The following is a 55,279-nucleotide window of genomic DNA, read 5'->3' as shown; positions in this document are numbered from 1 at the left end:
CGGGCCGGCACCGCGTGCGGCGTGAAGCCGGCCGCGAGCCGGTCGCGCAGCCGCCGGGCGACCTCCGGCTCGACCTTGTTCTGCACGGTCACGTGGGCCGACAGGCGCTGGCGGTCCTGCCGGGTCAGCCAGGGGTCGAACTCCGCGGCCAGGCCGGCGTGCAGCGCCGAGAGCTCGTCGGACCGCAGCCGGTAGGCCACGCCGCGCCCGAGCAGCTGCAGGCCGGTCACCTCGACGTCGAACGGCGGCCGGTCGGCGGCCCGGGCCAGCGCCGCGTCGACGGCGGGCCGCTGCTCCCCGGGCAGGGCGTGGAACAGGGTCACGTGCGCGGCCAGGTGGTTGCGGTCGGCCGGGAAGTGCTCGGCGCGCAGCCGGTCGAAGCGCGCCTGCGCCTCCGATCCGAGCAGCAGCGTGACGACCAGGGGCCGGGGGTCGGTCACCTGCTAGACGACGGCGCGGGCGCCCTTGCCCAGGACCGCCACACCTCCGGCGCTGACGTGGTAGTGCTCCCGGTCGGCGTCGGTGTCGACGCCGATGCGGGCCCACGGCGGCACGACGACGTTCTTGTCGAGGATCGCCCGGCGGACGTACGCGCCCTCGCCGACGTGCACGCCGTTCATCAGCACGCTGTCCTCGACCCTGGCGCCGCGGTCGACGTGCACCCCGGGCGAGATGACGCTGTTGTGCACCGACCCGCCGCCGATGATCGCCCCGGCGCTGACCATCGACTCCTCGGCCCGGCCGCCGAGCACGAACTTCGCCGGCGGCAGCTGCGGCGGCAGCGTGTAGATCGGCCAGCGGTCGTTGTAGAGGTTGAACACCGGCGTCACCGACACCAGGTCCAGGTGCGCGTCGTAGTAGGAGTCGATCGTCCCGACGTCGCGCCAGTAGCCGTGGTCGCGCTCGGTGGTCCCCGGGACGACGTTGGTGGAGAAGTCGTAGACGTACGCCCGCCCGGCGTCGGCGAGCATCGGCATGATCGAGCCGCCCATGTCGTGCACCGAGTCGGGGTCCTCGGCGTCGGCGCGCAGGGCCTCGAGCAGGGCCTCGGTGGTGAACACGTAGTTGCCCATGGAGGCGAAGGACTCCTCCGGGCTGTCGGGCAGGCCCGGCGGGTCGGCCGGCTTCTCCAGGAAGCCGCGCACCTTGCCGTCGGCGCCGGCGTCGATGACGCCGAAGCCGGTGGCGTCGCGCCGGGGCACCCGCAGCCCGGCGATGGTCACGCCGGCGCCGGTCTGCAGGTGCTGGTCGACCATCTGTCCCGGGTCCATCCGGTAGACGTGGTCGGCGCCGAAGACGACGACGATGTCGGGCCGCTCGTCGTAGATGAGGTTGAGGCTCTGGAAGATCGCGTCGGCGCTGCCGGTGTACCAGCGCGGGCCGAGCCGCTGCTGGGCCGGCACCGGGGTGATGTAGTTGCCGAGCAGCTGCGACATCCGCCAGGTGGTGGTGATGTGCCGGTCGAGGCTGTGGCTCTTGTACTGCGTGAGCACCGCGATCTGCCGGATCTCGGCGTTCACCAGGTTGGACAGCACGAAGTCGACCAGCCGGTAGTTGCCGCCGAAGGGGACGGCCGGTTTGGCCCGGTCAGCGGTCAGCGGTGCCAGCCGCTTGCCCTCACCACCGGCCAGGACGATGCCGAGCACCCGGGGACCCCCACGCATGGGGGAAACCTAGCCGCTTCCGCGTCCGGCGGCCCCTCACCGTCCCCCCTAGGGTGACGGCCGTGCGCATCGGCATCGTCACGCGCGAGTGGCCCCCCGACGTCTACGGCGGCGCCGGGGTGCACGTGGAGCACCTGGTCGCGGCGCTGCGCTCGCTGCCCGCGGGGCCCGACCTGGAGGTGCACGCCTTCGGCAGCCCGCGCGCCGACGCCGTCGGCTGGCCGGTGCCGCCGGGGCTGGCCGGCGCCAACGGCGCGCTGCAGGCGCTGGGCACCGACGTCGAGATCGCCGCCGCGCTCGGCGGCGTGGACCTGGTGCACAGCCACACCTGGTACGCCAACGGCGCGGGGCTGCTGGCCGGGCTGGTGCACGGCGTCCCGCACGTGGTCACCGCGCACTCGCTCGAGCCGCGCCGGCCGTGGAAGGCCGACCAGCTCGGCGGCGGGTACCGGCTGTCGTCCTGGGTGGAGCGCACCGCCTACCTCGCCGCCGACGCCGTGATCGCGGTCAGCCACGGGATGCGCGCCGACGTCCTCGACGCCTACCCCGACCTCGACCCGGCGCGGGTGCACGTCGTCGGCAACGGGGTGGACGCCGAGGCCTACCGGCCGGTGCGCGACCCCGACGTCGTCCGCTCGCTCGGGGTGGACCCCGACCGGCCCTACGCGCTGTTCGTCGGGCGGATCACCCGGCAGAAGGGCGTCGTCCACCTGCTGCGGGCTGCCGAGCAGCTGCCGGCCGACGCGGGCCTGGTGCTGTGCGCCGGTGCCGCCGACACCCCGGCCGAGCGGCAGCAGGTCGCCGACGCGGTGGCCGCGCTGCAGGCCCGCCGGCCGGGTGTGGTGTGGATCGAGGCGATGCTGCCGCGCGAGCAGCTCGTGCCGCTGATCACCGGCGCCACGGTGTTCGTCGTCCCGTCGGTGTACGAGCCGCTCGGCATCGTCAACCTCGAGGCCGCCGCGTGCGGGACCGCCGTGGTCGCCAGCGCCGTCGGCGGCATCCCCGAGGTCGTCGCCGACGGGCGCACCGGGCTGCTGGTGCCCTACGACCCCGACGACGTCGCCGCGTTCGAGGCGGGCCTGGCCGCGCGGATCGCCGAGCTGCTCGCCGACCCGGCGCGTGCTGCGGCGATGGGCGCCGCGGGCCGCGAGCGGGTGCTGTCGGAGTTCGGCTGGCCCGCGATCGCCCAGCAGACCGTGCAGGTCTACTCCGCGGTGCTCGACGCCCGCGGCTGATCCCCGGCGGCGGGGCCGGGCGCCGGATGGGAGGCTGTCCCGACGTGACCCCCCCGACGCCGTCCGACGAGGACCCCATCCGGGCCCTGGTGCGGGCGTCGCACCGGCTGTCCGCCGACCGGGTGGGCACCGTGGTCGCCGAGCAGGCCCGGGGGCTGGGCGCGCAGGACGCGGTGGTCTACCTGGCCGACTACGCGCAGCACGAGCTCGTGCCGGTCCCCGGCGAGGGCGTCCCCGCGCGCCTCCCCCTGACCATCGACGGGTCGCTGGGCGGTCGCGCCTTCCGCCGGGTCGACCCGCTGCGGTCGGCACCGCACGACGGGCCGGGGAGCCTCTGGATGCCCCTGCTCGACGGCGCCGAGCGGCTCGGCGTCCTGGAGCTGGTCGTGCCGGCCGAGATGCCGCCGGCCTTCGAGGACGACGCGCGGTCCTTCGCCTCCCTGGTCGCCGAGCTCCTGGTCACCCGCGACGCCTACAGCGACGTCTTCGCCCGGCTGCGCCGGCGCCGGCACCTGTCGCTGGCCGCGGAGATCCAGTGGGAGCTGCTGCCGCCGCTGACCTACGCGAACGACCGCGTCGTCATCACCGGTGCCCTCGAGCCGTCCTACGAGATCGGCGGCGACACCTTCGACTACGCGGTCAACGGCCCGCTGGCCGACCTGCTCGTGCTCGACGCCGTCGGTCACGGCCTGCCGGCCGCGCTGCTGGCCACCGCGGCCGTCGGCGCCTACCGGCACGCCCGGCGCGTCGACCTGGACCTGCCCGGGGTCGCCGCCGCCGTGGACGCCGTCCTGGCCGGGCAGTTCTCCGGCAGCCGGTTCGCCACCGCCGTCCTCGCCCGTCTCGACCTGGACACCGGCGTGCTGCGCTGGGTCAACTGCGGGCACCCCGCCCCGCTGCTCGTCCGCGACGGCGTCCCGCTGCGGCCCCCGCCGTGCCCGCCGGCCCGCCCGCTGGGACTGCTCGCGGCCGACCCCGTGGTCTGCCAGGTGCAGCTGCGGCCCGGGGACCGGCTGCTGCTGCACACCGACGGCGTCGTGGAGGCGCGCTCCCCCGACGGCGAGTTCTTCGGCGAGGAGCGGCTGGCCGACCTCGTCGTCCGCGCCGAGCTCGCCGGCGACCCGCCGCCGGAGACGATGCGCCGGCTGATGGGCAGCGTGATGGAGCACCAGGCCGGACAGCTGCAGGACGACGCCAGCATCGTCATGGTCGAGTGGCGCACCGGCCGCGAGACCACGCTCGAGCCGTGAGCGCCGCCCCGGCCGGGGACGGGCCGGGCCCGGGGGTCCGCCCCCGCCCCGACGTCGTCGTCGGCCTGGTGGCCGCTCCCGGTGCGCCCGCCGAGGTGGCCGACGAGCTGGCCGCCGACCTCGCCGGCGCGCTGCACGCCGAGCACACCGAGGTGGCCTGGGACGTGCGCGTCGTCGTCGACGGCCTGGTGCAGCCGCCGGCCGACGACGCCGAGATCGTCGCCGCGGCCCGCGAACGCCTGCTGGCCGAGGAGTGGGACCTCGCCGTCTGCGTGACCGACCTGCCGATCACCGTCGACCGCCGCACCGTGGTGGCGCACGCCAGCCCGGTGCACGGCGTCGCGGTGCTGTCGCTGCCGGCGCTGGGGGCGGTCGGCCGGCGCCGACGGGCGCTGCAGACGGCGGTCGGGCTGGTGCGCGCGCTGCTCGGTGACGACGGCGAGGGCGGGGACGACGCCGAGCGGCTGCGACGGCGGCTGCACGAGCTGGCCGCCGACCAGTCCGACGCGGGGATCGGGTTCACCGCGCGGGTGCTCACCGGGAACCTGCGGCTGCTGGTCGGCATGGTGCGGGCCAACCGCCCGTGGCGGCTGACCGCGTCGCTGTCGCGGGCGCTGACCGCCGCGGTCGCCGCGGGGGTGTTCGCCCTGGTCACCTCCGACATCTGGCGGCTGGCCGACCGCTTCGGACCGGTCCGGCTGGCGGCGGTGGGACTCGGCTCGGTGCTGGCCATCTGCGCGACGCTGGTCGTCGGCGCGCGGCTGTGGGAGCGGGCCCGCTCGCCGCGGGTGCGCAAGCAGGTGGCGCTGTTCAACCTGGCCACGGTCGCCACCGTGGTGATCGGCGTGCTCACCCTCTACGCCACGCTGTTCGTCCTCGCCCTCACCGGCTCCCTGCTGCTGGTGCCGTCGGGGCTGTTCGGCGAGGGGCTCGGGCACCGCGCCGCACTCGGCGACTACCTGGAGCTGGCCTGGCTGACCAGCTCGCTGGCCACCGTCGGCGGCGCGCTGGGCGCCGGGCTGGAGGAGGACGACGCCGTCCGCGAGGCCGCCTACACCCACCGGCCGGGTGCCCCTGGCTGAGCGCTGGCCCTCGCCGCCGCGCGGAGGGAGGATGACGTGTGACCATCGCCACGCGGTTCGCCGCGGCGCTCGAGCACCAGAGCGCCGGCGGACCCCCGGGTGCCGAGCTGCTGCCGACCCGGCTGGCCCGGGCCGGTGCCGTGACGCTCGGCGTCGACGCGGCCGGGCTGTCCGTGGTCGACGCCGCGGGGCGGCGGATCCCCCTCGGGTCGAGCTCGGTCGAGGCCGCCTGCGCCGAGCGGCTGCAGTTCACCGTCGGCTCGGGCCCGTGCTGGGAGGCGCAGACGACCCGGCTGCCGGTGTTCGCCGTCCTGGCCGACCTGCACCGCCGCTGGCCGGCCTTCACCGACCTGCTCACCGAGCAGACCCCGTTCCGGGCCGTCGTCGCGTTCCCGCTGCGCGAGGACCTCGCCGGCGCCGGTGCGCTCGACCTCTACTTCACCGACGAGACCGCGGTGCCGACCCTCGACGTGTTCGCCGCCGTCGCCGTGGGCGAGCTGGTGACCGCGCAGCTGACCGAGGCGGCCGTGTGGTCGGACTGGCCGGCCGAGCGCGGACCGGCCTGGCTGCACGGCCCGGAGGCCCGCCGCAGGGCCGCGGTGCTGCGGGCCGCGGGCCGCACGGCGATGGTGCTGGAGACCGACCCGGCGAGCGCACTGGCGCTGCTGCGGGGCGCCGCCTACGTCGGCGGGCGGACCGTCGAGGACGTCGCCGAGGACCTCGAGGAAGGCCGCCTGCGGGTCGAGGACCTCGGCACCGGCCCCGCCGCCTGAGCCGTCGCGTGTGACCGTTCCCGCAGGTCAGGGCGGGAATCGGCGGTCCACGCGGGTCGCTGCACCTCCCGTGACCGCCGCGCCCTCGCCGTCCGCCGTCCCCGCTGCGGCGCCGTCCCCCGTGCCCTCCCCCACCGGCCTGCTCGACGTGCGCACCGTCTACGCCGAGCCCGCCGCGCTCGACTCCGCCCGCGGCCGCGAGGTGCTGGCCCGCTTTCCCGGCGCCGAGGTGGTCGAGGTGCCCTCGCACTGGCAGATCCCCGAGCTCCACGGCAACGCGGGCAACGTCGAGCGCTGGGTGCGGGTCAAGACCGAGACGCTGGTGCTCGGGGTCAAGAAGTCCCTGTCGGCCCGGCCCAACAGCCGCTCGTCGCACTGGATCGCGCCCTCGACCGCGAACGGCTGCGCCATGGCGTGTGCCTACTGCTACGTCCCCCGGCGCAAGGGCTACGCCAACCCGATCACCGTCTTCACCAACATCGAGCAGATCACGGGCTACCTGCGCCGGCACGTCGCCCGGCAGGGCGTCAAGACCGAGCCCGACCAGTGCGACCCGGTGAGCTGGGTCTACGACATCGGGGAGAACAGCGACTGCTCGGTGGACGCGCTGGTCAGCGACAACGTGGCCGACCTGGTGGCCACCTTCCGTGGGCTGCCGACCGCCAAGGCGTCGTTCGCCACCAAGTACGTCAACCGGCAGCTGCTCGACCTCGACCCGCGGGGCCGCACCCGCGTGCGGTTCTCGCTGATGCCCGACGCCGACGCGAAGGTGGTCGACGTCCGCACCAGCCGCGTCCCCGACCGCATCGCCGCCGTCGACGACTTCGTCGAGGCCGGCTACGAGGTCCACCTCAACCTCTCGCCGGTCGTCCTGCGCGACGGCTGGGAGGCCGACTGGGCCGAGCTGCTGCGCCGCCTGGACGACACCCTGTCCCCCGCCGCCAAGGCGCAGGCCGCGGCCGAGGTGATCATGCTGACCCACAACCGGGAGCTGCACGAGGTCAACCTCGGCTGGCACCCGAAGGCCGAGGACCTGCTGTGGCGGCCCGATCTCCAGCAGCCCAAGCGCAGCCAGAACGGCCAGTGGAACGTCCGCTACCGGAACGACGTGAAGCGGGCCGGCGTCGAGCGGTTGCAGGAGCTCATCGCCCACCACGCGCCGTGGCTGCAGGTGCGGTACGCCTTCTAGCCCGTCTCGCCGGTGTCCCCGTGGGCGGCGCCCACCGGCTTGGACTCCGGTGAGCCGCGCTGGCGCAGGTAGACGGCGAACACCGCCATCGAGCCCACGGCGAGCATCTCCGACTGCCAGTTCTGGAAGGTGCGGCTCCAGAAGTCGGCCCGGCCCAGGTAGCCGACCCAGCTGACCGGGTCGGCGTGCGACTGCAACTGCTCGGTGTTGTACGCCGTCCACCCGGCGATCGACGACGCCGCCCAGGTGAGCAGGAACAGCGCGCCCATCAGCAGGCCCAGCGAGCGGGAGAACAGGCCGGCCCGCCAGCCGCCGGCACGCACCCACGGCGGCGAGTCGGCGCGGGCGTGCTCGCCCATCCGCTGCTCCTCGTCGCTCTCGGTGCCGACCTCGTGCAGCTCCTTGGACTCCGCCGAGCCGCGCTGGACCAGCCACACGGTCGCGAACACGTAGAGGAAGAACTGCAGGTACTCCGACTGCCAGTTCTCCATGACGTCGACGGCGAACGACGACGAGGTCACGTAGTCGGCCAGCGGCAGCGGGTCGAGGCCCTGGTCGAGGCGCTGCTCGTTCTCCTCCGCGGCGCCGGCGACCGCCTGGCCGACGAGGGTGGCGAGGAACAGCGCACCGAACGCCAGGCTGAGCCCGTTGTCGCGCAGCACCCGTCGCACGTCGCTCACCGCCCGAGCAGGGCCAGCACGACGCAGTAGGCGACGCCGCCGAGGACGGTCAGCAGGTAGGCCAGGAACACGGCACGGACGGCGTTCACGAGCCCTCCACCAGGCAGTCGTAGCGGTCCTCGTCCGAGGGCGCGCACCCGGCCGCGGCGACCCGCCAGCCGTCGGCGGTCTCGGTGAGGAACAGCGTGTCGTCGTCCAGGCGCACCTGCGCCTCCGAGCCCCAGACCTCGGCCGACACCACGTCGCCGCTGCCGAGCCCCAGGTCCTCGAGCGCCGTGGCGCAGCCGGTCGGCTCCTCGTGCTCGAGGCTGGAGACCGCGGCCTGGGTCAGCAGCTCGCAGCGGACGACGGAGTCGCCGGCGGCGAAGTCCCCGGCCACCTGCTCCACGGCGGGCAGGTGCACGTCGGAGCACCCGCTCAGCAGCAGGACGCCGACGGCCGGCCACAGCGCTGTCGCACGCACGGATCGCCGCCTCCTCCCGTCCCCGGGGGCCGCGTCTGCTCCGCGTCCGGGTCCGATCCTGTTCCCCTACCGACGGTGCCGCCACTCCTGGTGATCACCCGATCGGGTCGCGGGGTCGAGCACTACGGTGACGGCGTGGCGCGGGTGGTGGTCGTCGGTGCCGGGCTCGGCGGCCTGGCCGCGGCGGCCCGGCTGGCCGCGCTGGGCCACGGGGTCACGGTGCTGGAGCAGGCCGACAGCGTGGGCGGCAAGCTCGGCTGGTACGAGCGCGACGGGCACGCCTTCGACACCGGCCCCAGCCTGGTCACGCTGCCGCAGGTGCTGCAGGACCTGTTCGACGCCACCGGCGGCCCGCTGGAGGACGCCGTCGACCTGGTCCGGCTCGACCCCGCCGTCGCCTACCGGTTCGCCGACGGCACCCGGCTGGCCGTGCCCGGTTCCCTCGAGGCGGTGCCGGCCGCGCTCGAGTCGGCGCTGGGCGACGGCGCGGGCGCGCAGTGGCGGGCCCTGCTCGACCGCGCCGAGGCGATGTGGGCGATCACCGAGCAGCCGTTCCTGCGCTCGCCGCTGCGCGGGGCCGCGACCCTCGCCCGGCTGGCCCGCGACCCCGCCGACGTCGGCACCGTGGCCCCCTGGCAGACGCTGCGCGGCCTGGGCGCCCGGCACCTGCGTGACCCGCGGCTGCGGGTGCTGCTCGACCGCTACGCCACCTACTCCGGCTCCGACCCCCGGCGCGCCCCGGCGGTGCTGGCCACCGTGCCGTGGGTGGAGCAGGCCTTCGGTTCCTGGTACGTCCGCGGCGGGCTGCACCGGCTGGCCACCGCGGTGGCCGAGCGGGCGCGCGAGTGCGGGGCCGAGGTGCGCACCGGCACCCCCGTGCGGCGGGTGCTCAGCGACGGCGGCCGGGTGTCGGGCGTGGAGCTCGCCGACGGTGCGGAGGTGACCGCCGACGTCGTGGTGTCCGGCGCCGACGCCACCGCCCTCTACGCCGGGCTGCTGCCGCCCTCCCGGCGCACCCGCGCGGTGCGGCGCGGCCTGACCCGGGCCACGCCGTCGCTGTCGGGGTTCGTGCTGCTGCTGGCGCTGCGCGGCCGCACGCCCGGCCTGGCGCACCACACCGTCGCCTTCCCGGCCGACTACGACGCGGAGTTCGACGCCGTCTTCGGCACCGGCCGGCACCGCGGCGTCCCCTGCCCGGTGCCCGACCCGACCATCTACGTCAGCGCGCCCGACGACCCCGACACCCGGCCCGACGACGACAGCGAGTCCTGGTTCGTCCTGGTCAACGCGCCGCGCCACGACCCCGACGCCGGCGTCGACTGGGACGCCCCCGGACTGTCCGACCGCTACGCCACTCGGGTGCTGGAGGTCATGGCCGCGCGCGGGCTCGACGTGCGCGACCGGGTGCGCTGGTGCGTGGCCCGCACGCCGGCCGACCTGGCCCGGGAGACCGGCAGCGTCGGTGGCTCGATCTACGGCACGTCGAGCAACGGCACCCGCGCGGCGTTCCTGCGGCCGGGCAACGCCGCGCCGGTGCGGGGGCTCTACCTGGTCGGCGGCTCCTCCCACCCCGGGGGCGGGCTGCCGCTGGTCACCCTGTCCGCCGAGATCGTCGCGGGGCTGGTCGGGCCCGCCTGACCGCGCGTGCGAGGGTTCCCCGGTGCGCACCGACCCGCCCGAGAACGCGTCCGAGACCGTGCAGCTGACCGGCTTCCTCGCCTACCAGCGGGAGACGCTCCTGCACAAGACCGAGGGTCTGACCCGCGAGCAGCTGGGCCGGACGCACCCGCCGTCCTCGCTGACCCTGGCCGGCCTGCTCTACCACCTGGCGCTCGTGGAGGAGAGCTGGGCCGTGGAGCGCTTCTCCGGCGAGCGCATCCCCGAGCCGTGGGCCGACGTCGACTGGGACGCGACGCCGGACTGGGAGTTCGACGAGGCCCTGGGCCTGGAGCCCGAGGCGCTGCGCGAGCGCTACCGGGAGGCCGGCCGGCGCACCGACGCCGTGGTCGCCGCCACCGGGGACCTCGACGCGCTGTCGGCGGTCCCGTTGCGCAACGGCGGTGCGTTCAGCCTGCGCTGGATGCTGCTGCACCTGGTCGAGGAGACCGCCCGGCACAACGGGCACGCCGACCTGCTGCGGGAGGCGGTCGACGGCGCGGTCGGCGAGTGAGCCGCCCGGGTCAGCCGCGGGCGGCGCCGACGCCGAGCACCGCGGCCAGCCCCAGCGCGCTGCGCGGCGCGTAGGCCGCCCGCCACAGCCCGCCGTGGACGGCGGCGTGCGCCTCGTCCTGCCACGGGTGGTCGTGCCGTGGCCCGCCGCCGGTGTGCAGGTCGTGCACCAGCAGCGCGGCCATGAGCACGTTGGACGTCGCCGGCTCGAACACCTCGACGCCGAACCGGTGCGCCCCGGCGTAGGCGGCGGCCAGCGCCCGGTTCTTCACCACCGAGCGGGTGCGGGTGGGCGGGGCGACGTTCAGCGACACCGTCGTCCCGGCCGCCCGCGCGACCGTGGCCCGCCAGCGCTGCAGCCGCTTGGCCAGCGCGTAGTTCGGGCCCTGCTGCGGGACCAGCGCGTCGTGCAGGCCGGGGTCGACGCCGGGCACGTACCCGCGCTGCAGCAGCCGGCCGGCCGAGAGGGTCCGCAGCGGCCGGCCGAGCAGCTTGCCCACCCGCGAGCGCCCCTCGTAGGCGCGCACCGACTGCGCCACGGCCTCGCCCGGGACGACGAAGACGTCGGTGGGGGTGGCGAGGAAGGCCAGCGCGGCCTCGGGCCGGGCGGCCTGCACCCGCAGGGTGAGCGCGTCGACGGCGGCCGAGACGCGGACGTTCGTGGCGCCGTCGGCGTAGACGTAGTTGCCGAGCACCGGCTCGCCGGGCAGGTCGGCGAGCCAGTCGGCGACGGCCGGCACCTCGCGCACCAGGTCGGCGCCGGCGCCCTCGGGCAGCCCGCCGCCCGCGGTGGGCACCAACAGCCGGCCGGCCCCGCGGCGCGCGGTGTCGAGGACCCGCCGCCACAGGTCGGGCCGGGGCAGGTCGACGGCGGCCACGGTCGCACCCCAGCGCAGCAGCGCGGTGAGCGGGCCCATCTCCGCGCCGGCGCCGAGGACGGCGACCGTGCGGCCGGGCAGCGCCAGCCACTCGGGGTGGGCGGCGACCTCGCGGACCGCCGCGGCCGCCGTGGGCTCCAGGACCCCGCCCTCCACCCAGGTGTCGAGTCGCCGGGCCAGCTCGTCGCCGGCCAGCCGCCGGCCGTGGAAGGGCAGTGTGAAGGCGCGCTCGGGCTCGCCGCGGCCGGTGACCTCGCCGGTGGTCAGGGCCCGGCCGGCCGGTGCGGTGAGCAGCGTCCCCAGCGGCTGCTCGGTGCCACCTCCGGCGACCCGCAGCCGGCCGTGGACGGCGTCGAGCCCGGCGCCGGCGATGGTGCGGGCCGCCTCGGCGGAGGCGAGCCCGGCCTCGACCAGCCGGCGGAAGTGGGTGAGGTACCCGGTCCGCCAGTTGGTCTCCTGCTCGGCCGCGCGGGCCCCGACCGGGTCGACCGGGCGCAGCGCGTCGGCCACCACCGCCCGGCCGACCGCGGCGGTGCTGCGCCGCCCGTCGGGGCCGGCCGGGAAGACGACGCCGGTGTCGTCGGTGCTCATCGGGCTCCTCGGTCGGCGGTGGGCGGGAGCGGGTCGAGAGGCGCCCCGGCCTCCAGCCAGCGCAGCAGCGTGCGGGCGCCGAACCCGGTGCCGCCCTTGACCACCTCGGCGTCGTCGGCGGCGGCCCGGGCGGGACCGGCGACGTCGAGGTGGGCCCACGGCAGGTCGCCGGCGAAGGGCCGCAGGAACAGCGCGGCGGTGGTGCCACCGGGGTTGCCGGGGGCGTTGTTGGCGTCGGCGACGTCGCTGTCGAGCAGGTCGGCGTAGTCCTCGGCCAGGGGCATCCGCCACACCCGCTCGCCGGCGTGCAGGGCGGCGGTGCCCAGTGCGTCGGCCAGCCCGTCGGTGGTGGCGTAGAGGCCGGCCGTGCGGGTGCCGAGCGCGACCTTCATCGCGCCGGTCAGGGTGGCGACGTCGACCAGCACGGTGGCGCCCAGCGACAGCCGCGCGTGGGCCAGGCCGTCGGCGAGCACCATGCGACCCTCGGCGTCGGTGTTCTGCACCTCGGTGGTGCGCCCGCCGACGTGCCGGACGACGTCGCCGGGGCGGTAGGACGACCCCGAGACGGCGTTCTCCGCGGCCGGGACGACGACGGTCACCGCGACCGGGAGCTCCAGGCGTGCGGCGGCCTCGAGCGCGGCCAGCACCGCCGCTCCCCCGGCCATGTCGGTCTTCATCTCGCGCATGCCGGCGTTGGGCTTGATCGAGATGCCGCCGGTGTCGAAGGTGATGCCCTTGCCCACCAGCACCGGGTGGGCCGGACCGGCGCCGGGCGGCGCGTAGGCGGCGACGACGACGCGCGGCGGGGACGCCGAGCCACCGCCCACGGCCAGCACGCCGCCGAAGCCGCCCGCGGCGAGCTCCTCGGGGCCCAGCACGGTGACGGTGACGTGCGGCAGGCCCGCCAGCCGCTCGACGGCCTGCCCGGCCAGCCAGGCGGGGTCCTTGGTGTTGCTGGGCGTGTTGACCAGGTCGCGGGCCCAGGCGACGGCGCGGCCGGTGACCTCGCCCGCGCGGGCGGCGGCGCTGACCACGGGGGCGGCGGCGTCGGCGGCGACCACGGCGACGGTGTCCAGCCGCGGTGGGTGCGGCTTCGACGTCTCGCGGAACCGGTAGCCGCCGAGCAGGGCGGCCTCGACGGCGGCGCGCACCTCGTCGGCGCCGGCCGGGGCGAGGGCGGCGTCGAGGGGCAGCACCAGGCGCGTGGCGCCGTGCTCGGCGAGGGTCTGCGCGCGGCGGACGGCGGCGGCGACGTAGGTGCGCAGGTGCGGCAGCGTCCCGTCGCCGAGCCCGACGGCGACGACGCTGCGCGGGCGGCGGCCGGGGACCGGCAGGTCGGTGACCGTGCCGGGCTTGCCGGTGTTGCCGGTGTCGGCCAGCGCGGCGGTGAGCAACCGGGCCGGGACCGGCGGGAGGGTGCCGAACGCCGGTGCGGTCAGCCAGGGCGGCAGTGCCGCGCCGGAGCCGACGGGGACGGCCAGGACGTCGTCCTCGCCGAGCCGGGGCAGGGAGGTCAGCAGTTCGACCCGCGGCAAGGGTGCGGCCCCGGTCGCCGGCGTGCTGCCGGCGGCCGGGGCCGCGTCGTCCTGCGCGGGGCTGCCCGAGGGCAGGCTCGCGGGGGCGTTCAGCTGGTCGCGCCCTTCAGGGCCTCGGAGAGCGCCGCGGCCTCGTCCGGGGACAGCTCGACGACGAGCCGGCCACCGCCCTCGAGCGGCACCCGCATGACCAGGCCGCGCCCCTCCTTGGTGACCTCCAGGGGACCTTCACCCGTGCGCGGCTTCATGGCCGCCATGCGTGCCTCCTTCGCCGGCCACCCGCCGCCCCCTTCGGCTGCGGTGTGGCTGTTCATCGGTGCTGAGCTCTCGGCACATGATCCCGTATCCCCGCCGCGGAACCAACACGAGCCCCTTCAGGGGGTCGCCCGGAAGCAGGTCACGACGTGGTCGTCCACCATGCCGGTGGCCTGCATGAGCGCGTAGGCGGTGGTCGGCCCGACGAAGACGAAGCCCCGCCGCTTGAGCTCCTTCGCCATCGCCGTGGACTCCGGGGTGGTGGCCGGGACGTCGGCCAGCGTGGCCGGGCGGGGGCGCGGCCCGGCGGGTGCGAAGGACCACAGCAGGTCGGACAGCCCCCCGGGGACCTGCTGGGCGGCGCGGGCGTTGCGGACCGCGGCGGCGATCTTGGCGCGGTTTCGGACGATCCCGCTGTCGGCCATCAGGCGCGCCTCGTCGTCGGGGGTGAACTCCGCGACCGCATCGATGGAGAAACCGGCGAACGCGGCCCGGAACGCGGGTCGCTTGCGCAGGATGGTGATCCAGGACAGGCCGGACTGGAACGCCTCGAGGCAGAGCCGCTCGAACAGCGCGTCGTTGCCGCGCAGCGGGGTGCCCCACTCCTCGTCGTGGTAGCGCTGGTACTCCGGCGTGCTGTCCCCCCACGCACAGCGCACCAGGTCAGCGGTCGGTGCGGGTTCCACGCCGTGGACGCTAGCGCCGTCCGACGACGTCATGCCGCGGGAGCCAGCGGTGCGGGGACGGTGATCTCGGTGCCGTCGGGGCGCCAGGTGCGCCATTGCCCGTCGCGTTGTCGCTCGACGCGGAAGCCGTGGTGGACCTTGGTGTGGTGCCGCTCGCACAGCAGCGCGCTGTTGGCGAGGCTGGTCTCGCCGCCGTCGATCCAGTGCACCAGGTGGTGCACATCGGCCCAGTGAGTCGGCGCGTCACAGCCGGCGAACACACAACCCCCGTCGCGTGCCTCCACCGCCCGCCGGATCGCCGGGGTCACCACCCGCTTGGTCCGGCCCACGTCCAGCGGCTGTCCCTCCGGGCCGATGACGATCCGGGTGACCTGCCCGTCGCAGGCCAGCCAGCGTGCCCTCGCGGCGGAGATCGTCGCGCCGAACCCCATGGTGGCGGCGCCGGGGCCGGTGGCCGGGTCGGCCAGGTCGTCGAGGTCCACCCGCACCGCCACGTGCGGCTTGACGGTGCGCAGCACCGGGAGGTCGCCCGCCGCGAGGGCGTTGTCGGCGAGCTGGACCCAGGCGTCCCCCAGCCGCTGCGCTCTGGTGCGCTGGTCGCCGGCGGGCCGGTCGGCCTGCACGTGCGCCTCGAGGGCGGCCTCCACCTTCTCCCCACCCACCGCGTCCAGGTGGCCGCGGAAGCTCAGCGATCCGTCGGTGTGCTTGACCACCGTCAGCGACCGGCCCTCGGTCGGATCGGGCTCGGGCCCGTCGGGGTCGCACGCGTGCTCATGGCTCTTGACCACCGTCACCAGCGCGGCGTGGTCCTGCTCGACCGCCACCCCGGTGAGCACCCCGTCGACCTCACCGAGGTCGATCCCGGCGGCGGCGAACGCCGCCCGCCGCTTCGGGGTGAGCAGTCCGGCGGCCTCGGCCACCTGCGCCGCGGTCACCCAGCCGGCGTCGTGGGCCTCGGCGAGGGCCGGCAGGTGCTCCAGGGCCCGGCCGTTGCCGACCAGCCGGGCGGCGTCCGACCCGGACAGGCGGCAGTGCCCGCGCAGCCACGACGCCATTCTCTTCTGCCCGTCGCGCTCCGGGGCCTGGGCGAGTTCGGCGGCACGGACCCGGCGGGCCAGGGCGGCGTCGATCCGGTTGCGCTCGGCGACCAGCGCGGCGACGTCGTCGAGGACGTCACCGGCCTCCCACCCGCTCGAACACATGATCGAAGAATACTGGACCAAGAGTCACGGCGCGACCCGAATCCCCAGGTCAGGAACCTGTCCACAAATCCGCAGACCACCTTGACGAGGCCGTCGAGGCGGCGCGATCGGCGTACACGGTGGGATCGAGTAACGACCGCCCGCGCCGACCCGCGCCGAGAGGTCTTCCATCCGCGCTACAGAGGCCCCTCACGGCACCGGCGACTCCACCGGAGCCGGCGCCGGGGCGTTGCGGCGGGTGGCGAGAACGCAGCCGACCAGCACCAGCGGCAGCCCCACCGCCAGGCCGAGGGTGAAGGGCTCGTCGAGCAGCAGGACCCCGGCGACCACGGCGACCGCCGGGTTGACGAAGGTGATCACCAGCGCCCGCTGCGGACCGGCCTCGCGGATCAGCGCGAAGAACAGCACCAGCGCCAGCGCGGTGCACACCACGCCGAGGGCCACCAGCGACCCGAGCGCCTGTGGCGACGCCGCCGTCACCTCGTCCAGGCGGGGCAGCGCGAACGGCGCGTAGACCACCGCCGTGACCACCAGCGCCACCGCGCTGACCGCCACCCCCGGGACGTCGCCGAGCGCGCGGCTGGCCACCAGCGGCGCCGTCCCGTAGCCGATGACGACCAACACGACGGCCAGCACCGGCAGCAGCGCGATGCCCTCGACGTCGAACCCGAGCAGCGCCACGATGCCCAGGACGCCGAGCCCCATGCCCGCCAGCCGCACCGGTGTCAGCCGCTCCTCCTCGCCGAGCAGCCGCGCGGCCAGCGCCGCCACGAACGGCACCGAGGCCACCAGCAGCCCGGTCAGCGAGCTCGACAGCGACACCTCGGCGTAGGACAGCAGCAGCCAGGGCGCGGTCATCTCCAGCACCGTGAACAGCAACAGCGCGCGCCAGTGCCGCAGCGCCGGGCGGACCTGGCCGCGGGCGAGCACCCACGGCAGCAGCAGCGCCGCCCCGACGACGCACCGCACGAAGACCAGGACGACCGGCGACACCTCGTCGACCGCGACCTTGATCAGCAGGTAGGGCACGCCCCAGATGACCGACATCGCCAGGAACAGGGCCCACCCGCGACGACTCACCGCGACATCCTCACCGATGCGGCGGACGTTCCCGTTGCCATCCCCGCCGCCCGGCGCTGGACTCGGTGCCGTGGACCCGGGCCAGCGCTTCGACCTCCTCGTGGAGGCCCTCGCCACACGGCCGGGGGTCGGTCCGCCCGGCGCGGGCGGGCGGCGGGGCTTCGGCTCGGCCGCGCTCACCGTCGACGGGTCGATCTTCGCGATGGTCGTCGGCGGGGCGCTGGTGTTCAAGCTGCCGCGGCACCGGGTGGAGGGCCTGGTCGCCGCCGGCACCGGGCTGCCCTTCGCGGCGGCCAACGGCACCCCGATGCGGGAGTGGGTCGCGCTCGACCACGGCACGCCGGAGTCCGACCTCGCGCTCGCCGAGGAGGCCATGGCGTTCGTGGCCTCCCGCCGGCGGGCCTGAGAGGCTCCGGGTGTGGACCGGTCGGGCTACGGCACCTTCGTCGTCTTCGCCGCGCTCCTGACGCTCGCACCGGGGCCCGACTTCGCCGTCGTCGTCCGGAACACCCTGGCGGGCGGACGACGGCGCGGCGGCTGGTGCGCCGTCGGCGTCACGGCCTCCAACGCCGTGCAGGGCGCCGCGGCCGCGGCCGGGCTGGCCGCGGTGGTCGTCCGGGTCGAGCCGCTGTTCCAGGCGATCCGCTGGGTGGGCATCGCCTACCTGGTGTTACTCGCGGTGCAGGCGTTCGCCTCCGCCGTGCGCGGGCGCTACCCCGACCTCGACGACGGCAGCCCGGAGGCCCCGCGCGCGGCGTGGGCCGGCCTCCGGCAGGGGTTCCTCACCAACGTGACCAACCCGAAGGTGCTGGCGTTCTACCTGGCCGTGCTGCCGCAGTTCCTGTCGCCGGACACCGGCGCGCCGGTGCTGCTGGCGTACGCCCTCACCCACGCGGTCCTGGGGCTGGCGTGGCTGGGTGCGCTGGTCGCCGGGCTGCACCTCGCGCGGCGGGTGCTCACCCGGCGACCGGTCCGGCGGGCCCTCGACGCGGTCACCGGGTGCGCCCTCCTCGCGTTCGGCGCCCGGCTGGCGACCTCCCGGGCGTGAGTCAGGCGACCGGCCAGGCCACCTCGACGTGCGGCTCGTCGGGGGCCACGTCGCGGTCGCTCAGGTAGACCTCGGCAGGGCTGCCCGCCCGCTCCAGGCCGCGGGCGTCCACCCAGGCGCCGACGGCGTCGTAGGCCCGCAGGATGCCGGGGAACTCCGCCTGCCGCCGTGACAGGCAGGTGACCGCCTCCCGGCCGGCCCGCTGCAGCCGGATCCGCAGCTCCCCGGCCGGCTCCACCCGGCCGGTGAAGGGCCGCACCACCTCCACCGGGCCGTCGCCGTCCTCGGTGACCATGCCGTGGTAGACGACGCGCAGGGGGCCGGCCGGGACGGCGCCCGACCGCGCCAGGTGCGCGTCGATCTCCTCCGACGCCCCGGTGATGAAGTCCTCGAGCTCGTCGACGGTCAGCCGCTGCTCGGCGGTCAGCACCGTCTGCTCGGCCACCTCGCGCAGGGACACCTCGGTCACGTCGTCCTCCTCCTCGTCCGGTTCCACGGTCAGCGCGCCCACCCACGTCCGGCGTCGCCGCAGGTCCTCCTCGACGCCGTCCCACCACCGCGCGACGGCCGCCCGCCGGGCCGCCGGGTCCAGGTCGACGACCTCGCGCACCCGGGCGAGCGGCATGCCGGCGCGGCGCAGCGCGGCGATGAGGCGGGCGCGGTCCACCTGCGCGGCCGCGTAGCCGCGGTAGCCGGTCCAGGGGTCGACCGCGTCGGGCACCAGCAGCCCCTGCTCGGCGTAGAGCCGCAGCGCCTTCGCCGACAGCCGGGTGCGGCGCAGGAACTCCCCCGACCGCAGCAGGTCTCCGCTCATGTCCCGAGCGTGCGGCACGCCCCTGGGGCCGGGTCCAGCCGGAGCCCGTTTCCCGCCGGTGCGGCGCGGGCAGCGCCCGGGGACGCCAGACGACGGGAGGCCCCGTGGCCGACGCACTCCCCCGCCCTCCGGCCCGGCGACGGCTGCTGGTCTCCGGCCTGCTGCTCGGGCTGGGCACCGCCGGTGCGGTCGACGAGATCGTGTTCCACCAGCTGCTGCACTGGCACCACTTCTACGACCGGGCGAGCGGGGCGGCCGGCCTGGTCTCCGACGGCGTGCTGCACGCGGCCACGTTCTCGGCCGCCGTCGCCGGCATGGCGCTGCTGGCCGACGCGCGCCGCCGCGGGCCGTTCGTGCCCGCGCTGTGGTGGGGTGCGGTGCTCACCGCCGCCGGCGCGTTCCAGGTCTGGGACGGGCTGGTGCACCACAAGCTGCTGCGGCTGCACCAGGTCCGCTACGGCGTCGACCCGACCGGCTACGACGTCGGCTGGATCGTCCCCGGGCTGGTCCTGCTGGCCGCCGGGGTCGGGCTGCTGCTGCGCTCCCGCGCCCGGCCGGCCCGCGTCCGGTGACCGCCGCCGCCGTCGCCGTCCTGCTCGGCGCCGGGGCGGTCTACGTCGCGGCCACCTGGCGCTGCCGCGCCCCGTGGCCGCTGCCCCGGACGGCGGCCTGGCTGGCCGGCGTGGCCACCGCCGCAGCTGCCGTCGCCGGGCCGCTGGACGCGCACGGCGACCTGCGCGCGCACATGGCCGGCCACCTCCTGCTGGGGATGGCCGCCCCGCTGCTGCTGGTCCTCGGCGCCCCGGTGACCCTGGCGCTGCGGGCCCTGCCGCGGGACGGCGCCCGGCGGCTGGCGCGGCTGCTGCGCGCCGCCCCGCTGCGGTGGCTCGCCGACCCGCTCGTCGCCGTCCCGGTCAACGCGGCGGGGCTGTGGCTGCTCTACGGGACCGGCCTGCACGCCGCGGCCGCGCACTCCCCCGGCCTGGCGGCCTTCCTCGCGCTGCACGTGCTGGTCAGCGGCTACCTCGCCACGGCCGCGGTGCTCGCCGTCGACCCCGCGCCGCACCGCCGCGGCGTGGGCGTGCGGGCCGCGGCGCTGGCCGCGGGTACCGCCGGGCACGACGTGCTGGCCAAGGTGCTCTACGCGCACCCGCCGGCCGGTGTGGTCGGCGCCGAGGCGGGCGCCCGGCTGATGTACGACGGCGGCACGGTGCTCACGCTGGTCACCGCCGCGCTGCTGTGGCAGCGCTGGTACGTCAGCCGCGGTGCGGTCCGGGCGGCCGTTCAGCCGGGGTAGGCGCGGGCGTAGCGGGCGAACCGGCGCAGCGCGATCCGGAAGCCGAGGACGACGAACGGGCGCGCCAGCGGCCAGCCGAGCCGGCCGAGCAGACCGAAGGGCGGGTACCACCGTTCGGTCAGGACCAGGTCGGTGCCGCCCCCGGCGGGTGTGAGCTCGAAGATGCCCGGCCCGCGCACGATCCGGCCGGTGTGCTGGACGACCACGCGGCGCGGCGGGTCCCACTCGGTGACCACCATCGTGTCGAGCACGCCGAGGTGCCGGCCGCGCCGCCACGGCAGCGGGACGCCGGTGCGCGCGGCCAGCCGCACGCCGACGCCCTCCTCCGCGGCGGTGACCACCTCGACGTCGGTGGCCGGCATCCACCGCCCCTGCGCGCGCCAGTCGGTGAGCGCCGCCCACACCTGCTCGGGCGGCGCCGCCACGCGGACCGGCAGGACCAGCTCAGGCACCGTCGCGCGCTCCCTCGTCCACGGCCGGTCCTTCGCGGCCGGGCCCGCTCCCGGATGCGCCGTCGGCCGGGAGCGGGAGGCCGGGGTCGGCGTCGGCGTCGGCCGCCCCGGCGGGCCGCCGGTCGCGCAGCGCGGCGATCACCTCGTCGCGCTCCTCCAGCGCCTGGGCCAGCTGCTCGAGCAGCCAGTCCACCTCGGTCATGCGGTAGCCGCGCACGGCCACCGAGACCTGCAGCGCGCGGACGTCCTCCCCGGTCACCGGCCGGTCGTCGGGCAGCTCGACCGGCGAGCGGTCCAGCTCGGCCGGTGGCTGGGTCTCGCCGCGGCCGAGCAGCAGCGACCCGCCCAGGAACAGCAGCGCGCCGACGACGGCGACCGCGGCGATCCCGACCAGGAAGGACAGCACCGGCGTCCTCAGCCCTCGACGGGTTCGACCGGCGGGCTCAGCGGCGCCCGCATCCCGCCGCCGCCGTCGCCTGCGGCGCGGGCGGTCTCGGCCTCGCGGATCCGGGCGAGCACCTCGTCGACGTCGTCGGTGACGGTGAACAGGTCGAGGTCACCGGCGCTGATGGTGCCCGACTCGAGCAGGCTGCCGCGGATCCAGTCGACCAGCCCGCTCCAGTACTCGGTGCCGAAGAGGACCACCGGGAAGCGGGTCACCTTGCGGGTCTGCACCAGGGTCAGCGCCTCGAACAGCTCGTCGAGGGTGCCGAAGCCGCCGGGCAGGATCACGAAGGCCTGCGCGTACTTCACGAACATCGTCTTGCGGACGAAGAAGTAGCGGAAGCTGATGCCGAGGTCGACCCACTCGTTGAGCTCCTGCTCGAACGGCAGCTCGATGCCCAGGCCGACCGACAGCCCGCCGGCCTCCGACGCGCCGCGGTTGGCCGCCTCCATGGCGCCGGGCCCGCCGCCGGTGACGACGGCGTAGCCGGCCTCGGCCAGCGCCGCGCCGATCCGCACCCCGGCCGCGTAGTGCGGGTGGTCGGGCTTGGTGCGGGCGCTGCCGAAGACGCTCACCGCGCGGGGCAGCTCGGCGAGCAGGCCGAAGCCCTCGACGAACTCCGACTGGATGCGCAGCACCCGCCACGGGTCGGTGTGCACCCAGTCGGTGGGCCCGCGCCGGTCGAGCAGGCGCTGGTCGGTCGTCGTCCCGACCGTCTGGGGGTCCGGCTCGCCGCCGCGCAGCATCACCGGGCCGCGGTGGCGCGTCGGGCGCGGCTTCCGGGCGCCGTCGGGCGGGGGGATGGTGGTCATGCGGTCGCTCCTCGGGCGGTCGGCGCCGACAGGTAGGCGGTCAGGGCGTCCTCGGCCGGCTGCAGCCGCTCGACCAGGACCGACTCCTCGCGGGTGTGCGCGAGCTGCGGGTCGCCCGGGCCGTAGTTCACCGCCGGGATGCCCAGGGCTGCGAAGCGGGCGACGTCGGTCCAGCCGAGCTTGGCCCGGGCCGGGCGGCCGACGGCGGCGACGAAGGCCGCGGCGGCCGGCTCGGTCAGCCCGGGCAGGGCGCCGCCGGCGTTGTCGGTGACGGTCAGCGTGGCGCCGGCGGCGATCGCGTCGGCGAACACCTCGCGCACGTGCGCCTCGGCGGCGTCCTCGTCCCGGTCGGGCGCGTAGCGGAAGTTCACCGTCACCCGGCACTCGTCGGGGACCACGTTGCCCGCGACGCCGCCCTCGATCCCCACCGCGTTGAGGCCCTCGCGGTAGGTGCAGCCGTCGATCTCGACCTGCCGCGCCTCGTAGGCGGCGAGCGTCGCGAGGATGCCGGCGGCGCCGTGGACCGCGTTCACCCCGAGCCAGCCGCGCGCGCTGTGCGCCCGGCGGCCGGTCACCTCCAGCACCGCCCGCAGCGTGCCCTGACAGCCGGCCTCGATCTCGCCGTCGGTGGGCTCGAGCAGGACGGCGAGGTCGCCGTAGACCCAGCCGCGGCGCTCGCGGACGACCCGGCCGAGGCCGCTCTTGACCGACTCGACCTCCTCGTTGTCGTAGAAGACGAACGTCAGGTCGTGCGCGGGCTCGGCGCCGGGGACACCGAAGCGGCCGGCCAGCCGCAGCATCACCGCGTCGCCGGACTTCATGTCGCTGGTGCCGCAGCCGAACAGCCGCCCGTCCTCGAGCCGGCTGGGCACGTTGCCGGCGATCGGCACGGTGTCCAGGTGCCCGGCGAGCACGATCCGGGTGTCGCGGCCCAGCGAGGTGCGGGCGAGCACCGTGTCGCCGACCCGTTCGACCTCCAGCCCGCCCAGGGCCCGCAGCGCGGCCTCGACGGCGTCGGCCAGCGCGCGCTCGTCGCCGGACACCGACGGGGTGTCGACCAGCGCGCGGGTGACGGTCAGGACGTCGACGGTCAGGTCCAGGTCGGGCGCGCCGGTCACGGTGCCCGAGCCTACGGGCGGTCCCGGGCGTCCCGCTGGACCACGCCGGGTGCCGGGGGCGGCGCGCTGGAGGACCGCACGACCAGCTCGGTCGACAGGGTCTCGGAGGCCGTGTCCTCGCCGGCGAGCAGGGCCAGCAGCTGCTCGCCGACCCGCACGCCCTTGTCCCGCAGCGGCTGGCGCACCGTCGTCAGCCCGGCCCGGGCGGCGGCGCCGGTGTCGTCGAAGCCGGTCACCGTGAGGTCGCCCGGCACGTCCAGGCCCGCCTCGGTGGCACCCTGGACCACCCCGAGCGCGAGCTCGTCGCTCATGGCCAGCACCGCCGTCGGCCCCGCCGGCAGGAGCTCGCCGAGGGCCCGCACCCCCTCGGCGGAGGCGTTGTGCGGGCACTCGTGCACGGGTACGTCGGCCCAGTCGAGCCCGGCCGCCTCCACCGCGGCGCGGTACCCGGCCAGCCGGTCACGGGTGACGCTGAACGTCGCCCGCTCCTGCCGCCCGGCGTCGGCTGGTCCCTGCGCGCCGTCCGCCGCCAGCTCGAAGGCGACCACGGCCAGCCGGCGGTGGCCCAGGCCCAGCACGTGCCCGGCGACGGCGCGGGCGCCGGCCGCGTCGTCGACCCGCACCCCGGGGACACCGGCCAGGGCGGGCTGGTCCACGGTGACCAGCGGCAGGCCCCGCTCCCGGACCGCCGCGAGCGCCGGGTCGTCGTCGGGCAGGGAGTAGGCGACGACGGCGTCGACGACGGCCGCCCGCACCGCGTCGGGAGGAGGCCCACCGCCGGTCCGGGCGCCGGGGAGCACGAGCAGCGCGTAGCCCTCGTCCTCGACCGCCTCGGCCAGCCCGTCGAGGAAGACCGCGGCGGCGGGGTCGCTGAAGGCGTAGCCGAGCCGGTCGCCGAGCATCACGCCCAGCGAGCCCGACCGGCCGCGGCGCAGCGCACTGCCCGCCGGGCTCGGTCCCGGGTAGCCGATCGCGCCCGCGGTGGCGAGGACCCGCTCCCGCAGCTCGGCGCTCAGCTGGTCGGGCCGGTTGTAGGCGTTGGACGCCGTCGAGCGGCTGACCCCGGCGGCGGCCGCGAGGTCGCGCAGGGTCGGTCGTCGTGGCACGGCGGCAGGCTACGGCCTACGCTGGCGACATGGTTCTGGATCGATCCAGAAGTGCGGTCGCCGACGCGCGTCTCGCCGTCTCCGCGGTCTTCTTCGTCAACGGCGCGGTGTTCGCCAACTGGGTGACCCGCATCCCCGCCGTGAGCGACCGCACCGGCGCCGGCCCGGGCGCGCTCGGCCTGGCCCTGCTCTGCATCGCGGTCGGCTCGATCGCCGCCATGTCGCTGGCCGGCCGGGTCATCGACCGGTACGGATCGGCCCGGGTCACCGTGCTCACCGGCCTGGGGACGGCGGCCGCGGTCACGCTGCCCGGGCAGGTCACCGGTGTGGTCCCGCTCGGGGCCGTGCTGTTCGTCTACGGCGCCGTCTTCGGCGTGCTCGATGTCGCGATGAACGTCGGCGCGGTGCAGGTGGTCCGGCAGGCGGGGCGGCCGCTCATGCCCTCCTTCCACGCGGCCTTCAGCCTGGGCGGGTTGGCCGGGGCCGGCACCGGCGCACTCGCCGCCGGGGCCGGGATGCCGCCGTCCTGGCACCTGGGCCTGGTCGGCGTGGCGGCCGCCGCCGGCGTCCTGGCCGTCGCGTCCCGGCTGCCGGCCGACGTCCCGGAGGACCGCCCCGAGGGGTCGGGCGACCGCAGCGCCTGGCGGTCCCGCGCGGTGTGGGTGTTCGGCCTGATCGCCCTGTTCGCGGCCTTCAGCGAGGGGGCCATGGCCGACTGGACCGCGCTGTTCCTCCGTGACGTGGCCGGTGCCGGCGACGGCGTCGCGGCGCTGGGCTACGCGGCCTTCGCGCTGAGCATGACCGTCGCCCGGTTGGCCGGGGAACTGCTGCTCGCCCGGCTCGGGCGGGCCCGCGCCCTGGCCGCCTCCGGGGTCGTCGCCACCGCCGGGGTGCTGCTCGCGGTCACGGTGGCCACCCCGGCCGCGGCCCTCGTCGGCTTCGGCCTGGCCGGGCTGGGCCTGGCCACCGCCTTCCCCGTCGCCATGCAGGGCGGCGCCGAGGCGGTGCCCGGCGGCCGCGGGGTGTCGGCGGTGTCGGTGATCGGCTACGCGGGGTTCCTCGCCGGGCCGCCGCTGATCGGGCTGCTCGCCGAGGCGGTCGGCCTGCGCTGGGCACTGTCGAGCGTCGCGGTGCTGAGCCTGCTCGGCGCCGTCGTCGGTGCCCGCGCCCCGCGCTCCCCCGCCGCCGTGGGCGCGGTGCCCCGGGAGCGCGCGGAGTGTGCTCGGTAGCGTCGGCGGCGTGACCGCTCCCGCCGCCCGCTCCGCCGTCGCCGCCGGTCTCGCGACCGTGACCACCTCCGGCACCGTCCTCGACACGTGGTACCCCGCGCCCGCGCTGGGCGGCGAGGGGCCGTCGGGGACGCAGCAGCTGGGCACCCTGGAGCTGGAGGGCGAGCTGGGCCCGGAGTTCTCCGGCCTGGTGCGCACCGACGACGCCCGCGGCGTGCAGGTGGTCGGTGTCCGCACCACGATCGCCGACCTCGCCGCCCCGCCGGCCGACACCCACGACGTCTACCTGCGGCTGCACCTGCTCTCGCACCGGCTCGTGCGGCCGCACGAGGTCAACACCGACGGCGTGTTCGGCCTGCTGGCCAACGTGGCCTGGACCAGCGCCGGCCCGGTGCTGGCCACCGAGCTGACCCCGGCCCGCCGGGCGGTGCTGCGCGCCGCCCACGGCAGCCTGACCGTGCTGTCGGTGGACAAGTTCCCGCGGATGGTCGACTACGTCGTCCCCGCGGGCGTGCGGGTCGCCGACGCCGACCGGGTCCGGCTGGGCGCGCACCTGGCCGAGGGCACGACGGTCATGCACGAGGGCTTCGTCAACTACAACGCCGGCACGCTGGGCCCCTCGATGGTCGAGGGCCGGATCAGCGCGGGAGTCGTCGTCGGCGCCGACAGCGACGTCGGCGGAGGCGCCTCGATCATGGGCACGCTGTCGGGGGGCGGCAAGGAGGTCGTCTCGATCGGCCGCGGCTGCCTGCTCGGCGCCAACGCCGGCATCGGCATCTCGCTGGGCGACGACTGCGTCGTCGAGGCCGGCTGCTACGTCACCGCCGGCTCGCGGGTGACCCTGCCCGACGGCTCGGTGGTCAAGGCCCGCGAGCTCTCCGGCCGCGACGGGTTGCTGTTCCGCCGCAACAGCGTCTCCGGCGCGCTGGAGGCCCTGCCGCGCACCGGCACCTGGGGCGAGCTCAACGCCGCCCTGCACGCGAACGACTAGCCCGGAGCCCGTCAGGTGAGGTCGGCGGGCGCCTGAGCGGAGACGTCGAGGTGCTCGAGCAGCGCGACGGCGAATTCCTGCGGCCGCTCGACGTGCGGTGAGTGGCCGACCCCGGGCAGCACGACCTCGCGGTAGGAGCCGCCGGAGGCCGCGTACCGGTCGAGCACCGCGCGGGTCTGGGCGACCATCGGCTGCGGCGGGCACAGCTCTGCGCCGGGCCAGCCGGGCACCGCGCCCAGCTGTCCCAGGAAGGCCAGGTCGAAGGCCGAGGTGTCGGAGACGATCGCGTCGGCGTCGCCCCGGATCCACAGCACCGGCGGTCGCACCGGCAGGTCCACGACGCCCGAGACGTCGAACACCGTCGGCGCCATCGTGTTGAGCACCCCGCGCGTGCCCGGCGCCGTCCCCGGCCACGAGTCGCTCGGGACCGCGTCACCCGGGTAGTGGTCCGCACCGGTGCGGGTCGACAGCATCGCGGCGACGAACACGTCCTCGAGCGCCGGGTCCAGCGGCAGCGACCCGGGCGCCACGTAGAACGCCCGCAGGATCGACCGGGGACCGGTCGGGGCGGCGTCGGAGGTGTCCCCGGCGGCCAGCGCCGCCACGAACTCCGGGTTGGCCGCTCCCCCGCCCGAGCCCGCACCGTCCTCGGACAGCCGTCGCCCCTCCGGGCCGGCGGTGCCACCGAACCCGTACGGCGAGACGGGCGCGACCAGGGTGACCGAGGCCACCCGCGACGGCGCGTCGAGCAGGTACTGCAGGACGACGCCGGCGCCCATGCTCCAGCCGACCAGGTGCACCCGGTCCAGGCCTAGCGCGTCGACCAGCGCGGCGAGGTCGTCGGCCCAGTCCCGCACGCCGCGGCGCGCGTCGACCGGCAGCGGGTCGGTGTCGCCGTACCCGCGCAGGTCGACGGCGAGCACGCGGTGCCGGCCGGCGTCGTGCAGCGTCCGCAGCGTGGGCTGCCAGAACAGCGCCGAGCTCACGTTGCCGTGCACGAGCAGCACCGCCTCGCCCGGCCCGGCCGGGTCCGTCCCCTCGGCGTGCAGCACGTTCTGCACCAGCCGGGCGGTGGGGACCCGGGTGGCGGTCACCCCGGGGAGCAGGAGGTCGGGCACGGCGGTACTCCTCGAGTCGGGGGGCGGCGGCGGGCACACGCTAGCGGGGACGGCGCCCGCGCGGAGGCGCCTCGCCGGACCGCCTCGCCGGACCGCCGACGTCCAGGGACCTGCCAGGCGGCCGACCTACAGTCGAGGGCGATGACCAGCGCACGGACCGGCTCGCGCCCCGCGGCCAGGCGGCCCGCGGCGAAGCGGCCCCCGGCCCGGCGGCCCGCGGCGAAGCGCCCGCAGGCCGCGCGCCGGCGCGGCTCGTCGAGCCCCTGGGCGCTGCGCTACTGGTGGCCGGCGATGGTCCTGGGCGTCGCGATGGTCCTCGCCCTGGCCTGGCGGGCCGAGCGCTCCGCCCCCGCCCCGACGACGGCGCTCTGCACGGTGCCGTCCACGTCGGTCACCCTGGGCGCCGAGCAGTGGGCCAACGCGCAGGTCATCGCCGACGTCGGCCGGCAGCGCGGGCTGCCCGAGCGGGCGGTGGTCATCGCGCTGGCGACGGCGATGCAGGAGTCGACGCTGCGCAACCTCGACCACGGCGACCGCGACTCGCTGGGCCTGTTCCAGCAGCGGCCCTCGCAGGGGTGGGGCACACCCGCGCAGGTGCAGGACCCGGTCTACGCCGCCGGGAGGTTCTACGACCACCTCGTCGAGGTCCCCGGCTGGGAGACCCGCCGGCTCACCGACGCCGCCGACACCGTCCAGCGCTCGGCGTTCCCGGAGGCCTACCAGCGCTGGGAGGCCTTCGCCCAGTCGCTGACGGCGGCACTGCGCTCCGACGACCGGGAGCGCAACTGCGGCTGACCCGGTCAGTACACCCGGTTGCGCCCCCTGCCGTACAGCTCGGGCCGGTCGAAGGTCGCCGGCATCGCGGCGGAGCCCGGGAGGCTGCGGCCGCGGTGCAGGCGGGCCTCGAGGGCGACCAGCGCGGCGAGTGCGGCGACGGGGACGAGCAGGAACAGGACGAGCAGCACGGCGGGCCTCCGCGGTGGGGCCGGGCGGGCTGCCCGGCGGCTGGCACCACCGTCGCGCCCGGCCCTTGCGACCCTCTGGCGGCCGACCGACGCCGACTTGCGGGCCACTGGTGGGCCGGTGCGCGGTACCGCGCGCTCAGGCGGTCAGGCGCTGCACCGCGGCGTCGACGCGCTCGTCGGTGGCGGTCAGCGCCATCCGCACGTGCCGGGCACCGGCCGGGCCGTAGAAGGAGCCGGGCGCCGGGACGATGCCCAGGCCGGCCAGCCAGTCGACGGTGGCCCAGCAGTCCTCGTCGCGGGTGACCCACAGGTACAGGCCCGCCTCGGAGTGGTCGATGCGCGCGCCGGTGGCCCGGACCGCCGCGGCCAGCCGCTCCCGGCGCCGGCCGTACCGCTCGCGCTGGGCGTCGACGTGGGCGTCGTCGGCCAGCGCCGCGGTCATGGCCGCCTGCACCGGGCCGGGGACCAGCAGGCCCAGGTGCCGGCGCACCTCCCACACGCGCCGGACGAGCACGGGGTCGCCCGAGAGCAGACCGGCGCGGTAGCCGGCCGCCGTCGACTGCTTGGACAGCGAGTGGACGGCCAGCAGTCCGGTGTGGTCGGCGCCGGCGACGGCGGGGTGCAGCAGCGAGCGCGGCTGCACGTCCCAGCCGAGGGTGGCGTAGCACTCGTCGGCGACCACCGGCACGCCGTGCGCCCGCCCCCAGGCCACCCAGCCGCGCAGCTGCTCGTCGGAGAGCACGCGGCCGTGCGGGTTGCCCGGGGAGTTGAGCCAGACCAGGACGATCCCGGCGGCGTCGTCGGGCGGGGTGTCGGTGCGGCGCACGGCCAGCCCGGCGAGGACCGCGCCCACCTCGTAGGTCGGGTAGGCGACCTCGGGGATGACGACGGTGCCCTCGCGCAGGCCGAGCAGCGTGGGCATGAGCGCCACGAGCTCCTTGGAGCCGATCGTCGGGACGACCGACGGGTCGGCACCCAGCGGGTCGGCGAGGGTCACGCCGAGGCGGCGCTGCAGCCACCCGGCCGCGGCCTGGCGCAGCTCACGGGTGCCCAGGGCCATCGGGTAGCCCGGGGCGTCGCCGGCCGCCGCCAGCGCGGTGCGCAGGACGTCGGGGGTGGGGTCGACCGGCGTCCCGATGGACAGGTCGACGAGGCCGCCCGGGTGCCGCGCCGCGCGGGCCCGGGCGGCCTCGAGGCTGTCCCAGGGGAAGTCGGGCAGGCGGCCGGCCGCCAGCCCCGCCGCGGTGGTGCTCAGTGTCCCACGCCCTGGGGCGGGAGGGCGGGCACCAGCGGGTGGTCGGTGGCGATACGGCCGGTCTTCGCCGCCCCGCCCGGGCTGCCCAGGTCGGTGAAGAACTCCACGTTGGCGTTGTAGAAGTCCTTCCACTTGTCCGGGACGTCGTCCTCGTAGTAGATGGCCTCCACGGGACAGACCGGCTCGCAGGCACCGCAGTCGACGCACTCGTCGGGGTGGATGTAGAGCATCCGGTCGCCCTCGTAGATGCAGTCCACCGGACACTCGTCGATGCACGCCTTGTCGAGGACGTCGACGCAGGCCTGGGTGATCACGTAGGTCACGGTGGGTCCTCCCGGGGGACGTGCGGGCAGCGCCCCGGCTCGCGGCCGGGCTCGCGCGTGTCGCCCGTCAGTATGGCCCCGTACCGCGGCCCCGGGCTCGACGGGTGGGGCGCCCGACCCGGTCGGGGGAGCCCGGCCGCGTGCGCGCAGGATCGCCGCATGGGACAGAGCCGCTCGCCGCTGGGGGTCGCCGACCTGGAGCGGGTCGCCGCCCGCGGCTGGCGCGCCCCGGAGGAGGCGGACCTGGGCGGCTGGCTGCTGCGCGCCGGCGGCGGTTTCACCGGCCGGGCCAACACCGCGCTGGTCGCCGGGGACCCCGGCGTGCCCCTCCGCGAGGCGACGGCGGCGGTCAGCGGCTGGTACCGCGCCCGCGGGCTGCGGCCGGGCGCCCAGCTGCCGGGCGTGCGGTCACGTCCCGTCGACGCCGTCCTGGCCGCGGCCGGGTGGGAGCGCGGGGAGGACGTCCTGGTGCTCACCGCGCCGCTGGTCCCCGGCCCCGCGGACGGCGTGCCGGTCGAGCTGGCGCCGGCGCCGGACGACGCCTGGCTGGCGGCCTACCGCGGGCCGGCCCCCACCGCCGCGGCCCGCGCGGTGCTCACCAACGCCGAGGAGGTGGTGTTCGCGGCGGTGCGTCCCGATCCCGCCGCCGCGCCGGCCGCCGTCGCCAGGGGTGTGGTGACCGGCGAGTGGCTGGGCGTCGGCGCGCTCACGGTGGCCGAGGACGCCCGCCGCCGCGGCCTGGCGACGGCGGTCATGGGCACGCTCACGCGCTGGGGCGCCGGCCGGGGGGCGCGGTGGGTGTACCTGCAGGTGGCGGCGTCGAACGCCCCGGCGCGGGCGCTCTACCGCCGCACCGGCTACGTCGAGCACCACCGCTACCACTACCGCTGGGCGCCCGACGGCGCCTGAGGACGCGGTGCGGCCACCACCCGGCCGACGGCGAGCGCGGCCCCGACCACGCCCAGGCCGAGGAAGGCGAGGGTCACCCCGCCCAGCGCACCGGTGCCCACGGCGACGAGGTCGCCCTCGGGACGGCGCACGGTGGCGGCCAGGGCGACCGACAGCCAGGTCACCGCCGGGAGGACGGCCACCACCCGAGAGCCGGTGAGCCGGAACGCGAGCGTCACCAGCAGGGGGTTGCCCACCAGGGCGGCGAGCACCGACAGCGGCACCAGGACGCCGGCCACGCGCAGCGGCAGCCAGAACACCTGGACCAGCGCCAGCCAGCCGGCGAGGGCGACCGCCACGACCGCGGCGGCGGCCAGCGCGGTGGCCCGGGTCATCCGGTCACGCCGGCGAACAGGTCGTCCTCCCAGCCGTTGGGCGCCTCCCCCGACGCGCCGCGCTCCCCGCGGACCAGCCGGTAGTACTCCACGCCGAGCACCTCCTGGCCGAGGTTGTTCGACAGGGCGAAGAACGGCCCGTCCACGGTGATCTGGGTGGCGTGCGCGCGCATGGCCGCCTCCTTCGCGCCGGCATGGGCGCGGCCGTCGACCGCGGCGGTGACCAGCTCGTCGGGGACGGCGAAGGGGATGTCGTCGACCTCCCCGAGCTGGTCGAAGGGCGAGGCCTCCCCCAGCGCAGCCATCGCCTCGGCGCCCTCGCGCAGCACCGAGCGCGGCACGCAGCACCAGTAGACCTTGGCGACGTCCCACGCCGCGCCCAGCTCGGGGCGGTAGCCGGGGTCCGCGGCGGACTCGACGGCGGCCATCGCGACCCGGTGGGCCTGGATGTGGTCGGGGTGGCCGTACCCACCCCGCTCGTCGTAGGTGACGACGACCTGCGGCCGGACCTCCCGGACCACGGCCACCGCGTGCGCCACGGCCTCGTCGAGGTCGGCGTTCCAGAAGGCGTGGGGCTTCGTGTTCGCCGGGGTCCCCATCATCCCGGAGTCCCGGTAGCGCCCGGGCCCGCCGAGGAAGCGCCAGTCGGTGACGCCGAGCGCGTCCATGGCCGCCCGCAGCTCCGCGATCCGGTACCCGCCGAGCTGGTCGGCGTGCTCGGGCCCGAGCAGCTCGAGCTCCGGGACGAGGACCTCGCCCTCCTCGCCCAGCGTGCAGGTCAGCAGGGTGACCTGTGCGCCCTCGGCGACGTACCGGGCCATCGTGGCGCCGTTGTTGATCGTCTCGTCGTCGGGGTGGGCGTGCACGAGCAGCAGGCGTCGGTCGGCGGTCACGAGGGGACATTCTCCCCCGGCCGCCGGGACGGCCGGTGGGACGGGCCGGACGGTGGGACGGGCCGGGCGGTGGGACGGGCCGGGCGGTGGGACGGGCCGGGCGGTGAGACGGGCCGGACGGCGAGACGGGCCGGGCGGCGTCCTCCCTCACCGCCGGGCGTCCTCCCGCACGGTGGGACGTGAGGGAGGACGCCCGACGATCAGGTCACCTGATCGTGGCGCCGCCTACTCCGCGTCGACGGGGACGACCGTCCGCGCCTCGGCGAAGTGGCAGGCGCTCGGGTGGCCCTGGCCGCGGTCGACCAGCGCCGGCGCCTCGGTGGCGCAGACGTCCTGGGCCTTCCAGCAGCGGGTGCGGAAGCGGCAGCCCGAGGGCGGGTCCGCGGGGCTCGGGACGTCGCCCTGAAGCAGGATCCGGTCCTTCTGCCCGCGCAGCGCCGGCTCGTGCAGCGGGACCGACGACAGCAGCGCCTGGGTGTAGGGGTGCGACGGCGAGGCGTACACCTGCTCGTCGGTGCCCTCCTCGACGATGCTGCCGAGGTACATGACCGCGACGCGGTCGGAGATGTGCCGCACCACCGACAGGTCGTGGGCGATGAACAGGTAGGACAGGCCGAACTCGTCCTGCAGGTCCTCGAGCAGGTTGACCACCTGCGCCTGCACCGAGACGTCGAGCGCCGACACCGGCTCGTCGCAGACGATGATCTCCGGCTGGAGCGCCAGCGCGCGGGCGATGCCGATGCGCTGCCGCTGGCCGCCGGAGAACTGGTGCGGGTAGCGGTTGACGTAATCGGGGTTGAGCCCGACGCGGTCGAGCAGCTCCTGCGTGCGCTTGAGCCGGCCCTTCTTCGGGGCGACGTCGTCGTGCACGGCCCAGCCCTCGGCGACGATGTCGCCGACGGTCATCCGCGGGTTGAGCGAGGCGTAGGGGTCCTGGAAGATGATCTGGACCTCGCGCCGGTAGTCCTTGAGCGCGCGGCCACCCATGCGGGCGACGTCCTTGCCCTTGTAGAGGATCGACCCGGCGGTCGGCTTCTCCAGCGCGACGATCAGCTTCGACACCGTCGACTTGCCGCAGCCGGACTCGCCGACCAGGCCCACGGTCTCGCCGCGGCGCAACTGCAGGTTCACGCCGTCGACGGCGCGGACGTGGCCGATCGTGCGCTTGAAGACGATGCCCTGGGTCAGCGGGAAGTGCTTCTGCAGCCCCTTGACCTCGAGCAGCGTCTCGCCCATCGCGCCGCGGGCCCCGGCCGGGGCCGGCTTCTCCAGCGTCGGGGCGGCCGGCGCAGGAGCCGGCTTCGACAGGGACGACGCCGCGGTGGCGCCGTGCTCACGGGGCTCGGACACCGAGAACCTCCTCGCTGTAGTGGCAGGCCGCCTCGCGCCCCGGGACGACCAGCCGCAGCGGTGGGACGTCGGTCGAGCACTCACGGCCCGGTGCGGCCTCGGCGCCCAGCCGCCGGTGGGCGCAGCGCGGGTGGAACGGGCAGCCGCTCGGGATGCGCGCCAGGTTCGGCGGCTGCCCGGCGATCGGCTGCAGGCGTCCGCCCTTGTGCTCGACCTGGGGCACCGACCCCATGAGCCCCTCGGTGTAGGGGTGGGCGGGGTGGGTGAAGACGTCGTCGACGGTACCGCGCTCGACGATCTCGCCGGCGTACATGACGGCGACGTTGTCGGCCACCTCGTTGACCACGCCGAGGTCGTGGGTGATGAGGATCAGCCCCATGCCCGTCTCCTGCTGCAGGTCCTTGAGCAGGTCCATGACCTGCGCCTGCACGGTGACGTCGAGGGCGGTGGTCGGCTCGTCGGCGATGAGGATCCGCGGGTCCAGCGCGATGGCCATGGCGATCATCACGCGCTGGCGCATGCCGCCGGAGAACTGGTGCGGGTAGTCGTCGACGCGGCGGGCCGCGGCGGGGATCCGCACGCGGTCCATCAGCTCGACGGCGCGCTTGCGGGCGTCCTTCTTCGACATCCCCCGGTGCGCCCGGAACATCTCGCCGATCTGGAACCCGACGCTGTAGACCGGGTTCAGCGACGACAGCGCGTCCTGGAAGATCATCGAGATGCCGGGGCCGCGGACCTTCCGCTGGTCCTCGGCCGACATCCCCAGCATGTTCTTGCCCTCGAACCAGATGCCGCCGCCGGAGATGACCGCCGGCGGCGTCTCGAGGATCCCCATGATCGCCTGGGCCGAGACCGACTTGCCGGAGCCGGACTCACCGAGGATGGCCAGGGTCTCCCCCGCCGCCAGGCTGTAGCTCACGCCGTTGACGGCGTGCACCGTGCCGGAGCGGGTGCGGAACTCCACGTGGAGGTCGTCCACGTCCAGCAGCGGGGTACCGGCCGGGGCGGCCTCGGACGTGGGCTTGGACAGGTCGAGGTTGGTCATGCGCGCTGCCTCGGGTCGAGGGCGTCGCGCAGGGCGTCGCCCATCAGGATGAACGCCATCACGGTCAGCGTCAGGGCGATGCTGGGGAAGAGCACGAGGTGCGGCGCCGTCCTCAGCAGCTCCTGGCCGGTGTCGATCTGCAGCCCCCAGGAGATCGCCGGCGGCTGGAGGCCGACCCCCAGGAAGGTCAGCGTCGCCTCGGCCGCGATCAGCACACCGATGGTGATCGTGGCGTAGACCAGCACCGGCGCCACCGCGTTGGGCATGATGTGCCGCACCAGGATACGGAGGTCCGAGGCGCCCATGGCACGCGCGGCAGCCACGTAGTCCGAGCTCTTGACCGCGATGACCTGAGACCGGACCAGCCGCATCGCCGTCATCCAGCCGAAGGCGGCCAGTGCGATGGCCACAGCACCGGGCCCCCGGTCGCTGATGACGGGCAGGCCGGTCGACGGGCCGACCCGCAGCAGGACCAGCGCGCCCAGGATGAGGGGCAGGGCGTAGAAGATGTCGGCGACCCGGGACAGGATGCTGTCGGTGAGGCGCCCGTAGAACCCCGCGACCGCGCCGACGACGACGCCGAGCACGAGCACGCCCAGGACACCGAGGACGCCGATGAGGAGCGAGTTGCGGGCGCCGTAGACGACGTTCGCCAGGTAGTCGCAGCCCTGCTGGTCGAAGCCGAGCCAGTGGTCGGCCGAGGGCGTCCCCCGGGAGTTGGACAGGTCGCAGGCGCGCGGATCGGCGCCGCGGGCGAACACCGACGGGAACAGCGCCATCATCACGAACAGCACGCACAGCACCGCGCCGACCCAGAAGGTGACGCTCCGCCTGAGCTGCCCCCAGGCATCGCTCCAGAGACTGTTCTGCCGCTCCTTGGTGACGTCGAGCGAGGGGCTGGCCAGTCCCGTGGTCGTCCCGGCCTCGACCTCGTCCTTGCGCAGGTCCAACTGCTGCTGGTCAGTCATAGCGGATCCTCGGGTCCAGGACGGCGTAGAGCACGTCGACGACCAGGTTGAAGAAGATGAAGAAGAAGACCATCAGGGTGACGATCCCGACCACGACCGCCCCTTCCTGAGCTCGGACCGAGTCGAAGACGGCACGCCCGATGCCAGGCAGGTTGAAGACACTCTCGGTGACGATTGCACCACCCATGAGGGTACCGATGTCGGCGCCGATGAACGTCACGACCGGGATCAGGCTGTTGCGGAGAGTGTGGCGGACGACGACCGTCCGAGGCTGCAGTCCCTTGGCCTTGGCGGTGCGCACGTAGTCGGCCCGCATGTTCTCCGCGATGCTCGTGCGAGTCAGCCGCGCCACGTAGGCGAGCGACCCGGAGGCGAGCACGAGGCCCGGGAGCAGGAAGCTGCGCCACCCCTCCGTCGTGCCGGCGATCGGGAACCAGCCCAACTGCAGACCGAACACGTACTGGGAGACGAACGCCAGCACCAGGATCGGGATGGAGACGATGATGGTGGTGCTGACGAGGACGACGTTGTCGATGAAGCCGTTCTTGCGGATGCCCGCCAGGACACCGGCCACCACTCCGATGACGATCTCGAAGCCGATGGCCACCACGGCCAGCTGGACCGTCACCGGCAGCCGCAGGAGGATCGTGTCGAGTACGGGGCGGCCACGGAAGTCGGTGCCGAAGTCGCCCTGGACGAGGTCCCCGAGGTACTTGACGTACTGCAGCCACAGCGGGTCGCCGAGGTTGAACTCCTCGCGGAGTTCAGCCACGACCCCTGGTGCGAGTGGGCGGTCGCCGGCGAGTGCGCGGATGGGGTCGCCGGGAAGCGCATAGACCATGGCGAAGATCAGGAACGAGGCCCCGATCAGCACGGGGATGGTCAGCAGAAGGCGGCGCGCGACGTAGCGGCCCATGTCCCTCCTCGGTCAGGACGCAGCCGGTCCCCGGTCTGAGGTGGCGCGTCGTCCATCATGCGGGGCATCCCCCCGGCACGAGTCGGCGGGGTGTCCGCCCGGTGGGACGGTCGGGGCCCCATCGGCCGACCGCCGGGAGCACCTGTCCGGTCTGGACAGGCACCCCCGGCGGCGCCGTGCTGTGTGTCGCGGACGTCAGCTGTTGACGGTCACTCCGGCGACGTCGATGTCACCGAACACGTCGATCACCACGTCGCTCACGTTCTCCGAGTGAGCGGCCTGCTCCAGGTCGAAGAACATCGGGATGATCGGCATGTCCTCGAGCAGCAGGTCCTCGGCCTGGTTGTACAGCTCGATGGCCTCCTCGTTGCTGCCCGCGGAGTTGCCCTGCCGGATGAGCTCGTCGAACTCCGGGTTCTGGTAGAACGTGGCGTTCGAGCCCGCCGGGGGCAGGGCCGCGGTGCTGTACAGCGGCTCCAGGTAGTTCTGCGGGCTCGGGTAGTCCATGCTCCAGGCGAGGCGGAACGGCCCGGTCGCACCCTGCTCGTCGAGCAGCGGCAGGTACTCGGCGAAGTCGAGGTCCCCGCGGAGGGTGTACTCGATCCCGAGGTTCTCCCGGAGCTGGTTGCCGGCCGCCTGGACCCAGGCGTCGTGGCCGGCTCCGGCGTTGAACCACAGCTCGATGGGCTGGCTGCGGTCGAAACCGGCCTCGTCGAGCAGCTGGTTGGCCCGGTCGACGTCGAGCTCGCAGTACTCACAGGCACCCTCGCGGTAACCGTCGACCACCGGCGCGACGTAAGCGTCCGCGGGCGTGCGGCTGCCGTTGAAGATGGCGTCCGAGATCGCCTGGCGGTCGATGGCCATGGAGAAGGCCTGCCGCACCCGCGGGTCGGAGTAGCGCGGGTCGTAGGTCGGGAACCCGAGGTAGGTGAACCCGGACGACGGCGCCTCGAGGAAGCGGTCGCCGAGCTCGTCCGGGGCGGAGGCGAGGGCGTCCGGCGGCATGTCCGGGAGGACGTCGAGGTTGCCGCCCTGCAGGTCGGTGTAGCCGGTGTTCAGGTCGGCGTAGACCCGGAACTCGACGGAGTCGGCGTTGCCCGGCTGCTCCCCGGCGAAGTCCTCGTAGCGGGTCACGGTGAAGCCGGTGCCCGGGACGAAGTCCTCCTCGGCCTGGTAGGGGCCGTTGCCGACGGGTCGGGTACCGGCCGCCTCCGGGTCCTCGAAGAAGGACTCGGGCAGCGGGTAGAAGGCGTTGTAGCCGACCGTCACGGGGAACTGGGCGAAGGGGGTCGCCAGGGTGACCGTGAACGTCTGGTCGTCGACGACCTGCAGCCCGCTCATCTCCTGGGCAGCCGGCTCGCCGGTCGGCTCGCCGGTGGCTTCGTCGACGGGAGCCTGGAGGTCGTCGTAGCCCTGGATGTTGCTGAAGAAGTACGACGCGCCCTGGGCGTTCGGGCTGTAGGCGGTGTAGTTCCACGCGTCGACGAAGGACTGCGAGGTCACCGGAGTGCCGTCGTGGAAGGTCCAGCCGTCCTTGAGCGTCACGGTCCAGGTGGTGTTGTCCTCGGACTCGATCGACTCGGCGACACCGGTGTACTGCACCTCGCCGTCGGCGGCGTACTCGACCAGACCGGTCCACAGGGAGGAGATGACCTGGTGACCCTCGCTCTCCGTGGTGTTACCAGGGATCAGCGGGTTCTCGGGCTCGCCGATGTAGAGGCTGTAGGTGCCGCCACCCTCACCGCCACCGCCGCCGGTGCCCGACTCACTGTCGTCGCCGCCGCCACAGGCGGTCAGCAGCAGCGCGGCCGACAGGCCGGTCGCCACGAGCGCCGACCGGCGCTTGCTCAACTTCACGTGCGATGCCTCCCTCGTCCCGCAGCTGCGGGGGGAACGGACTGGTCGATGCTCACCCGGGCGCAGTGCCGGGCGTCGGCGTCCATCAGGTGAACACCCGGGATCGGTCCCGGAACGCCGCGAGCGACCCTAGGCAGCGCCGGGGATGACCGTCCACGACCGTCACCGGATTGTGACCCTGGCTCACGACCCGGTGGGCCGCGATGCAAAGGGGACGGTACGCCGCCTCCGTCACGACACGTGTTGCGGCCTCCAGGCGCTCAGCCCGCAGGACTTCCGCCGTCCGGGCGACCGGGGTGTCGGAACCGTACCCGGGGGTAACCCCTCGTCCCCCGAGAGAGGAGCTCACCGTGAGCGGGATCGACAAGATGAAGAACAAGGCCCAGGAGCTCTCCGGCGAGGGCAAGGAGCGCGTCGGCGAGGCGACCGGCGACCGCGACCTGCAGGCCGAAGGCGCCAACGACAAGGCGGCCGGCAACCTCAAGCAGGCCGGCGAGAAGGTCAAGGACGTGTTCAAGTAGAAGGACCCCTTCGCCCCCCGCCACTCGCTCCGCTCGCGGCGGGACCCTGCGAAGGAGCCGTTCCAGCACCTCACCGCACGGGCGCCGTCTCTCCGGGGACGGCGCCCGTGGCGTGTCAGGGGCGGCCGAGGAGGTCGCGGACGGCGGGCAGCAGCGGGCGGTCCGCGGCGATCCAGTCGAGGTGCTCGAGGTCGCCGGCGCGCACCCAGCGCAGGTCGCGGTGCTCGTGGGCCACCGGCTCGCCGGCGACCAGCCGCGCCTCCCAGACCCGCAGCGTCGAGGCGCCCGGGGCGCCGCCCGCGACGACGCCGTCGAGCGGGACCTCCCCCAGGAAGGCCCGCGGCGCCACGGTGATCCCGAGCTCCTCCGCGCACTCCCGCACCAGCGCGGCCTGCTGGTCCTCCCCCGGCTCCACCTTGCCGCCGGGGAACTCCCACAACCCGGCCAGCGGACCCGAGTCGCGCTGGGCGACCAGCACCTCGCCGCCGCAGGCGCCGTCCGCGCGGACGATCGCCGCCCCCACCACCTGGACGACGTCGAGCGCCCGCAGCGCCGCCGCCGCCGCGTAGCCGTCGAGGTGCCGCCGCATCGACCGCTGCACCCGGCGGCGCAGCACCGCCCGGTCGACCAGCCCGCTCAGCACGCCGGGCAGGCCGGTGTCCCACTCGACCTGCTCCTCGACGACGGTGCCGGCCCCGGTGGCCGTGAACGTGCGCGCGTGGGTCAGCCGCCGCCAGCCGGAACCGGGCCCGGCGGCGTAGAGGTCCGACACCGGGCGGGCCGACTCGACCTCCTCCAGCGGGAACGGCCAGGGGCGCCCCAGGGCCCGCGCGACGTCGAAGGCGACGGTCAGCGGCGCCGCCACGACGGTGGTGAAGTGCAACCGGTCCACGCCGCCACGGTCCCAGACGGGGCAGGATGAGCCCGTGCGCATCACGGCCCGGGTCGACTACGCCGTCCGCGCGGCGGTCGAGCTGGCCGCCGTCGCGCCGGACGCGCTGACCTGCGACCGCATCGCGCGGGCCCAGGACATCCCCTCCCGCTTCCTGCAGGGCATCCTCGGCGACCTCCAGCACGCCCGGCTGGTCACCAGCCAGCGGGGCCGCGAGGGCGGCTACCGGCTGGCGCTGCCGCCGTCGGAGATCTCCATCGCGCGCGTCATGCGAGTGGAGCAGGGGTTCCTCGCCGAGGTGCACGGCCAGCGGCCCGAGGACGTGAGCTACCCGGGGGTCGCCGCCGAGCTGGCCGGCGTCTGGGTGGCCGCCCGAGAGGCCTACCGGCGGGTGCTGGAGGAGGTCACGCTGGCCGACGTCGTCGCCGGGAAGCTGCCCGGCCACGTCGCCGAGCTGGTGGCGGTCGAGAGCGCCTGGCGCTCGTTCGGCGACGACCCCGCCTGACCGGCCCGCCCGGCGGCTGGGGAAGACTCGGCCGGTGAGCAGCGCACGGCAGCCCGGCGTCACCGTCTTCCTCACCGGCCTGTCCGGCGCGGGCAAGTCGACGATCGCCGACGCCCTGGTCGCACAGCTGGAGGCCGAGGGCCGGCCGGTGACCGTCCTCGACGGCGACGTCGTGCGCACCCACCTGTCCAGCGAGCTGTCCTACTCCCGCGCGGACCGCGACCTCAACATCCGCCGGATCGGCTTCGTCGCCGGCGAGGTGGTCCGGCACGGCGGCACCGCCGTCGTCGCCGCGATCGCGCCCTACGAGCAGGCGCGCGAGGAGGCGCGGGCGCTGGTCGAGCGGCACGGCCGGTTCGTGCTGGTGCACCTGGCCACCCCGCTGGAGGTCTGCGAGGCCCGCGACGTCAAGGGCCTCTACGCGCGGGCCCGGGCCGGGCAGATCTCCGGTTTCACCGGCATCGACGACCCCTACGAGCCGCCGGCGCGCGCCGAGGTGGTCATCGACACCTCGGTCACCCCGCTGGACGAGTCCGTGGCGCGCATCCGCGCGGCCATGGCAGGAGGACCCCGCCCTCCCCACCCCTCGCAGGCTCGGGGCGGTGCCCTGGACGGGGCCGACCGTGGCTCACCAACAGCGTGACCGCACGGGCGCCCCGCGCGGGTGTGCGACCATGGGGGGCGTGACGGACCGCGGCAGCCTGCTCGTCGCGCGTCTGCACGTCGACCTCGCCCGGGTCAGCAGCGCCGCCTGTCACGCCGCGCGCTGACCACCAGTCCCCCCGCGGCGCGAGTCGCGTCCCCGATCTGGCAGCGCGCTCCGCGCGGGTCACGAACCGGCGCGGACGGCGCAGGAAGTAGTGCACCGTGTCCGCTCCACCCCGTTCCAGCCGGCCGGTCCGCGGCCAGGGCCAGTGGGCGCTCGGCTACCGGGAGCCGCTGAACCCCAACGAGCGCATGAAGAAGGACTCCGACGGCCTCGAGGTCCGTCAGCGGATCCTCGACATCTACTCGAGGACCGGCTTCGACGGCATCGACCCCGGCGACCTGCGCGGCCGGATGCGCTGGATGGGCCTCTACACCCAGCGGGCCCCCGGCATCCCCGGCGGCAAGACCGCCGTCCTGGAGCCCGAGGAGCTCGAGGACTCCTACTTCATGATGCGGGTGCGCACCGACGGTGGGGCGCTGACCAGCGAGCAGCTGCGCACGCTGGGCGCCATCAGCACCGAGTTCGGCCGCGACGTCGCCGACGTCACCGACCGGCAGAACATCCAGTACCACTGGATCCGCATCGAGGACGTCCCCGAGATCTGGGAGCGGCTCGAGGCGGTCGGCATGACCACGACCGAGGCCTGCGGCGACACCCCGCGCGGCATGCTCAACTGCCCGCTGGCCGGCGTCCTCGAGGACGAGGTCGTCGACGCCACCGGCGTCATGGCGCAGACGGTGGCCCGCTACGTGGGCGACCCGGAGTTCAGCAACCTGCCCCGCAAGTGGAAGACGTCGATGTCGGGCTGCGTCGACCACTGCACCGAGCCCGAGATCGACGACGTCTCCTTCGTCGGCGTCGTCGGCCCGGACGGCGAGCCCGGCTACGACCTGTGGGTCGGCGGCGGCCTGTCGACCAACCCGATGTTCGCCCAGCGGGTCGGCGTGTTCGTCCGGCCGGAGGAGGTCACCGAGGTCTGGGCGGCCTGCACCTCGGTCTTCCGCGACTACGGCTACCGGCGGCAGCGCAACCGGGCCCGGATCAAGTTCCTCATGGCCGACTGGGGTCCGGAGAGGTTCCGGCAGGTGCTGCAGGACGAGTACCTGCACCGCGCGTTGCCCGACGGCCCCGCGGCCGCGCCGCCGAAGCACGAGTCGCGCGACCACGTCGGCGTCGCGCGGCAGAAGGACGGCCGCAACGCCGTCGGCTTCGCGCTGCGCACCGGCCGGATCACCGGGACGGTGCTCACCCGGATCGCCGACCTCGCCGACGAGTACGGCGCGGGCCGCATCCGGACGACGACGCAGCAGAAGATGGTGGTCCTGGACGTGCCCGACGAGCACGTGGAGGACCTCGTCGCCGCGCTCGCCGAGCACGACCTGCTGGTGCGCCCGAGCGCCTTCCGCCGCGGCACCATGGCCTGCACCGGCCTGGAGTTCTGCAAGCTCGCGATCGTCGAGACCAAGCAGCACGCCCAGGACCTCTACGCCGAGCTGGAGAAGCGGCTGCCCGGCTTCGACGAGCCGATCGGCATCAACGTCAACGGCTGCCCGAACAGCTGCGCCCGCTTCCAGACCGCCGACATCGGTCTCAAGGGCTCGATGGTGCGCGACGACTCCGGCGAGATGGTCGAGGGCTTCCAGGTGCACCTGGGCGGGCACCTCGGGGTCGAGGCGGCCTTCGGCCGCAAGTTCCGCGGCCACAAGGTGACCAAGGCCGAGACCGCCGACTACTGCGAGCGGGTGCTGCGCGGCTACCTCGAGCGGCGCCAGCCCGGTGAGCGGTTCGCCGCGTACGTCGCGCGGGCCGAGGAGGCCTGGCTGCTGTGAGCGACGAGGCCGACACGCCCTCGGGCGGAAGGCAGCGCCAGCTCCCCGTGTTCCACTGCCCGTACTGCGGTGACGAGGAGCTGACCCCCACCGGGGAGTCCGGCGGCGAGTGGCACTGCGCCGCCTGCCTCCGCACGTTCACCGTCCGCCTGACCGGGACAGGGGTGCAGCGACCATGACCACCGCCGTGCGTGCCACGCCGGAGCTGGCCGCGGAGGCCGACGCCCGGTTCGAGAGGATCGCCGACCCGGTCGAGCAGGCCCTCGCCGTCCTCCGCTGGGCCGGCGAGACCTTCGGCGACGACTTCGCCATCACCTCGTCGATGGCCGACGGGCTGCTCGCCCACCTGGCCTCCCGGGCGGTCCCGGGCGTGCACGTCGTCTTCCTCGACACCGGCTACCACTTCGCCGAGACGATCGGCACCCGCGACTGGATCAGCGGCGTCCTGCCGATCACGCTGGTCAACGTGACGCCAGCGCAGACGGTGGCCGAGCAGGACGCCGAGCACGGCCCGGAGCTGCACCGGCGCGACCCCGACCTGTGCTGCTCGCTGCGCAAGGTGCAGCCGCTGGCGACGGCGCTGGCCGGGTACGCGGCGTGGGGCTCGGGGGTGCGTCGCGACGAGGCCGCCACCCGCGCGGGGACCCGGGTCGTCGACTGGGACGCCAAGCGGGGCATGGTCAAGGTCAACCCGCTGGCCGCCTGGACGCAGGCCGACGTCGACGCCTACGTCGCCGAGCACCAGGTGCCGGTGAACCCGCTGCACGAGCTGGGCTACGCCTCCATCGGCTGCGAGCCCTGCACCCGGCCGGTCGCCCCGGGCGAGGACCCGCGAGCCGGACGCTGGGCCGGCCGCGGCAAGACCGAGTGCGGCCTGCACCTCTGAACCGGTAGGACTGCCACCGTGCCCCGACCGCCGAAGCTGTCCCCCGAGGAGCTCACCGCCGCGCTGGCCGACCTGCCGCTGTGGTCGGGCGACCCCGCGGGGCTGCGCCGCAGCGTGGAGCTGCCGACCTTCGCCGACGCCGTGGCCGCGATCGTGCGGATCGGCTTCGTCGCCGAGCAGCTCGACCACCACCCGGACGTCGACCTGCGCTGGCGGACCCTGCACCTGACGCTGGTCAGCCACTCCGCCGGCGGGGTCAGCGAGCTCGATCTGGAGCTCGCGCGGCGGATCGACGCGCTCCTCCCCGGCTGAGGCGACCGGAGCCCAAGGACTCTCCCGGCCCGCCCCTCCGCGCTCCTAGCGTGCGGCAGGGAGCGGGAGGAGGCCGCCATGGCCGACGTCGTCGTGCTCGGTGGCGGGGTGTGCGGGCTCGCCTCGGCGCTGCTGCTGGCCCGCGACGGGCACGAGGTGACCGTCCTGGAGCACGACCCCGACCCGGTGCCGGGCACGCCCGAGGAGGCGTGGCAGCAGTGGCACCGCGGCGGGGTCGCGCAGTTCCGCCAGCCGCACTACCTGCAGCCGCGGGCGCGGCTGGTCCTCGACGCCGAGCTGCCGGACGTGAGCGCCGCCCTCGCCGCCGCCCACGCCGTCCGCTTCGACACCCTGACCACGGCCCCGCCCACGGTGCCGCCGCTGGACCGGCGGCCGGACGACGACCGCCACGTCACCCTGACCGCCCGCCGCTGCGTGCTCGAGCAGGTCCTCGGCCGGACCGCCGACGAGCAGCCGGGCCTGCGGGTCCGGCGCGGCGTGACCGTCACCGGCCTGCTCACCCGGCCGCTGGACGGGCGCCCGCACGTCACCGGCGTCGCCACGACCGACGGCGAGGTGGCCGCCGACCTCGTCGTCGACGCCACGGGCCGGCGCTCGCCGCTGCCGCGGTGGCTGCTCGAGGCCGGCGGCGCCCCGGTGCAGGAGGAGTCGGTGGACAGCGGGTTCACCTACTACACCCGCTACTTCCGGTCCCGCGACGGCCGCCTGCCGGAGCCCCGCGACCGGCTCAACGTCGCCCTCGGCTCCTTCTCGGTGCTCACCCTGCCCGCCGACTCCGGCACCTGGTCGGTGACCCTCTACACCGCCTCCCACGACCGGCCCCTCAAGGAGCTGCGGCACGAGGCTGCGTGGACGGCGGTCGTGGCGGCCTGCCCCCGACAGGCGCACTGGCTCGACGGCGAGCCGCTGACCGGGGTCCTGCCGATGGCGGGGATCCTCGACCGGCACCGCCGGCTGTCCGACGGCGAGCGCCCGGTGGCCACCGGCATCGCCCCCGTGGCCGACGCGTGGGCCTGCACGAACCCCTCGATCGGCCGGGGCATCGCGCTCGGCCTGGTGCACGCGGTCGCGCTGCGCGAGGTCGTCCGGCAGCACCTCGGCGACCCCGAGGAGTTCGCGGCGGCGTGGGACGCGGAGACCGAGGCCCGGCTGACCCCCTGGTACCGGGCCACCGTCGCCGTCGACCGGGCCCGGCTCGCCGACATGGACGCCGCGCGGGAAGGCCGTCCCCCGCCCCAGCCGCACGGGCCGGCCGCGCTCGGCCCCGCGCTGGCCCGGGCCATGGCGTTCGACAGCGAGGTCTACCGCGCGTTCATGGAGGTGGTGGACTGCCTGACCCTGCCCGCGGAGCTGTTCACCCGCCCCGGGTTCACCGACCGGGTCCTGCAGGTGGCCGGCGAGCACGAGGCTCCACCGCCGGCCGGCCCGACCCGCGAGCAGCTCCTGGAGCTCGTCGGGGCGACCTGACCCCGGGGGGCGCCCTCCCGGTGGTCAGTCCGTGACGGGGAGCACCGGCAGCCGCAGCAGCCGGTCGGCCGCGTCCGCAGCGGGTGCGACGGCGGCGCCGGGCCCTCCCGCGAGGTCCCGGCGCCGCCGTCGTACCGGGGTCAGGAACCGACGACCCCGCCGTCGTCCTTGGTGATGACCACCGTGGCCGACCGGGGCGTGGTCACGCCGTCGAGCCGGGGCCAGGTGCTGCCGCCGTTCTCCCCGGGGTGCTGCAGGTTGACGAACAGCGTGCGCCGGTCCGGCGTCGTGGCGATGCCGGTGACCTCGCAGCCGACCACGCCGGTCAGGAAGCGGCGCACCTCGGGCTCCTGGTCGAACGGCGCCGAGGCGTCGGCGGCCAGCATCTGGTTGTTCGCCTGCGCCGGCTGGGTGCCGTCGGTCTGGATCCAGGCGCGGCCGTCGGGGTCGACCCACAGGCCGTCGGGTGAGCCGAAGGCGTCCTCGGGCGCGACGGTCGAGCCGTCGACGCCGCCCCCGGGGCCGGCCAGCAGGAACAGGTCCCAGCGGAACGACGTCGCGGTGTGGTCGCCGCCGGCCTCCTCCCAGCGCACGACGTGGCCCCAGCGGTTGGACACCCGGGGGTTGGGGCCGTTCGCGGTGGCGCGGGTCGTGTTGTTGGTCAGCGTCAGGTAGACCGTGCCGGTGCGCGGGTCGACCGCGCTCCACTCCGGCCGGTCCATCGGCGTGGCCCCGCCCCGCGTGGCGGCCTGCCGGGTGCGCACCAGGACCGCCGCCTGGTCGGCGAACCCGTTGGCCGCGGTGAGCCCGTTCTGCCCGTGCACCAGCGGGATCCACGTCCCGGTGCCGTCCTCGGCGAAGCGGGCGACGTACAGGGTCCCCTCGTCGAGGGGGCTGACGCCCTGCCGGCGCATCTGCTCCCACGGGCGGGCGCTGACGTACTTGTAGACGTACTCGTTGACCTGGTCGTCGCCCATGTACACGACCAGCCGGCCGTCGCGGGCGGTGTGCGCGGTGGCGTCCTCGTGCTTGAGCCGGCCCAGCGCGGTGCGCTTCACCGGCACCGACCGCGGGTCGAGCGGGTCGATCTCCACCACCCAGCCGAAGCGGTTGGGCTCGTGGGCGTCACCGGGGCGGACGACGAAGCGCGGGTCGTGGTCGGCCCAGTAGTAGGAGTCGCCGCCGACGCCGTAGCGGGCGAGGTCGGCCTGGTCGGCGGGGTCGTAGGTGCCCGGCTCCACGCGGAAGTAGCCGTTGAAGTTCTCCTCGCAGGTCAGGTAGGTGCCCCACGGGGTCTCGCCGTTGCCGCAGTTGTTGATCGTGCCCAGCGGCGTGCGGCCGGCCGGGTCGGCGGCGGTGCGCAGCAGCTGGCTGCCCGCGGCCGGACCCGAGAAGGCCATCGGCGTGGTCGCGGTGATCCGCCGGTTGAGCGGCGAGCGGACGACGGTCCAGCCGTTGCGGCCCTGCCGGCGGACCTCGACGACGCTCACGCCGTGCGCGTTCTGCGACTTGCGCACCATCTCGGCGGTGTACTCGGCCCGCGGCGGCCGCGTGCTGGTCCCGGTCTGCAGGTAGTTCTCGTCGGTGTACTCGTGGTTCAGCACGAGCACGCCGTGCTGGTTGCCGGCAGCGGCCGGGCGCACCGGGAAGTAGGTCATGCCGTCGTGGTGGGTGCCCACCTGCTGGGCCTGCTCGTCGGCGGTGTTGCCGCCGGCGGTCGGCAGGCCGGGCCGGAACGCCGGGAAGGAGCCGGTGATCGGCGTCCCCCACGGGATGAAGGGAACGGCCGTGTAGCCCGGCGGCACGACGACCTCGTCGGCGGTGCTCGGTGCGATCGCCTGGAAGCCCAGCACGGGGCCGGCGGGCGCGGGCGCACCAGGGGTGCCGCCGGGAGCGGCGGAGGCGGCCGGCGTCCGGACGAGCGAGGAGGTGAGGAACCCGGCGGCGGCCAGCATGCCGCCGGCGATCACCGACCGGCGGGACAGCCGGGCCTCGGCCACGGCCCAGAAGGGCCGCTCGGTCGTCGGGTTGGACGAGGTGTCGTCCGGGTCGTCGCTGACGTCGAACCCCACCTCCGCGGGGAGCTCGTCGGGCACGTCGGCGGGACGCTCGGGCGTCAGGGTCATGAGAGGGCTGCTCCGGACTCGGGTGTGCGGGTCGGCGGGGACGCTAGGAGCGCCGCGCGACGTCCCGCCGTCCCCGCGGTGACCAGCCGGGGAACGTGTGGGTCACCGCCCGTTCACCCGGCTGTGCTCACTCCGTGACGGGGAGTACCAACAGCCGCAGCAGCCGGTCGGCCTCGGCGGCGGGGTCCTCGGTCAGCCCGGTGTGCACCGGCCCGGGCTGCACGACGGTGCTGCGCGGGGCGGTGAGCCAGCGGAAGCGCGAGCCCAGCGCCTCCCGGCCCGCGGCGCCCGCGGCGGGGTCGGCGGCGCACACGTCCGCGGCGGCCTGCAGCGCCTGGCCGATCGCGTCGGGGTCGGCGGTCGGGTCCAGCGCCCGCAGCCGGTCGACGTCGAGGTGCACCCGGCTGCCGAGGTAGTCGCGCTGCCGGCAGTAGACGAGGACGCCGGCGTTGAGCGACTCGCCCCGCTCGACCCGCGGCACCACGCGCAGCACGGCGTACTCGAAGGTCTCGCGGCTCACCGCTGCGTGACCCCCTCGGGCGGGGGCGGCCCCAACCAGGCCGGCCGGTTCTCCCCGCGCGGCGCCCGCCGGCGCGACCCGCCCGCCGCGGCCGCGGCCACCACCCCGGGCAGCCACGCGTCCCGCGCGGCCAGGCGGGCCAGCAACTGGGCGACGTAGCGCTCGCGGACGTCGTCGGGGGCCTCCCCGGGCTCGGGGCCCTCCAGCCAGTCGTCGGGCACCTGGCGCAGGACCTCCTCCAGCAGCGGGCGGGTGACCCGGCCGGCGAGCGCCGCGTCGGCCGCGCGGACGTCGGGCGAGCACTCGAGGAGCGCGTGCTGCGCGGCGTCGTAGGGGCGGGCGACGGCGGCCGGCGCGCCGGGCCAGTGGTGGTGGAAGGTCAGCGCGGCGCCGTGGTCGATCAGCTGCAGCCGCCCGTGCCAGAACAGCATGTTCGGGTTGCGCCACGACCGGTCGACGTTGCCCACCAGCGCGTCGAACCACAGCACCCGCCCGGCCTGCTCGGAGCCCACCGAGCCGGCGCCGGCCTCGAAGTCCAGCGCGCCGGGCAGGTAGTCCAGGCCCAGGTTGGGGCCGGCCGAGCGCTGCAGCAGCTCCTGCACCTCGGGGTCGGGCTCGCCCACGGCCAGCTCGGGCGCGACGTCCACGGTGACCAGCGCGGGCACCGGGAGGGCCAGCGCGCGGGCGAGCTCGCCGCAGACCACCTCGGCGACCAGCACCCGCACGCCCTGGCCGGCGGCGCGCCACTTGACCACGTAGGTGCCCAGGTCGTCGGCCTCCATGAGCCCGGGCAGCGAGCCACCCTCGCGCAGCGGGGTGACGTAGCGGGTGGCGGTGACGGCGGGCAGCACAGTGCCGGTCAACCTACGCCGGTCCACACTGCACGCATGGGCCTGTTCCGGGCCGCGTCGCCCGAGGGCCTCCGCGACGCGCCGCTCACCTACGCCGAGGTCGGCGCCACGCGGGACGCCGAGCTGCCGGCCGGCTACCTGCACGGCGAGTGGTGCGAGACGGTCGGCGCGGGCCGGGACACGTTCGAGCGGGTGGCGGCGGCGGTCCTCGACTGGACGCCGCAGCGCAGCGTGGGGCTGCGGGTGCGGGCGAGCGGGCCGGCGGGCGAGGTCGGCACCGTCGTCGTCCTCACCGCGGGGCTGTGGCGGCTGGGCTACGACATCCCCTGCCGGGTGGTGTGGGCGTCGACCACCGGGGAGGAGCGCGGCTTCGCCTACGGCACCCTGCCCGGGCACCCGGAGAGCGGCGAGGAGTGCTTCACCGTGCGGCTGGCCGAGGACGGCGACGTCGTCGTCTCGATCCGGGTGTTCTCCCGGCTGGCCACGCCGGCCGCCCGCGCCGTCCCCCCGGTCAGCCGGTTCGTGCAGGGCCTGGCCACCCGCCGCTATCTGTCCGCCCTGCGCCGCGCCGCCCGCGGCCGATGACTCGCGGCCGATGACTTCCGCGTCCCCGGCCGGTCGGCAGGAGATGGGACTGGTGCAGGACGTGGCGCAGGTGGTGGGCCGCGCGGTGGCCGCCGGGGCGGTGCCGGGCGCGGCCTGGAGGGTGGCCCGCGACGGCGAGGTCGCCCGCGGAGCCGCCGGCACGCACACCCCCGGCGGGGACGACGCGGTCACCCCCGACACCGTCTTCCGCATCGCCTCGGTCACCAAGCCGGTGGTCGCCGCCGCCGCGCTCACGCTGGTCGACGACGGCACGCTGGGCCTCGACGACCCGGTCGACGCCCACCTGCCCGAGCTGGCCGGCCCGCGTGTGCTCGCCGACCCCGCCGACCCCTCCGCTGGCACCGTCCCGGCCCGGCGGCCGGTCACTGTGCGCGACGTCCTCACGCTGCGGCTCGGGACCGGTCTCGACTTCACCGCCCCCTGGCCGACGCCGACCGTGGCCGCGCCGGGGGAGGCGGGGCTGCCGGCCGGTCCCCCGGCACCGCAGGCCGCGCCGCCCCCGGACGAGTGGCTGCGCCGGCTGGCCTCGGTGCCGCTGGCGTACCAGCCCGGGGAGCGCTGGCTCTACCACACCGGCGCGAGCGTGCTGGGCGTGCTGGTGTCCCGCGCCGCGGGCCGCCCGCTGCCCGAGGTGCTCGGCGATCGGGTGCTGGCGCCGCTGGGGATGACCAGCACCGGCTTCGGCGTCCTCGACGGCGCCCGGGACCGGCTCGGGCCGCATTGGACACCGCGGGGCGAGGACGGCCGGCGCGGGCTCTACGACCCGCCCGACGGCCAGTGGGCCGCCCCGCCGTCCTTCCCCGACGGCGGGGACGGGCTGGTCTCCACCGTCGACGACCTCGCCACGTTCGCCGCGATGCTGCTGGCCGGCGGCCGCACGCCGTCCGGGCAGCGGGTGCTCGCCGAGCACACCGTCGCCGCCATGCTCACCGAGCAGGCCGGCCCGGTCGACGCCGAGGGCGGCGGCTGGGGGCTGGGCATCGGCGTGCGCCGGGAGGACGAGCCACGGGGCCGGCACGCCGGCTCCTTCGGCTGGGACGGCGGGCTGGGCGGCTCCTGGTGGACCGACCCTGTCACCGGGACGACGGCGGTGCTGCTGACCAACCAGATGTGGGCCTCGCCCGCTCCCCCGCCGGTGTTCGACGACGTCCGCGCGGTCGCCTTCGGCCCGCGCCGGACGTCGGCCCCGGTCGAGCCCGGCTGAGGCCGAGCAGTCGGACGTCGCGCCGCGCCGCTCCCGGTTCCGCGCCGCGGCTCCGGCGGCCATGCTGCCCTCCGGGCCGCCGGGACGACGTTCCGGCCGCCCGGAGGGCAGCGGACACGGGGGCGGATGTGGACGAGGGGTGCGCTGGTCGTGTCGCCGGAGGGACAGGCGACGTGTCGCGAGGACGACAGCTCCCCACGCGGGTCTCCCGGACGGTGCGCTGAGAGCGGGACCAGCCCGTTCCCGGGACGAGGGAGAGGCCGTGTTCGAGGCACTGGGTCGCGCCGTGTACCGCCGGCGCCGGTGGGTCCTGGCACTCTCCCTGTCGTTCGTCGCCCTCGCCGGCGCCTGGGGCACCGGCGTCTTCGGCCAGATGACCGGCGGCGGCTTCTTCGACCCCGACAGCGAGAGCTCGCGGGCCGCCGTGGTGGCCGAGCGAGAGCTGGGCCGCAGTGCCGCCGACGTCGTCGTCCTGTACTCCAGTGAGGCGGCGACGGTCGACGACCCCGCCTACGCCGAGGCGGTCACCTCCACGCTCGACGCCCTGCCCGAGGAGGACGTGCTGCGCACGGTGTCGTGGTTCGACACGGGCGCGGCGTTCCTGGTGAGCGACGACCGGCGCAGCACCTACGCCGTCCTCAGCCTGCGAGGGGACGAGGACGAGCGGGAGGACGTCCTCGACGCCATCGAGGAGGACCTGGCCGCCCCGGGCCTGACCACCCGGCTCGGCGGCGAGGTGACTCTCAACCGGGACATGAACACCCAGGTCAGCGAGGACATCGCGACGGCGGAGACGATCTCGCTGCCGATCCTGGCGATCCTCCTCGTCGTGATCTTCGGCGGCCTCGCCGCGGCCGCGCTCCCCCTCGCCATCGGCGTGACCGCGATCCTCGGCTCGTTCGCGGCGCTGCGGGCGTTCGGGCTGGTCACCGACGTGTCGGTCTTCGCGGTCAACGTGGTGACCGTGCTGGGCCTCGGGCTGGCGATCGACTACGGGCTGTTCGTGGTCAGCCGGTTCCGCGAGGAGGTGCGCCGCCAGCCGAGCGTCGAGGACGCCCTGGCCCGGACCATGGCCACGGCCGGCCGCACGGTCGCCGTCTCCGGGGTCACCGTCGCGCTCTCCCTGGCCGGTCTGCTGATCTTCCCCCAGGTCTTCCTGCGCTCCATGGGCTTCGGCGGGATGAGCGCCGTCCTGATCGCCATGCTGGCCGCGCTCACCCTCCTCCCGGCGCTGCTCGCCGTGCTCGGGCCCCGCGTCGACGCGCTCTCCGTGCGCTCGCTGGTCCGCCGTCGACGCCGGCGGCCCGCGCACGCCCGCGAGCGCGAGGGGACCTGGTACCGGATCGCCCACAGCGTGATGCGCCGTCCGGTCGTGTACGCCGTCGTGGTGGGTGGGCTGCTGGTCGCGCTGGCCCTGCCGTTCGCACGCGCGGAGTTCGGCGGCATCGACGTGCGCGCCATGCCCGAGGGAGCGGAGAGCCGGGTGGTCGCCGAGACGATCGAGCGGGACTTCCCGCCGGCTCCGTCCGGTCCGGTCGAGGCCGTCCTCACCCTGCCCGGCGCCGCGGACGCACCCGAGGGCGCCGCGGCGCTCCAGTCCTACGTCGCCGCGGTCGCGGCCGTCCCGGGCGTGGACGGCGCCACGGTCGCCGAGGTGGCCGGGAGCACGGCACGGGTGGTGGTCGCCGCCGACGTGAACGCGATGGGCGCCGAGGGCCGGGAGCTGGTGGCCGCGATCCGGCAGGTGCCCGCGCCCGAGGGCGCCGTCGTCCTCGTCGGCGGCGCGGCAGCGGTGTACGCCGACCTGCTCGACAGCCTCGGCGCGCTGCTCCCGTGGATGGCCCTGCTGGTGGCGGTGACGTCGTTCGTGCTGCTGTTCCTGGCCTTCGGCTCGGTCGTGCTGCCGGTCAAGGCCGTGCTGATGAACGTCCTGTCGCTGGGCGCCTCCTTCGGCGCGCTGGTGTGGATCTTCCAGGACGGGCACCTCTCCGGGTTCCTGGACTTCACACCGACCGGGTTCGTCGAGGCCACCTCGCCGATCCTGGTGCTCGCCATCGTCTTCGGGCTGTCGATGGACTACGAGGTCTTCCTCATGTCCCGCATCCGGGAGCAGTACGACCTGACCGGCGACAACACCACCGCCGTGGCCACCGGGCTGCAGCGCACCGGCGGCATCATCACCAGCGCGGCGCTGCTGCTCGTCGTCGTGATCGGCGCCTTCTCCGTCTCCGGCGTCGTGCTGATCAAGATGATCGGCATCGCGATGCTCATCGCGATCGTGATCGACGCGACCATCGTGCGGGCCCTCCTCGTGCCGGCCACCATGCGGCTCCTCGGCCGGGCGAACTGGTGGGCGCCCGAGCCGCTGGGCCGGCTCTACGTCCGCTACGGGATCCGCGAGTCCGGCACCGGACCGGCCCCCACGGCGGGCCGGGAGCTCGCCGCCGCGGTGGCGTCCGGCCCCCGCTAGACGTCGCGCCGCTCGAGCAGCAGCGCACCGGCGACCCACGCGGCGGCGGCCCATGCCCCGGCCACCGCCAGGCCCACCGGCCAGCTCGTGGGGACGGCGAGGAACGCGTCCTCCCCCACCCGCAGCGCGGGCATCGCCTGCGACAGCAGCTCGGCCGTGCGCCCGCCGGCCAGCGCCAGCGCCGGCGGGGCGACGAACACCAGCGCGATGCCGAGCCCGAGCGCCCCGGCGGTCGAGCGGAGCACCGCGCCCAGCCCCGCGGCCAGCACGGTGACCAGCACCGCCCCGGCCACCTGCAGGCCGGCCGGGCGGAGCACGTCCGGGTCGGTGAACGACACGCCGCCGGGCACCGCGACCAGCACCCGCGCGGCCAGCACGCACCCGGCCACCAGCAGCGCGGTGGTCAGCGCCGTCCACGCCGCGACGACGGCGGTCTTGGCCGCCAGCAGCCGCGTCCGGCGCGGCACCGCCACCAGCGAGGCCAGCGCCATGCCGGTGGCGGACTCCGCGGTCACCGCCAGCACCCCGAGGACGACGAGCACCACCTGCCCGAACGCGAAGCCGGTGAGCACCACCCCGACGGCGGAGTCAGCGGTGGGCGCGCTGGTGGTGGTCGCGGCGGCCAGCCAGGCGAAGGAGCCCACCACCAGCACGTACACGGCGGCGCACCACCAGGTCGAGCGCAGCGTCCGCAGCTTGGTCTGCTCGCTGCGCAGCACCGCGGTCAGCGTGACGCTCACGCCGCCCCCGCCCGGTACTCGACGTCCTCGCCGGTGAGCGCCAGGTAGGCGGCCTCCAGCGAGGCCACCACCGTGGTCAGCTCGTGCACCGGCGCGGCGGCGGCGAAGGCGACGTCGCCGACGGCCGCGGCGTCGAGCCCGGCCACCCGCAACGAGCCGTCGGCCTCCGCGAACACCGCGGCACCGGCCCGGTGCAGCGCGGCGGCCAGCTGCGGCGCGCGGGGGCTGCGGACCCGCACCGCGGCGCCGCGGCCCAGCAGGTCGGCCATGGCGACGTCGGCCAGCAGCCGGCCACGGCCGAGGACGACCAGGTGGTCGGCGGTGTCCTCCATCTCGCTCATGAGGTGGCTGGACACCAGCACGGTGCGGCCCTCGCCGGCGAGGTCGCGCAGCAGCCCGCGCACCCACCGGATGCCCTCGGGGTCCAGGCCGTTGACCGGCTCGTCGAGCAGCAGCACCTCGGGGTCGCCGAGCAGCGCCGCGGCGATGCCCAGCCGCTGGCCCATGCCGAGGGAGAAGCCGCGGACCCGCTCGTGCGCCACGGCGCCCAGCCCCACCAGCTCGACGACGTCGTCGACGCGGGACGCGGGCAACCCGTTGCTCTGCGCCAGCGCGAGCAGGTGGGCGTACGCGGTGCGGCCGGGGTGGCGGGCCCGCGGGTCGACCAGCGCGCCCACCCGCCGCATCGGGACGTCGAGCTCCCGGTACGGCACGCCGAGGACGGTCGCGGTGCCCGCGGTGGGCCGGGTCAGGCCCAGGACGCAGCGCATCGTCGTCGTCTTGCCCGAGCCGTTGGGCCCGAGGAAGCCGGTGACCCGGCCCGGGGAGACGGTGAAGGACACGTCGTCGACGGCGACGCGGGTGCGGTAGCGCTTGGTCAGCCCGTCGACCCTGATCACGCCGACAGTCTGGCCACCGGAGGCGCCCGGCCCGCGCAGGCTCGGCGCGCGTCCTCACTCCTCGGCGGCGGCCGCGGCCCGCTCCCGCTGCAGCAGCTCCTTGCTGCGCACCAGGCGCAGGAGCGTGACGACCAGCAGCCCGCCGGCCATGTTGAGCAGCGTCACGTACCAGAACCAGGCGAGCCACTCGCCGTAGCCGAAGGGCGCCGTGCCGGTGTGGATGGCGCCGAAGGCCAGCAGCGAGTCCAGGACCGAGTGGAAGAGCTGCATCCCGGCGAGGACGAACGCGCCGGCCACCGCGGCCACGATCTTCGCGCCGTCGGCGGCGGTGCCGTTCTGCATGCGGGTCATCAGCGTGATGACGACGCCGCCGAGGAAGGCCAGGCACACCGCGCGCAGGTCCAGCGGCGACTCGACGAAGTGCCGCGCCGACTCGACCAGCGTGGGTCCCAGCTCGGGGAAGCCGTGCGCGACCAGCCACATGAACAGCCAGCCGCCGACCAGGTTGGCCACCAGCGTCCCCGACCACAGCCGGGGGGGGGGGGGGGGGGGGGGGGGGGGGGGGGGGGGGGGGGGGGGGGGGGGGGGGGGGGGGGGGGGGGGGCGGGGGGGGGGGGGGGGGGGGCGGGGGGGGGGGGGGGGGGGGGGGGGGGGGGGGGGGGGGGGGGGGGGGGGGGGGGGGGGGGGGGGGGGGGGGGGGGGGG

The 55,279-nt window shown here is 75.7% G+C and carries 61 protein-coding genes (1 of these 61 cut by a window edge); 27 read left to right on the top strand and 34 right to left on the bottom strand.

Annotated features, from left to right (window positions below):
• Both ACI78U_RS03605 and glgC read right to left on the bottom strand, forming a co-directional pair.
• Positions 1-440 carry the 5' portion of a 2'-5' RNA ligase family protein gene (locus ACI78U_RS03605; protein ID WP_456873918.1) on the bottom strand. The gene continues 70 nt to the left of window position 1, outside the view, so 440 of the gene's 510 nt are visible here — the first part of the coding sequence; it begins with the start codon at positions 438-440; the stop codon falls past the left edge of the window.
• A 3-nt stretch (positions 441-443) separates the two neighbouring features.
• Positions 444-1,664 (bottom strand): glucose-1-phosphate adenylyltransferase, encoded by a 1,221-nt coding sequence (gene glgC / locus ACI78U_RS03600; protein ID WP_456873917.1) that lies wholly within the window; start codon positions 1,662-1,664, stop codon positions 444-446.
• A 62-nt stretch (positions 1,665-1,726) separates the two neighbouring features.
• Here glgC and glgA point away from each other — a divergent pair, with 62 nt between their 5' ends.
• The 5 genes from glgA (at position 1,727) to ACI78U_RS03575 (ending at position 7,193) form a co-directional block, all read left to right on the top strand.
• Positions 1,727-2,899, top strand: a complete 1,173-nt coding sequence (gene glgA, locus ACI78U_RS03595) for a glycogen synthase (protein ID WP_456873916.1) — start codon at positions 1,727-1,729, stop codon at positions 2,897-2,899.
• Between the two features lie 44 nt (positions 2,900-2,943).
• Positions 2,944-4,149: a PP2C family protein-serine/threonine phosphatase gene (locus ACI78U_RS03590; protein ID WP_456873915.1), complete on the top strand. Its 1,206-nt coding sequence runs from the start codon at positions 2,944-2,946 to the stop codon at positions 4,147-4,149.
• A complete protein-coding gene (locus ACI78U_RS03585) occupies positions 4,146-5,231 on the top strand; it encodes a hypothetical protein (RefSeq protein ID WP_456873914.1) in 1,086 nt (361 codons plus the stop codon). Before ACI78U_RS03590 ends, ACI78U_RS03585 begins: the two co-directional genes overlap by 4 nt.
• A gap of 38 nt (positions 5,232-5,269) precedes the next feature.
• Positions 5,270-6,004, top strand: a complete 735-nt coding sequence (locus ACI78U_RS03580; protein WP_456873913.1) for a GAF domain-containing protein — start codon at positions 5,270-5,272, stop codon at positions 6,002-6,004.
• A gap of 70 nt (positions 6,005-6,074) precedes the next feature.
• A complete protein-coding gene (locus tag ACI78U_RS03575) occupies positions 6,075-7,193 on the top strand; it encodes a spore photoproduct lyase family protein (RefSeq protein ID WP_456873912.1) in 1,119 nt (372 codons plus the stop codon).
• Here the strand turns inward: ACI78U_RS03575 and ACI78U_RS03570 are convergent.
• Both ACI78U_RS03570 and ACI78U_RS03565 read right to left on the bottom strand, forming a co-directional pair.
• Positions 7,190-7,873 carry a DUF6766 family protein gene (locus ACI78U_RS03570; protein WP_456873911.1) on the bottom strand — a complete coding sequence of 228 codons (684 nt, stop codon included), beginning with the start codon at positions 7,871-7,873 and terminating at the stop codon, positions 7,190-7,192. The two genes, ACI78U_RS03575 and ACI78U_RS03570, sit on opposite strands and share 4 nt — an antisense overlap.
• Positions 7,874-7,958: 85 nt before the next feature.
• Entirely contained in the window at positions 7,959-8,336 is a 378-nt protein-coding gene (locus ACI78U_RS03565) for a hypothetical protein (RefSeq protein ID WP_456873910.1), read from the bottom strand.
• Positions 8,337-8,471: 135 nt separating this feature from the next.
• On the opposite strand from ACI78U_RS03565, the gene ACI78U_RS03560 reads away from it, so the two are divergent.
• Positions 8,472-9,974 carry a phytoene desaturase family protein gene (locus ACI78U_RS03560; protein WP_456873909.1) on the top strand — a complete coding sequence of 501 codons (1,503 nt, stop codon included), beginning with the start codon at positions 8,472-8,474 and terminating at the stop codon, positions 9,972-9,974.
• A gap of 22 nt (positions 9,975-9,996) precedes the next feature.
• Complete coding sequence (locus tag ACI78U_RS03555) at positions 9,997-10,506, top strand: DinB family protein (protein ID WP_456873908.1); 510 nt, start codon at positions 9,997-9,999, stop codon at positions 10,504-10,506.
• A gap of 10 nt (positions 10,507-10,516) precedes the next feature.
• Here ACI78U_RS03555 and ACI78U_RS03550 read toward each other — a convergent pair whose 3' ends face one another.
• The 6 genes from ACI78U_RS03550 to ACI78U_RS03525 all read right to left on the bottom strand — a co-directional run bounded on the left by ACI78U_RS03550 (position 10,517) and on the right by ACI78U_RS03525 (position 16,732).
• Positions 10,517-11,974: a hypothetical protein gene (locus ACI78U_RS03550; RefSeq protein WP_456873907.1), complete on the bottom strand. Its 1,458-nt coding sequence runs from the start codon at positions 11,972-11,974 to the stop codon at positions 10,517-10,519.
• The gene (locus ACI78U_RS03545) at positions 11,971-13,509 is read right to left on the bottom strand and encodes a leucyl aminopeptidase family protein (protein ID WP_456873906.1); all 1,539 of its coding nucleotides are present in this window, start codon (positions 13,507-13,509) and stop codon (positions 11,971-11,973) included. Before ACI78U_RS03545 ends, ACI78U_RS03550 begins: the two co-directional genes overlap by 4 nt.
• Before the next feature lie 89 nt (positions 13,510-13,598).
• Positions 13,599-13,766 (bottom strand): DUF3117 domain-containing protein, encoded by a 168-nt coding sequence (locus tag ACI78U_RS03540; protein WP_012947303.1) that lies wholly within the window; start codon positions 13,764-13,766, stop codon positions 13,599-13,601.
• A gap of 117 nt (positions 13,767-13,883) precedes the next feature.
• The gene (locus tag ACI78U_RS03535; protein WP_456873905.1) at positions 13,884-14,450 is read right to left on the bottom strand and encodes a DNA-3-methyladenine glycosylase I; all 567 of its coding nucleotides are present in this window, start codon (positions 14,448-14,450) and stop codon (positions 13,884-13,886) included.
• Between the two features lie 29 nt (positions 14,451-14,479).
• Positions 14,480-15,652, bottom strand: a complete 1,173-nt coding sequence (locus tag ACI78U_RS03530) for a DUF222 domain-containing protein (protein ID WP_456873904.1) — start codon at positions 15,650-15,652, stop codon at positions 14,480-14,482.
• A gap of 189 nt (positions 15,653-15,841) precedes the next feature.
• Positions 15,842-16,732: a DMT family transporter gene (locus tag ACI78U_RS03525; RefSeq protein ID WP_456873903.1), complete on the bottom strand. Its 891-nt coding sequence runs from the start codon at positions 16,730-16,732 to the stop codon at positions 15,842-15,844.
• Positions 16,733-16,802: 70 nt separating this feature from the next.
• Between ACI78U_RS03525 and ACI78U_RS03520 the strand changes: the two genes are divergently transcribed.
• Complete coding sequence (locus ACI78U_RS03520) at positions 16,803-17,138, top strand: TfoX/Sxy family protein (protein ID WP_456873902.1); 336 nt, start codon at positions 16,803-16,805, stop codon at positions 17,136-17,138.
• A 12-nt stretch (positions 17,139-17,150) separates the two neighbouring features.
• Positions 17,151-17,780, top strand: coding sequence for a LysE family translocator (locus ACI78U_RS03515; protein WP_456873901.1), 630 nt, complete (start codon positions 17,151-17,153; stop codon positions 17,778-17,780).
• 1 nt (position 17,781) lies between these two features.
• Here the strand turns inward: ACI78U_RS03515 and ACI78U_RS03510 are convergent, their stop codons facing one another.
• A complete protein-coding gene (locus tag ACI78U_RS03510) occupies positions 17,782-18,594 on the bottom strand; it encodes a MerR family transcriptional regulator (protein WP_456873900.1) in 813 nt (270 codons plus the stop codon).
• Positions 18,595-18,698: 104 nt separating this feature from the next.
• On the opposite strand from ACI78U_RS03510, the gene ACI78U_RS03505 reads away from it, so the two are divergent.
• Both ACI78U_RS03505 and ACI78U_RS03500 read left to right on the top strand, forming a co-directional pair.
• Complete coding sequence (locus ACI78U_RS03505) at positions 18,699-19,166, top strand: DUF2243 domain-containing protein (protein WP_456873899.1); 468 nt, start codon at positions 18,699-18,701, stop codon at positions 19,164-19,166.
• Positions 19,163-19,891, top strand: a complete 729-nt coding sequence (locus ACI78U_RS03500; protein ID WP_456873898.1) for a cytochrome c oxidase assembly protein — start codon at positions 19,163-19,165, stop codon at positions 19,889-19,891. Before ACI78U_RS03505 ends, ACI78U_RS03500 begins: the two co-directional genes overlap by 4 nt.
• Here ACI78U_RS03500 and ACI78U_RS03495 read toward each other — a convergent pair.
• The 5 genes from ACI78U_RS03495 to ACI78U_RS03475 are packed head-to-tail and all read right to left on the bottom strand — an operon-like array spanning position 19,879 to position 23,824.
• Entirely contained in the window at positions 19,879-20,343 is a 465-nt protein-coding gene (locus ACI78U_RS03495; protein WP_456873897.1) for an SRPBCC family protein, read from the bottom strand. The two genes, ACI78U_RS03500 and ACI78U_RS03495, sit on opposite strands and share 13 nt — an antisense overlap.
• The gene (locus ACI78U_RS03490; protein WP_456873896.1) at positions 20,336-20,749 is read right to left on the bottom strand and encodes a DivIVA domain-containing protein; all 414 of its coding nucleotides are present in this window, start codon (positions 20,747-20,749) and stop codon (positions 20,336-20,338) included. The genes ACI78U_RS03495 and ACI78U_RS03490 overlap by 8 nt, the downstream gene beginning before the upstream one ends.
• An 8-nt stretch (positions 20,750-20,757) precedes the next feature.
• Entirely contained in the window at positions 20,758-21,600 is an 843-nt protein-coding gene (locus tag ACI78U_RS03485) for an LOG family protein (RefSeq protein WP_456873895.1), read from the bottom strand.
• Positions 21,597-22,718, bottom strand: a complete 1,122-nt coding sequence (gene dapE, locus ACI78U_RS03480; protein WP_456873894.1) for a succinyl-diaminopimelate desuccinylase — start codon at positions 22,716-22,718, stop codon at positions 21,597-21,599. The genes ACI78U_RS03485 and dapE overlap by 4 nt, the downstream gene beginning before the upstream one ends.
• Positions 22,719-22,729: 11 nt before the next feature.
• Positions 22,730-23,824, bottom strand: a complete 1,095-nt coding sequence (locus ACI78U_RS03475) for a LacI family DNA-binding transcriptional regulator (protein ID WP_456873893.1) — start codon at positions 23,822-23,824, stop codon at positions 22,730-22,732.
• Positions 23,825-23,853: 29 nt separating this feature from the next.
• On the opposite strand from ACI78U_RS03475, the gene ACI78U_RS03470 reads away from it, so the two are divergent.
• Positions 23,854-25,053 carry an MFS transporter gene (locus tag ACI78U_RS03470; protein ID WP_456873892.1) on the top strand — a complete coding sequence of 400 codons (1,200 nt, stop codon included), beginning with the start codon at positions 23,854-23,856 and terminating at the stop codon, positions 25,051-25,053.
• Positions 25,054-25,063: 10 nt separating this feature from the next.
• A complete protein-coding gene (gene dapD, locus ACI78U_RS03465) occupies positions 25,064-26,044 on the top strand; it encodes a 2,3,4,5-tetrahydropyridine-2,6-dicarboxylate N-succinyltransferase (RefSeq protein ID WP_456873891.1) in 981 nt (326 codons plus the stop codon).
• 11 nt (positions 26,045-26,055) lie between these two features.
• Here dapD and ACI78U_RS03460 read toward each other — a convergent pair whose 3' ends face one another.
• A complete protein-coding gene (locus ACI78U_RS03460) occupies positions 26,056-27,162 on the bottom strand; it encodes an alpha/beta fold hydrolase (protein ID WP_456873890.1) in 1,107 nt (368 codons plus the stop codon).
• A gap of 141 nt (positions 27,163-27,303) precedes the next feature.
• Here ACI78U_RS03460 and ACI78U_RS03455 point away from each other — a divergent pair, with 141 nt between their 5' ends.
• Positions 27,304-27,957 carry a hypothetical protein gene (locus ACI78U_RS03455; RefSeq protein WP_456873889.1) on the top strand — a complete coding sequence of 218 codons (654 nt, stop codon included), beginning with the start codon at positions 27,304-27,306 and terminating at the stop codon, positions 27,955-27,957.
• A 5-nt stretch (positions 27,958-27,962) separates the two neighbouring features.
• Here ACI78U_RS03455 and ACI78U_RS03450 read toward each other — a convergent pair whose 3' ends face one another.
• The 3 genes from ACI78U_RS03450 to fdxA all read right to left on the bottom strand — a co-directional run bounded on the left by ACI78U_RS03450 (position 27,963) and on the right by fdxA (position 29,705).
• Positions 27,963-28,127 carry a hypothetical protein gene (locus ACI78U_RS03450; protein WP_456873888.1) on the bottom strand — a complete coding sequence of 55 codons (165 nt, stop codon included), beginning with the start codon at positions 28,125-28,127 and terminating at the stop codon, positions 27,963-27,965.
• 136 nt (positions 28,128-28,263) lie between these two features.
• The gene (gene dapC, locus ACI78U_RS03445) at positions 28,264-29,346 is read right to left on the bottom strand and encodes a succinyldiaminopimelate transaminase (RefSeq protein ID WP_456874004.1); all 1,083 of its coding nucleotides are present in this window, start codon (positions 29,344-29,346) and stop codon (positions 28,264-28,266) included.
• Between the two features lie 32 nt (positions 29,347-29,378).
• Positions 29,379-29,705, bottom strand: coding sequence for a ferredoxin (fdxA, locus tag ACI78U_RS03440; protein WP_456873887.1), 327 nt, complete (start codon positions 29,703-29,705; stop codon positions 29,379-29,381).
• 159 nt (positions 29,706-29,864) lie between these two features.
• Between fdxA and ACI78U_RS03435 the strand changes: the two genes are divergently transcribed.
• Positions 29,865-30,614 (top strand): GNAT family N-acetyltransferase, encoded by a 750-nt coding sequence (locus tag ACI78U_RS03435; RefSeq protein WP_456873886.1) that lies wholly within the window; start codon positions 29,865-29,867, stop codon positions 30,612-30,614.
• Here the strand turns inward: ACI78U_RS03435 and ACI78U_RS03430 are convergent.
• From ACI78U_RS03430 to ACI78U_RS03400, 7 genes are all read right to left on the bottom strand, one after another.
• Positions 30,587-30,988 carry a hypothetical protein gene (locus ACI78U_RS03430; RefSeq protein ID WP_456873885.1) on the bottom strand — a complete coding sequence of 134 codons (402 nt, stop codon included), beginning with the start codon at positions 30,986-30,988 and terminating at the stop codon, positions 30,587-30,589. The two genes, ACI78U_RS03435 and ACI78U_RS03430, sit on opposite strands and share 28 nt — an antisense overlap.
• Positions 30,985-31,881: an N-acetyl-1-D-myo-inositol-2-amino-2-deoxy-alpha-D-glucopyranoside deacetylase gene (mshB, locus tag ACI78U_RS03425; protein ID WP_456873884.1), complete on the bottom strand. Its 897-nt coding sequence runs from the start codon at positions 31,879-31,881 to the stop codon at positions 30,985-30,987. Before mshB ends, ACI78U_RS03430 begins: the two co-directional genes overlap by 4 nt.
• Before the next feature lie 225 nt (positions 31,882-32,106).
• On the bottom strand, positions 32,107-33,231 hold the full coding sequence (locus tag ACI78U_RS03420) for an ABC transporter ATP-binding protein (RefSeq protein WP_456873883.1): 1,125 nt from the start codon (positions 33,229-33,231) through the stop codon (positions 32,107-32,109).
• Positions 33,215-34,276: an ABC transporter ATP-binding protein gene (locus tag ACI78U_RS03415; RefSeq protein WP_456873882.1), complete on the bottom strand. Its 1,062-nt coding sequence runs from the start codon at positions 34,274-34,276 to the stop codon at positions 33,215-33,217. The genes ACI78U_RS03420 and ACI78U_RS03415 overlap by 17 nt, the downstream gene beginning before the upstream one ends.
• Positions 34,273-35,244 carry an ABC transporter permease gene (locus ACI78U_RS03410; RefSeq protein WP_456873881.1) on the bottom strand — a complete coding sequence of 324 codons (972 nt, stop codon included), beginning with the start codon at positions 35,242-35,244 and terminating at the stop codon, positions 34,273-34,275. The genes ACI78U_RS03415 and ACI78U_RS03410 overlap by 4 nt, the downstream gene beginning before the upstream one ends.
• On the bottom strand, positions 35,237-36,160 hold the full coding sequence (locus tag ACI78U_RS03405; RefSeq protein ID WP_456873880.1) for an ABC transporter permease: 924 nt from the start codon (positions 36,158-36,160) through the stop codon (positions 35,237-35,239). The genes ACI78U_RS03410 and ACI78U_RS03405 overlap by 8 nt, the downstream gene beginning before the upstream one ends.
• Positions 36,161-36,355: 195 nt before the next feature.
• Positions 36,356-38,017: a peptide ABC transporter substrate-binding protein gene (locus tag ACI78U_RS03400; protein WP_456873879.1), complete on the bottom strand. Its 1,662-nt coding sequence runs from the start codon at positions 38,015-38,017 to the stop codon at positions 36,356-36,358.
• A 350-nt stretch (positions 38,018-38,367) separates the two neighbouring features.
• Here ACI78U_RS03400 and ACI78U_RS03395 point away from each other — a divergent pair, with 350 nt between their 5' ends.
• Complete coding sequence (locus ACI78U_RS03395; protein ID WP_204693118.1) at positions 38,368-38,538, top strand: CsbD family protein; 171 nt, start codon at positions 38,368-38,370, stop codon at positions 38,536-38,538.
• A gap of 115 nt (positions 38,539-38,653) precedes the next feature.
• Here ACI78U_RS03395 and ACI78U_RS03390 read toward each other — a convergent pair whose 3' ends face one another.
• Positions 38,654-39,430, bottom strand: coding sequence for a (deoxy)nucleoside triphosphate pyrophosphohydrolase (locus ACI78U_RS03390; protein WP_456873878.1), 777 nt, complete (start codon positions 39,428-39,430; stop codon positions 38,654-38,656).
• A gap of 34 nt (positions 39,431-39,464) precedes the next feature.
• Between ACI78U_RS03390 and ACI78U_RS03385 the strand changes: the two genes are divergently transcribed.
• The 8 genes from ACI78U_RS03385 to ACI78U_RS03350 all read left to right on the top strand — a co-directional run bounded on the left by ACI78U_RS03385 (position 39,465) and on the right by ACI78U_RS03350 (position 45,159).
• Positions 39,465-39,935, top strand: a complete 471-nt coding sequence (locus ACI78U_RS03385) for an RrF2 family transcriptional regulator (RefSeq protein WP_456873877.1) — start codon at positions 39,465-39,467, stop codon at positions 39,933-39,935.
• A gap of 34 nt (positions 39,936-39,969) precedes the next feature.
• Positions 39,970-40,578: an adenylyl-sulfate kinase gene (cysC, locus tag ACI78U_RS03380; protein ID WP_456873876.1), complete on the top strand. Its 609-nt coding sequence runs from the start codon at positions 39,970-39,972 to the stop codon at positions 40,576-40,578.
• A gap of 31 nt (positions 40,579-40,609) precedes the next feature.
• A complete protein-coding gene (locus ACI78U_RS03375; RefSeq protein WP_456873875.1) occupies positions 40,610-40,705 on the top strand; it encodes a putative leader peptide in 96 nt (31 codons plus the stop codon).
• A gap of 97 nt (positions 40,706-40,802) precedes the next feature.
• The gene (locus ACI78U_RS03370; protein ID WP_456873874.1) at positions 40,803-42,473 is read left to right on the top strand and encodes a nitrite/sulfite reductase; all 1,671 of its coding nucleotides are present in this window, start codon (positions 40,803-40,805) and stop codon (positions 42,471-42,473) included.
• Positions 42,470-42,652, top strand: a complete 183-nt coding sequence (locus ACI78U_RS03365) for a hypothetical protein (RefSeq protein WP_456873873.1) — start codon at positions 42,470-42,472, stop codon at positions 42,650-42,652. The genes ACI78U_RS03370 and ACI78U_RS03365 overlap by 4 nt, the downstream gene beginning before the upstream one ends.
• Positions 42,649-43,359 (top strand): phosphoadenylyl-sulfate reductase, encoded by a 711-nt coding sequence (locus ACI78U_RS03360; protein ID WP_456873872.1) that lies wholly within the window; start codon positions 42,649-42,651, stop codon positions 43,357-43,359. The genes ACI78U_RS03365 and ACI78U_RS03360 overlap by 4 nt, the downstream gene beginning before the upstream one ends.
• Before the next feature lie 18 nt (positions 43,360-43,377).
• Positions 43,378-43,671, top strand: coding sequence for a 4a-hydroxytetrahydrobiopterin dehydratase (locus ACI78U_RS03355; RefSeq protein ID WP_456873871.1), 294 nt, complete (start codon positions 43,378-43,380; stop codon positions 43,669-43,671).
• Positions 43,672-43,749: 78 nt separating this feature from the next.
• Complete coding sequence (locus ACI78U_RS03350) at positions 43,750-45,159, top strand: NAD(P)/FAD-dependent oxidoreductase (RefSeq protein WP_456873870.1); 1,410 nt, start codon at positions 43,750-43,752, stop codon at positions 45,157-45,159.
• A gap of 140 nt (positions 45,160-45,299) precedes the next feature.
• Here the strand turns inward: ACI78U_RS03350 and ACI78U_RS03345 are convergent, their stop codons facing one another.
• The 3 genes from ACI78U_RS03345 to ACI78U_RS03335 all read right to left on the bottom strand — a co-directional run bounded on the left by ACI78U_RS03345 (position 45,300) and on the right by ACI78U_RS03335 (position 48,668).
• A complete protein-coding gene (locus tag ACI78U_RS03345; RefSeq protein ID WP_456873869.1) occupies positions 45,300-47,285 on the bottom strand; it encodes a PhoX family protein in 1,986 nt (661 codons plus the stop codon).
• A gap of 127 nt (positions 47,286-47,412) precedes the next feature.
• Entirely contained in the window at positions 47,413-47,805 is a 393-nt protein-coding gene (locus ACI78U_RS03340) for a DUF3037 domain-containing protein (RefSeq protein ID WP_456873868.1), read from the bottom strand.
• On the bottom strand, positions 47,802-48,668 hold the full coding sequence (locus tag ACI78U_RS03335; protein WP_456873867.1) for a HipA family kinase: 867 nt from the start codon (positions 48,666-48,668) through the stop codon (positions 47,802-47,804). The genes ACI78U_RS03340 and ACI78U_RS03335 overlap by 4 nt, the downstream gene beginning before the upstream one ends.
• A 24-nt stretch (positions 48,669-48,692) precedes the next feature.
• On the opposite strand from ACI78U_RS03335, the gene ACI78U_RS03330 reads away from it, so the two are divergent.
• The 3 genes from ACI78U_RS03330 (at position 48,693) to ACI78U_RS03320 (ending at position 52,936) form a co-directional block, all read left to right on the top strand.
• Positions 48,693-49,241: a DUF1990 family protein gene (locus ACI78U_RS03330; RefSeq protein ID WP_456873866.1), complete on the top strand. Its 549-nt coding sequence runs from the start codon at positions 48,693-48,695 to the stop codon at positions 49,239-49,241.
• Positions 49,242-49,284: 43 nt separating this feature from the next.
• On the top strand, positions 49,285-50,466 hold the full coding sequence (locus ACI78U_RS03325) for a serine hydrolase domain-containing protein (RefSeq protein ID WP_456873865.1): 1,182 nt from the start codon (positions 49,285-49,287) through the stop codon (positions 50,464-50,466).
• 262 nt (positions 50,467-50,728) lie between these two features.
• Positions 50,729-52,936, top strand: a complete 2,208-nt coding sequence (locus ACI78U_RS03320; RefSeq protein WP_456873864.1) for an MMPL family transporter — start codon at positions 50,729-50,731, stop codon at positions 52,934-52,936.
• Here ACI78U_RS03320 and ACI78U_RS03315 read toward each other — a convergent pair.
• Genes ACI78U_RS03315 through ACI78U_RS03305 form a run of 3 tightly spaced genes read right to left on the bottom strand, consistent with a single transcriptional unit; the run spans position 52,933 to position 55,106 of the window.
• Positions 52,933-53,676, bottom strand: coding sequence for an ABC transporter permease (locus ACI78U_RS03315; protein WP_456873863.1), 744 nt, complete (start codon positions 53,674-53,676; stop codon positions 52,933-52,935). The genes ACI78U_RS03320 and ACI78U_RS03315 overlap by 4 nt on opposite strands.
• Positions 53,673-54,575 carry an ATP-binding cassette domain-containing protein gene (locus ACI78U_RS03310; protein WP_456873862.1) on the bottom strand — a complete coding sequence of 301 codons (903 nt, stop codon included), beginning with the start codon at positions 54,573-54,575 and terminating at the stop codon, positions 53,673-53,675. Before ACI78U_RS03310 ends, ACI78U_RS03315 begins: the two co-directional genes overlap by 4 nt.
• A 54-nt stretch (positions 54,576-54,629) precedes the next feature.
• Positions 54,630-55,106 carry a formate/nitrite transporter family protein gene (locus tag ACI78U_RS03305; protein WP_456874003.1) on the bottom strand — a complete coding sequence of 159 codons (477 nt, stop codon included), beginning with the start codon at positions 55,104-55,106 and terminating at the stop codon, positions 54,630-54,632.
• Positions 55,107-55,279 lie beyond the last annotated feature (173 nt).

It is taken from the genome of Geodermatophilus sp. SYSU D00710, assembly GCF_054050195.1.
This window is presented reverse-complemented; position numbering and strand designations above follow the sequence as displayed.

What these genes read in the sequence shown, in the direction of transcription:
- glgC (WP_456873917.1), bottom strand. Translation starts at nt 1,664, where the DNA reads ATGCGTGGGGGTCCCCGGGTGCTCGGCATCGTCCTGGCCGGTGGTGAG.
- ACI78U_RS03550 (WP_456873907.1), bottom strand. Translation starts at nt 11,974, where the DNA reads ATGAGCACCGACGACACCGGCGTCGTCTTCCCGGCCGGCCCCGACGGG.
- ACI78U_RS03540 (WP_012947303.1), bottom strand. Translation starts at nt 13,766, where the DNA reads ATGGCGGCCATGAAGCCGCGCACGGGTGAAGGTCCCCTGGAGGTCACC.
- ACI78U_RS03530 (WP_456873904.1), bottom strand. Translation starts at nt 15,652, where the DNA reads ATGTGTTCGAGCGGGTGGGAGGCCGGTGACGTCCTCGACGACGTCGCC.
- ACI78U_RS03510 (WP_456873900.1), bottom strand. Translation starts at nt 18,594, where the DNA reads ATGAGCGGAGACCTGCTGCGGTCGGGGGAGTTCCTGCGCCGCACCCGG.
- ACI78U_RS03485 (WP_456873895.1), bottom strand. Translation starts at nt 21,600, where the DNA reads ATGACCACCATCCCCCCGCCCGACGGCGCCCGGAAGCCGCGCCCGACG.
- ACI78U_RS03470 (WP_456873892.1), top strand. Translation starts at nt 23,854, where the DNA reads ATGGTTCTGGATCGATCCAGAAGTGCGGTCGCCGACGCGCGTCTCGCC.
- ACI78U_RS03455 (WP_456873889.1), top strand. Translation starts at nt 27,304, where the DNA reads ATGACCAGCGCACGGACCGGCTCGCGCCCCGCGGCCAGGCGGCCCGCG.
- ACI78U_RS03435 (WP_456873886.1), top strand. Translation starts at nt 29,865, where the DNA reads ATGGGACAGAGCCGCTCGCCGCTGGGGGTCGCCGACCTGGAGCGGGTC.
- ACI78U_RS03430 (WP_456873885.1), bottom strand. Translation starts at nt 30,988, where the DNA reads ATGACCCGGGCCACCGCGCTGGCCGCCGCCGCGGTCGTGGCGGTCGCC.
- ACI78U_RS03415 (WP_456873882.1), bottom strand. Translation starts at nt 34,276, where the DNA reads ATGACCAACCTCGACCTGTCCAAGCCCACGTCCGAGGCCGCCCCGGCC.
- ACI78U_RS03410 (WP_456873881.1), bottom strand. Translation starts at nt 35,244, where the DNA reads ATGACTGACCAGCAGCAGTTGGACCTGCGCAAGGACGAGGTCGAGGCC.
- ACI78U_RS03405 (WP_456873880.1), bottom strand. Translation starts at nt 36,160, where the DNA reads ATGGGCCGCTACGTCGCGCGCCGCCTTCTGCTGACCATCCCCGTGCTG.
- ACI78U_RS03375 (WP_456873875.1), top strand. Translation starts at nt 40,610, where the DNA reads ATGGGGGGCGTGACGGACCGCGGCAGCCTGCTCGTCGCGCGTCTGCAC.
- ACI78U_RS03360 (WP_456873872.1), top strand. Translation starts at nt 42,649, where the DNA reads ATGACCACCGCCGTGCGTGCCACGCCGGAGCTGGCCGCGGAGGCCGAC.
- ACI78U_RS03350 (WP_456873870.1), top strand. Translation starts at nt 43,750, where the DNA reads ATGGCCGACGTCGTCGTGCTCGGTGGCGGGGTGTGCGGGCTCGCCTCG.
- ACI78U_RS03345 (WP_456873869.1), bottom strand. Translation starts at nt 47,285, where the DNA reads ATGACCCTGACGCCCGAGCGTCCCGCCGACGTGCCCGACGAGCTCCCC.
- ACI78U_RS03330 (WP_456873866.1), top strand. Translation starts at nt 48,693, where the DNA reads ATGGGCCTGTTCCGGGCCGCGTCGCCCGAGGGCCTCCGCGACGCGCCG.
- ACI78U_RS03325 (WP_456873865.1), top strand. Translation starts at nt 49,285, where the DNA reads ATGGGACTGGTGCAGGACGTGGCGCAGGTGGTGGGCCGCGCGGTGGCC.